The sequence below is a fragment of the Micromonospora sp. NBC_00860 genome, from assembly GCF_045207375.1.
GTDB lineage: Bacteria > Actinomycetota > Actinomycetes > Mycobacteriales > Micromonosporaceae > Micromonospora > Micromonospora vinacea.
In genome coordinates, this window is the sequence record NZ_CP108825.1 from 3,082,753 (window position 1) to 3,140,423 (window position 57,671).

Here is a 57,671-nt window from a genome sequence, read left to right on the forward strand (position 1 = left end):
CACCGGCACCTCGTGCACCGCGGCCAGCACCTCACCGTACGCGCGCCAGTGCGCGCCGGTCATCGGAGCGTCGAGCGCCCGCTGGTCGGAGACCCACGGCACCACCGAGAGGCGGCGGCCGTCATGGTCGACCGACAGCCGTCCGTCGTCGGCCCGCAGCGGCGCGACGATGCCGGGCACGCCCTGTTCGGCCAGGTACGCCGTCACCACCAGGCCGGCCGGGGTGCCGCCACCGCTCAGCTTGACCGCGTACCGAGAGCCGTCGGCGGCCTGAGCGAGCCACAGTCGGGCGTACTGGTCCGCGCCGGACGTGACAGGCTCCATCGTGGACAGCCGTAGGCCGAAGCCCGCCCGCACCTGCTCGGCCACCTGCCGCGCGACGTCCTGCACCATGCGGACACCATGCCAGCGCTCCGGCCACCGGCCCAGCGATTTTGCCGGTCGCCGGGGTGTTCTGAGACGTCCTATCCGGGTATGGCAAGCCAGTACTCGAATCACGACCGCCGAGAGGAACCGACGTGGCGACAATCCGCGCCCTCGTACTCAACTGCACCCTCAAGCCGTCGCCGACACCGTCCAGCGCCGAGCAGCTCGCCCGGGAAGTGCTCGCCGAGTTGGCCGGGCAGGGCGTGGAGGGCGAACTGGTACGTGTCGTCGATCACGACGTGCGCTTCGGGGTGTCCACGGACGAGGGCGACGGCGACGGTTGGCCGGCGATCCGCGCCAAGCTGATGGCAGCCCAGGTGCTGATCATCGCCACGCCGATCTGGCTCGGTCAGCCCTCCAGCGTCTGCAAGATGGTCCTCGAACGCCTCGACGCCGAACTCTCCGAGACCGACGCCGAGGGCCGGCTCCTCACCTACGGCAAGGTCGCCGGTGTCGCGGTGGTCGGCAACGAGGACGGCGCCCACCACACCATCGGCCAGGTGCAGCAGGCACTCAACGAGGTCGGGTTCACCATCGCCGCAGCCGCCGCGACCTACTGGGTCGGCGAGGCACTGCAGACTGTGGACTACCGCGACGCCGGCCCCAAGCCCGACACCACCGGCCGCACCACGAAGGCCCTGGCGCTCAACACCGCACACCTGGCCCGGCTCCTCGCCGACCAGCCCTACCCGCCGCCGGACGCGAAGGGGGCCGCGGTCGGCCCGAGCACTGAGTGAACCTGACCGCCAGTCGCCTCACCGTCGGGCGGCCCCACCGCTGGGGCAGCCCGGCGGCGGTCAGCGCCAGCCGTAGCCGGCGCGCAACGCCTGCCCGACCCGGTCGAACCGGGGCCGATCCAACACGGCACCCTCCCGGCGGATGCTGTCCTCGCGCATGGTGAGCACCCGGTCCAGCCGGACCCAGCTCGGCCGGTTGTCGCGGTCCCACTCACCCGGCCCGAGCGCGAACCAGTGCCGCTGCCCGTCCCGCTCGCTCTGACTGGACAACATCAACCCGAACAGGGTCCGGCTGTGCCGCCCGACGACAAGCACCGGCCGGTCCTTGCCCTGGCGGGGGTCGTCCTCGTACGGCACCCACGTCCAGACGATCTCGCCCGGGTCGGCCTGACCGTCACGCTCCGGAGCGTAGGTCAGCTCCCGACGCTGCAACGCGCTCACCTGACGGCGGCGGGCCACCTGCGCGGGCGCCGGCCCGGTACGCCGGGGCGACGGGATCACCGCACCGACCCGAGAGATACGCGCCGCGACATTCCTCAACAGACCAGCCACGGCGGGCAGCCTACCCGCCGCCGAAGTGGGCGGTACGACAGACTGGCCCGATGAACGAGCTGCCCCGCGACCTGCCGATCCTGGAGCGACGCGCGGTGCGGGTGGTGGTCACCGACGGCACCGACCGGGTGTTGCTGTTCCACACCCGCGACCCGGACCACGCCCGGCTGGGCACCTGGTGGGAGCTGCCGGGCGGTGGCATGGATCCCGGTGAGACCTATCGCGACACGGCGGTGCGGGAGCTGCGGGAGGAGACCGGCATCGTGATCACCGCCGACCAGGTGGGCGCGCCGGTGTGGCGGCGGCGGGCGAGCTTCCTGCACCGCCAGCTGCGGCACGTCCAGGATGAGGTCGTCGTCGCGGTACGACTGGCCGGCCCCGGCCCGGACGTGGACGAGACACACCGGCTCGACTACGAACTGGAGGACTATTTCAGCTTCCGCTGGTGGCCGTTGCCGGAGGTAGTGGCCAGTCGGGAGCGGTTCTACCCCGGGCAGCTCCCTCGGCTGATCACCCCCTTTCTCGCCGGCACGGAGATCGACGAGCCGTTCGAGCTGTGGTCGTGAGCCAGACCAACGGGCAGAGTGGGGGCATGACGACCGATCTGCGCGAGCCGCTGTCCGCGTACGCCGCGCGGCTGCACGCCACGGCCGGCGACCGGCACCACGTCGCCTCCCCGCTCGGTGCCTGGCTGCTGCTCGCGGTCGGTGCCACAGCGGCGACCGGGCCGGCCGCCGCCCAGGGAGCAGCCGCGGAGCTGGCCCGCGCCCTGGGCACCGACCTGCCGAGCGCGGCCGAGGTCGCCCGAACGCTGTTGGACGCGCCGCACCCGTTGGTCGGGTCCGCCACCGCGCTCTGGCACCGGTCGGGGCTGGGCGACGACGGGCCGGCGGCGTGGCGGGCCGCGCTGCCCCGCACGACCGAGGTCGGCGTGCTACCAAACCAGGCCGGGTTGGACGCCTGGGCGCGCGAGCACACCCTCGGCCTGATCGACACGTTCCCCCTGAAGGTCAGCCCGAACGTGGTCTTCGCCCTGGCCAGCGCGTTGGCCACCCGGGTGTCCTGGGCGACCCCGTTCGACGTCGCCGACGCACGCGCGCTCGGCGCTGACAGCCCGTGGGCCGGCGAGCTACGGCGGGCGCTGCGCAGTCCGAGCCACGGCCACCGGTGCGCCATCGTGTCCACCGCGAGAGCCGGTGACGTGATCGTGCACGCCGCACCGGCCCAGAAGACCGACGGCGCGGGCCTGGTGGTCCTCTCGGTGGCCGCCTCGCCGCAGGTGCCACCGGCCGAGGTGCTGGCCGTCGCGTACGACCTCAGCGCCGGCGCGGCCGACGGCGCGCAACCGGCGGGCAGCCGCTCACTGTTCGATCTGCCGCTCGGCGAGACTCCGCTGTGGACGCTCACCGAGGAGCGGGTACGCACGCGGGCTCGCGACGGCCGCGAGGAGCGGCACACCGCCGTCCTCCCCTGCTGGTCGGCCCGGAGCGACCACGACCTGACCGCCCCGGCGCTCGGCTTCCCGGCCGTGGCGGCCACACTGGCGACGGCGATGGCGTTGCCGGTGGAGCACTTCGAGGCACGGCAGACGGCGGTGGCCCGGTTCGACAGGTACGGCTTCGAGGCGGCGGCGGTGACCGGCATGTTCGGGCTGACCAGCCTGCCCCCGGAGGGTGTGGCCCGCACCGCCGAGCTGCGCTTCGGCCACCCGTACGCCGTGGTGGCGGTCGCCACCGACGCCCGGGCCGACGGCGTCACCGGCCCGTGGCACGGGTTGCCGGTCTTCTCCGCCTGGGTCGCCGAGCCCGAGGAGGTGGCCGAGGCATGAGTTACCTCGCGGAGGACCAGGCGGCCGGGGTGCTCCGGCAGTGGATCGGCACGGCCACCCCGAAGCTGCTGGGCGAGGGCATGGAGGGCGCGGTCTACGAGGTAGACGACTCTCGGGTGGCAAAGATCTGGTTCGCCGGGTCGGTCGAGTCGTCCCGCCGGGCGGCGGCGTTCTACGACGCCCTGGCCGCGAAGCCGCTGACGTTCCAGGTGCCGCGGATCACGCAGGTGGAATCGGTGGGAGGTCGAGTCGTCACCATCGAGCGGAGGCTGACCGGAACGACACTGGCCGCCGCGCTCGCCGCCGGCGCGGTGTCCCGCGAGGACGCGTACGCCATCGTCGTCGACATCGTCGCCGCGCTCGCGACCGGCGGTGGTCTCCAGGCGGCCCGGGAGATGACCGTCCTGGGCGAGGACTCCCCGCTGTTCAGCGCCGGGGAGGGCTTCGCGGTCGCCCTCGCACGCCTCGCCGAGCGCCGGGGCGCGCGTTTCCGACAGGTGCTGAGCGGAGCCGTCGTCGACTTCGAGCGGAAAGCCGCGGCGCTGTCCAGCCGCCTCGTCGAGGTCGACAGTGGCCGGCGTGCGGTACTGCACGGTGACCTGGTCCCGGGGAACATCCTGGTCGAGGCCTCGGGCCGACCCAGCGCGGTGCTGGACTGGGGCTTCCTCACCACCGAGGGTGACCCGGCGTTCGACGCGGCGGTCACCGCCGCCATCTTCGACATGTACGGGCCGGAGGCGGCGCAGGTCGAACGCGACCTCCTCGACCGGATCGAGGCGCGGTTGGGCGCTGACCGCGCGGCGCTGCTCGTCTACCGGGCCGCCTATTCGCTGATCACGGCGAACGCCTACGACCCGACGGGTCAGGACGGCCACTTCGCCTGGTGCGTGGCGGCACTCAACCGGTCCGACGTCACCGAGGCTCTGCTGGGCTGACACCCGGCCGGCCCGGGCAGGTCCTCAGGAGGATGCGCCACCCGATCCGAGGGATCCCTCGCCGCGCTGCTCGGCCTCCCGCACCACCTGGTTGGCGGTGCTCGGATCGCATCCGGTGGCGCGCAGGAGGTCGCTGGCGGCGGTGCGCAGCTGGGTCACCACCGCATCGCCGAACTCGTCCACGCCCCGCGCCCGGGCGCGTCCGGCCTGGTAGACGGCGTCTCGTACGGCCTGGTGGGTGCGCTCGGTCGGCCGCCCGGCGCGGTGCTCCCGGCGCAGCAGCTCGACCGCGTCGGCGAGCCTTCCGACGCTGACCGGCAGGTCCGCGGGGATCGGCTCGTTGTACTGCATCGCCAACGCCGACCGGCGGGCCACTCCCCGGCTGTGTTCGATGACGCGTTCCACGTGTTGGCTGGCACGCGCGAATCGCTCCACATCCTGACGGCGCAGCCATCGGGCGGGCGCGAGGCTCACCACCTCCTCGGCGCCGCTCAGCGCCTGGTGCATCCGTTCGAGGTCGGGGCCCATGGCGCGCAGCGCGTCCAACGCGCGGACCGCCCGCTGCTGATCCCCGGTGTGCAGCGCGGCGCAGACCTCCCGCAGTTGCCGGGCGAGGCACTGGTAGATCGGCGCGGCGTCCCGGTCGAGGATCCGCATCGGGTTCAACGGCACCAGCACCGCGACCACCACCAGACCCACCACGCCACCGACCATCGCCTCGACGATCCGGGGCCACTCAAGATCCTGCTGGGCGGGGCTGAGAGCGGCGAGCAGCACCGCCGTACCACCAGCCTGACCGACGGCGGCACCGCTGCGTCCGAACAGCACGAGCGTGGCGAAGATCGCGCACCCGACGACGAACCCGGTCTGCCAGAACCCGGTGCCCAGAAAGGACAGCAGGAAGTCGGTGGTGGCGATACCGAGACCGACCCCGACCAGCAGTTCGATCGTGCGATGGGCGCGTTGACCGAGCGCGGCGACGATCGTGCCCACGGCCGCCGACGGCGCGAAGATCGGCGCGGGGTTACCCAGCACGTTGTGCCCGATCGCCCAGGCCAGCGCCGCAGCGAGGCCCGCCTGCACCGAGATCACCAGTGCGACTTCCAGCTGACTGAGCCGCAGCCGCCCGGCCCGACCACCGCGACCGCGAACCCGGGCAGCGGACGCCCTGACCCGTCCCGTCACCCGCTCACGCCGTGGGCGGGTGACGTCGGGTTGGCGGCGACCAGCAGGATCCACCGAGCACTCGTACCATGCCACAACCCGACCAGTCCGGACAATCCCGACACGAGCGCCAGGGCCGGACCGAGCCGGGGCGGGCCGCGGTCAGGTCAGAATCCGCCGTCGCGCGACGAACCGTGGGAGGTCGCGACGCCGACGGCACTCACCTACCTACAGTCGGGGGCCGAGCTGAACCCGGAGCTGTGACATCTCGCCGCCTCCGTGAGAAGTTCCACTCAGCCCCCTGCCGGCACCTGCTCCTCCTCGCGCTGCGCGGCGCGGGCCGCGAGCCGGCGTTCCCGCTCCTGGGCGCCGATCAGGTCGTCGGGCAGCGAGTCCGGCACCTCCAGGTCGAAGCGGCGCAGCAGCCGGATCGAGAAGCCGCCCAGGGTGATCAGGATCAGCGCCGCACCGAGGCAGACGTACGCGAAGCCGATGCCCCGACCCTCGCCAGTTCCGATCACCGCGCCCACCGACCCGGCGAGCACCCCGTCTGGGGCGAGCATCGGCTCGAACAGGCTGGTGGCCGCCGGAGCGAGCAACGCAAAACCGATCGGCAGTGTCGACCAGGAGATGGTCTGGTTGAGGCTGAACACGCGGCCATGGAAGCGCTGCGGCACCTTGACCTGGACGATGGTGGCGTAGATGGACTGCGCGGTGGTCATCGACATGGCCAACCAGAACGCTCCGACGCCGATCATCACGACCGACGCGTCCAAGCCGACGAGGACGCAGCCGAGCGCGGTGCCGAGGTTACCGATCAGCACACCGACCATGCGCCGGTGTCGAGGGCCGCCCCACAGCGCCATGAGTACGCCACCGGCAACCGCGCCGAGCGCCTCGGCGAGGGCCACCTGGGCCACCTGCGTGGCGCTGCCGAAGGAGAGCACCAGCGGGGTGACGAGCACCAGGGCCGGGGCCAGGAAGATGTTGCCTAACGCGAAGTATCCCAGCATCAGACGGAAGCCGCGGTGTCGCCACGAGTAGCGCAGGCCGTTGGCGATGGCCACGAGCAGCCGCTCCTTGGGCCGCCAGCCGAGCAGGTCGGGAAAGCGGACCACGGCCAGGGTGACCACCGCGACCAGGTAGCTGGCCACGTCCAGCAGCAGGATGCCCTTGAGGTCGATGGCGGCGAGCAGGCCCGCGGCGAAGACCGGCATCAGCAGCAGGGCGAAGCCGTTGGAGAGTTGGGTGATGCCCATCGCGTGCCCCAGGTAGCGTTTGGGCACCAGTTGCGGCACCGCCGACTGGAACGCGATGCGCTGGAACGACGCAGCCACCTGACTCAGCGCCACCAGAAGGTAGATGTGCCAGAGCGCGAGGTTGCCGGTCCAGAGCAGCGCGGCGAGCACCAGCTGGATCGTGCCGGCGCTGCAACTGGCGATCATCATGATCTTTCGCCGGCTGACCCGGTCGGTGATCGCCCCGGCGACCGGCAGCATCAGCACCCCGCAGATCAGCGCCAGCGCCCAGAGCAGACCCAGGTTGGCTACCGAGCCGGTACGGGTGAACAGCCAGATCGGCAGGGCGAACGCGGTCAGCGCCGAGCCCGTGGTGGAGACCAACTGCCCGACGGTCACCGCCACGAACCGGGCCATGCTCGGTTGGACCGCCGGCTGCGCCGGGGTGGTGACGGAGTCGACGCCCCGGGCGTCGGCCACCACCCACGCGGCGTCCTCACCGCGGGCCTGCGTCGTCAACGCGGACACGTCACCGTCGACCAGCGCCGGATGCACCTGGGTGACGATCTCGGCCAACTCCTGCGCCCGATACTTGAGGAAGAAGTGCCCCGCTTGATCCAGCACCACCAGCCCCAGCCGGTCGCTGAGGAACTGCCACTCGGCGTAGCGCTCGGTGTGGTAGTCCGTGACCGGGTCCTCCGAGCCGACCACCGAGATGATCGGGGCGCGCAGCTTCACCGCACGCCGGTCGAGCAGGTCTGTGAAGTATTCCTCCGAGGCTCGGGAGTCGGCCCGCATGTTGCTGATGATCCGATCGGCCTGCTCCGGGTCCAACTCGTTGGTGTCGACCCCCATCGACTTGAGCCAGCTCGCGTAGTGCCGGTTGCTGCGCAACTTCTCGAGCCGGGTACGCACCGCCGCGAACAGGCCCTTCGGGCGGGCGAACGGGAACATCGCACCGATGTAGAGGGCCGTCAGTTCCCTGCCGGCAGCCTCCACCTTGCGGGCCACCTCGGCGACGATCGCACTGCCTACCCCGCAGTGCCCGTACAGGGCCAGCGGGCCCTCAACACGCGCCAGGATCTCCTCGGCGACGCGGGTGGTCAGCTCGTCGAACGGCAGCGCGGCCTCGGTGAGCCCCACATCGTGCCCGGGGATGGCCAGGGACCAGAGCGCGTGCCCGGCTGGCAGCGCGTCCGCGAGAGGCTGGTAGACGATCGCGCTGCCACCGCCATACGGCACGCAGACGTAGGTGATGACCCGCCGCGCCGCCGGGGCCGGCTTGGTCAGCTCGTAGAGCAGCCGGCGCGGCTCGTCGCCATCGTCGCCGCCGGACATGAAGGCGGCCAGATCGCGGATCGTGCGCTGCTGAAACAGGTCCATCACACCGACCGGCCGGCCGCCGTGCTCGGCCTTGCGAATCCGCGCCACCACCTGGGTCGCGAGCATCGAGTGCCCGCCCAGGTCGAAGAAGTCGTCGTCGATGCCGAGGGCGTCCACACCGAGGATGCCGGACCAGATCCCGGCGAGCATCCGCTCGGTGTCATCGCGCGGCTCGACGAGCGCCACCGACTCGGCGCGGGTGACCACCGGCGCGGGCAGCGCCCGACGGTCCAGCTTGCCGTTCGGGGTCAGCGGGAACACGTCCACGGTGACGAACGCCGCCGGCACCATGTACTCGGGCAGGGTCTCCTTCAGCGCCACCTTCAACGCGTCGTGCTCGGCCGCGCCGACCACGTACCCGGTGAGGCGCTTGTCGCCGGGGGTGTCCTCACGGACCAGCACGACGGCCTCGGTCACGCCGGGCTGGGCGCGCAACGCGCTCTCGATCTCGCCCAGCTCGATACGCAGGCCCCGCAGCTTGACCTGGTGGTCCATCCGGCCGAGGAACTCGAGCACACCGCCCGGCTGGCCGCCGGGCGCGACCCGCCAGCGGGCCAGGTCGCCGGTGCGGTACAGCCGGGCGCCCGGCTCGGCGGCGAACGGGTCCGGCACGAACCGCTCGGCGGTCAGCGCCGCTCGGCGGTGGTACCCACGGGCCAGCCCGACGCCGCCGATGTGTAGCTCACCGGCGACACCGACCGGGCAGGGGTTGCCCCAGGCGTCCAGCACGTGCAGGCGCAGGTTGCTGATCGGTGCGCCGATCGGCACGCTGGTCAGACTGGCCAGCAATGCCGGGTCGCAGGTCCACGCGCTGACGTCGATTGCCGCCTCGGTCGGCCCGTACAGGTTGTGCAGGCCGCAACCGGGCAACCGGGCGGTGAATTGCCGGGCTGCCGCGAGCGGCAACTCCTCGCCGCTACAAATCACCCGGCGCAGCGCGGTGGCCGCCTCGACGCCGTCCTCGGCGAGGAAGACCGTCAACATCGACGGTACGAAGTGGGCGGTGGTGACCCGCTCGGTGACCAGCAGGTCGCGCAGGTAGCCGGCATCCTTGTGACCGCCCGGATCGGCCAGCACCAGCCGGGCGCCCTCGCGCAGCGGCCAGAAGAATTCCCACACCGACACGTCGAAGCTGGCCGGGGTCTTCTGCAACACCGCGTCGTCGGCGCCGAGGTGATAGGTGCGCTGCATCCAGTCGAGGCGGTTGACAATGCCCCGATGGGTGTTCGGCACGCCCTTGGGCCGGCCGGTGGAGCCGGATGTGTAGATGACGTACGCCAGGTTGGCCGGGCCGCCCATCGGAGTCGGGTCATTCGCCGGCTGGTCGGCCCAGGCCGACTCGTCGTCCAGGACGAACACGCTGGCGTCGGTCGCGGGCAACGCGTCACGCAGATGCCCCTGCACCAGCACCACCGGCGCGGCGGCGTCGGTGACCATGAACGCCAGCCGGTCCGCCGGGTACTCCGGGTCGAGCGGCAGGTAGGCGCCGCCGGCCTTGAGCACTCCAAGCAGGCCCGCGACCAGCTCCGCCGAGCGTTCCGCGCAGACCCCGACCAGGGTCTCCGGGCCCACCCCGGCGGCGCGCAGCCGGTGCGCCACCCGATTCGCCGCCGTGTTCAGCTCGGCGTACGTCGTCGATCGGCCGGCGAACCGCAACGCGACCGCATCCGGTGTACGGGCGGCGCGCTCCTCGATCGGGGCGTGCAGGGTCTGCTGCCGCGGGAAGTCGCCGGCGGTGTCGTTCCACCCGGCCAGCAGCTCCCGCTCGGCCGGCGCGAGCAGATCCAGTGCGGAGACCGGCAGGTCCGGCGTGGCGACCACCGTGCGCAGCAGGGTGGTCAGCCGGTGCGCCATCCGCTCGACGGTGTCCCTGGTGAACAGATCGGTGTTGAAGACCAGCTTGCCCCAGAGGCCGTCACCAGTCTCGACTGCGTGCAGCTCGAAGTCGAAGCGGGTGGCGCGCAACTCCATCGGTTGCCACTCGAAGCCGACCCCGGCGTCGTCGGCGACCCCGGCGAACCGGCCCATCTCGTAGTTCTGCAACACGAACATCGCCTGGAAGACCGGCGAGCGGCTGACGTCGCGCGGCAGCCCCAACTCGTGCACCACCCGGGCGAAGGGCACCTCGGCGTGCTCCAGCCCGTCCAGCACCGCCCTGCGGGTCCGCTGGAGCAGCTCGATGAAGCTCGGTTCGCCGGCCAGCTCGGCGCGCAGCGGCAGCATGTTGACGAACATGCCGACCACGTTCTCCAGCTCGGGTGCCGACCGCCCGGCCACCGAAGCGCCGACCACGAAGTCGTCCTGCCCGGCGTGCCGGGCCAGGAACACCTGGTACGCGGCAAGCAGCGTCATGAACAGGGTCCCGCCGTAGGAGCGCGTCAGCGCGGCCAGCCCCTCGGTGGTGACCCGATCAACGGTGAACTCGACGAAGTCCCCCCGGTAAGTCTGGGTGGCCGGACGGGGCAGGTCCAATGGCAGTTCCAGCGGGGTGATGCCGGCGAGCCTGTCCCTCCACCAGTCCAGGTGCCGGCGGGTGCCCGGGGCGGCCAGCTCCCGCGCCTCCCAGACGGCGAAGTCGCCGTACTGCACCGGCAGGCTGGGCAGCTCCCCGTCACGGTAGCGGCTGATCAGGTCACGCAGCAGCACGTCCACCGACCAGCCGTCACCGACGATGTGGTGCTGGCCGAGCAGCAGCACGTGCTCCCTCGCCGTCAACCGGATCAGCAGGGCGCGCAGCAGTGGCCCGTTGGCCAGGTCGAACGGCTCGGCGGCGGCCCGGTCGATCAACTCCTGCGCGGCGACCTCGTCGGCGGCGTCGACCACGGTCAGCGGCACCTCGACCAGGTCGTCGAGCACCACCGTGGGCCGACCATCGGGGTCGGCCGGGAACCGCGTGCGCAGCGATTCGTGCCGGCGGGTCAGGTCGGCCAACGCGCGGCGCAGCGCCGCGACATCGAGCGGGCCGCGCACCCGCAGCGGCACTGCGATGTGGTACGCCGCCTCGCCGGGCGCGAGCTGGTCCATGAACCAGACCCGCTCCTGGGCGTACGACAGCGGCACCTCGGCGTCCGGCGGGCGGGGGGTGATCCGCGCGGTGGGCGCGCCGCCCGACCGGCGGCGCAACCGTTGGGCGATCAGCGCCTGCCGGGCGGGATCGCGGGCCGTGTCCTTCACGTCCGTCATGAGGGGGTGTCCTTCTCCGCCACGAGCAGCGCGGCGACCTCGGTTTCGGAAAGCTCGTCGAGCTCGGCGGCGATCCGCGCTTCGATCTGGGCCGCCAGGTCGGCCACCACCGGGCTGCTGAACAGCGCTCGCATCGGCAACTCCACGTCCACCTCGGCGCGGATGCGGGCCATCGCCCGCATGCCGCGTAGCGAGTTGCCGCCGAGAGCGAAGAAGTCGTCGAGGACGCCGACCTTCTCCACCTGGAGGACGTCGGCGTAGACCTCGGCGACCAGGGCCTCGGCGTCGGTACGGGGAGCGAGGAACCCGTCGGTGGTGGCGACCGCCGGTGCCGGCAGCGCGGCGGTGTCCAGCTTGCCGTTCGGCGTCAGCGGCAGCGCGTCCAGCACGACGAATGCGCTCGGCACCATGTGCGCGGGCAGCTCGAGGGCCAGGTCGGCGGCGAGCGCCGCTGTGTCGACCGGGCCGACCAGGTAGCCGACCAGCGTCGGCTCACCGCCGTCGGCGCGGACCACGACCGTTGCCGCGTCCACGTCCGGGCGGGCGCGCAGCACCGACTCGATCTCGCCCAGCTCGATCCGCATCCCCCGGACCTTGACCTGGTCGTCGCGGCGGCCCAGGTACTCCAACGTCCCGTCGGCTCGCCACCGGGCAAGGTCACCGGTGCGGTACATCCGCTCCCCCGGCGGCCCGTACGGACAGGGCAGGAACCGCTCGGCGGTGAGGGCCGGTCGGCGCAGGTAGCCCCGGGCCAGTTGCGCCCCGGCGACATACAGCTCGCCGACCACACCGGGCGGCACCGGATTCAACGCCGCGTCGAGCAGGTGGACCCGGGTGGTCCAGGTGGCCTGGCCGATCGGCACCGGCCCGGCGGGCACCAGGCGGCCGGGCGCGATCCGGGCCGCGACGCAACCGACGGTCGCCTCGGTCGGGCCGTACTCGTTGACCACCGTCACCTCCGGGTGCGCCGCCCGCCAGCCGGCCAACTGCTCGCCGGTCAGCGCCTCCCCGCCGATCACCAGGTCGGTGGTGGGCGACAGCGCGTCGTCGAGCAGCGGCAGGTGGCTGGGGGTGACCTTGAGGAACGTGGGTGGCCCGCCGGCCCGAGCGGCGGGTGTGTCGATGCCCGCCAGCCGGACCGTGCCGCCGGCGGTGAGCGGGCCGAGCAGCCCGGTGACGGTCAGGTCGAACGAGATCGGCGAGTGCAGCAGGGCGGTGCCGGCCAGGCCCGGGTAGGTGCCTCGGGCCCAGGCCAGGTAGGCGGTCACCGCGCGGTGCTCCACCAGCACGCCCTTGGGCCGGCCGGTGGAGCCGGAGGTGTAGAGGACGTACGCCGGGTGCTCCGGGCGCAGCGGCGACCGGCGGTCGTCATCGAGCAGGTCGGTGTCGTCGAGGTCGGCGGCGGTCGTGGAGTCGAGCACCAGCGCGTCGGCCCCGGCCAGCGCGGCCGTCTGCGGGGTGGCCAGCACCAGCGTCGGCTCCGCGTCGGTGAGCAGGTAGCCGATCCGGTTCGCCGGGTAGTCGGTGTCCACGGGCAGGTACGCCGCACCGGCCTTGAGCACCGCGAGGATCGCCACCAGCAGCTCCACCGATCGGGGCAGCAGCAACGCGACCCGGGTCTCCGGCCCGGCACCCCGCTCGACCAGCAACCGGGCCAAACGGTTGGCTCGGGCGGACAGCTCGGCGTAGCTCAACTCCACCCCGTCGCAGAGCAGCGCGGCCGCCGCCGGGGTGGCGGCGGCCTGCCGCTGCACCTCGGCGACCACAGTGGTCGGCACCACCTCGCCACCGGTGCCGGCCCACGTGCGCAGCAGGTCGCGTTCGGCGTCGTCGAGCAACGGCAGCGCGGACAGCCTGGTGGCCGGGTCGGCGACGACGGCGGTGAGCAGCCGCAGGTAGCGGGCGACGACCGTCTCGGCGGTGGCCCGGTCGAACAGGTCGGTGCGGTAGACCAGGCGGCTGGTGCCGCGCGTTATGTCGAAGGCCAGGTCGTCCTTGGTGGCGCCCAGCGCCACCACGTCCAGGCCGGAGTCCGGGATGAAGTTCAGCGCGGTCTGGAACACCGGTTGCACCGACGGGTCGCGGTGCGCGGCGACCGCCTCGACGATCCGCTGGAACGGCGTCTGCCCATGTTCCATCGCGTCCACCAGACCAGCCCGGACCCGGCCGACCAGCTCGGTGCCGCTCGGGTCGCCGGTCAGGTCGCAGGACACCGCGACCGGGTTGACGAACATACCGATCAACGGGGCCAGCTCGGCGGCGTCCCGGCCGGCGGTGGAGACACCGACCACCACCTGCGGGTCGCCCGAGATTCGGGACAGCAGCGCGGCGAAGGTTGCCAACAGCACCATGTACGGAGTCGCAGACGTGCCAGCGGCGAGCTGCCCGACCCGGTCCAGCAGGCCGTCGGGAAGGTCGAAGCGCACCTCGTCGCCGGCGAAGCCGAGCTGGGCGGGGCGCGGCCGGTCCAGCGGCAGGCCGGTCACCGTCGGCGCACCGGCCAGGCTGTCGCGCCAGAAGGCGAGCTGCCGGTCCAGCTCGTCGTCGGTGAGCTGGTCGCGCTGCCAGACGGCGAAGTCGGCGTACTGGATGGGCAGCTCGGGTACGTCGGCCGGGGCGCCGGTCAGCGCGGCCCGCGTGAACGCGGCCAGTTCGGCGTCGAAGAGCACCGCGGAGTGGCTGTCGAAGACCGCGTGGTGCACCACGAACTGCAACCCGAGCCGGTCGGCGGCGAAGCGGACCAGCCGGGCCCGCCACAGTGGCGGGGCGTCCAGCGGGATCGGCGTCCGCGCCAGCTCGGCCAGCGTGTCGGTGGCGCGGGCTTGCTGCTCGTCGGCGGGCAGGTCGGTCAGGTCCAGCTCCGGCAGCTCCACCGGCTCGACGGCCCGGACGACCTGCGTCAGCACCCCGTCGGCCATCCGCAGGTGGGTGCGCAGTGCCTCGTGTCGGGCGACCACCTGCGTGAGTGCCTCGGCGACCTGGGTCGCGGTGACGCCGGCCGGAAACCCGAACGGCGCGGAGATGTTGAAGACCGGCGAACCGGGGTCGAGCTGGTTGGCCGTCCACACCCGCTCCTGGGCGAAGGAGGCCGGGAAGGTCCACTCCTGGGTCATGACGCCGACTCCCGCACCGAACGGGGGCGCATGTCGATCCACACGGTGTCGATGTGCGCCAGGCACTCCTCGCGGGTGCCGGCGAACCCCACGTCGTACCAGCCCGCCGGTAGGTCCCGTCCGGCCGGCCAGATGGAGTACTGCTCCTCGTCGTTGCGCACGACCAGGAATCGGGGCTCGGCCATCACAGTGCTCCATCGGTGTCGGGGGTGTGCGGTTCGGCCATCGCGACGGCGATCTTGCGGGGGCCGGTGAACGGCTCCCGGCCGTGCGCGGCGGTCATGTTGTCGACCACCAGCACGTCGTCGCGCTGGTAGTCGAAGCGGACGCTGGCGGCCCGGTAGGCGGCGCGCAGGTGGTCCATGACATCGACGGGGATCTCGCCGCCGTCGCCGTAGTAGGTGTTCGACGGCAGCCCGTCCGCGCCGAACATGGCCAGCAGCCCCTCCTGGAGGTCCTTGGCCAGGCTGCTCACGTGGAAGAACGTGGCATGGTTGAACCAGCGGGGGATGTCCGAGCCGGGCCGCTGGTGCACGACGTCGCGGACCGCACGGGTACGCAGCCCGTCGCGGCCCACCCACTCCAGCGTGATCCGGTTCGCCGCCGCGTACGCCTCGACCTCGGCGCGGTCGTCGGTGCCGAACACGTGCTGCCAGCTCGCGCCGAAATCTCCGTGGAAGTTGCGCATCAGCATCCAGCGGCGGCGGACGAACTCCTCGCGTACCGCGGGGTCGATCTCCCGGTAGACCCGACGGATGTCGGCCAGCGGAGTGGCGCCCAGTGTCTGCGGCGCGGTGATGCAGTAGAAGAACAGCGTCAACGGCCAACGCGCCTGGTACGAGTTCTCGTTGTGCAGGAAGATCTCCTCGTCCGGCGGGTAGTCGGTCGAGGTGTACACCCGGCCCTTGATGGCGTGTCGTGGTGAGGACCGCTCGGTGTAGGTCAGCGGCTCACCGGCCAGCGCCCGGACCACCCGGTCGAAGCCGTCCACCCCGCCCACGTCGAAGCCGCGGAACAACAACCCGCCCTGCTCGGCCACGGCGGCCCGCAGCTCGGCGCGGCGCTCGATGATCAGCTCGGTCAGTGTCCGGCCGTCGGATTCGACGACCACGGGCAGCGTGGCGGTCGTGTCGCTCATTGTGCTCTCCACTCCTGGTTTCTCGTCACGCGCGGGGCAGTCGCGGAATGGCGGGGATCGGTGCCGGGGTGACCGGCTCGTCGGTGTCGGCCGCGGCGACGCGCAGTTCCTCGATCCGGGCTGCCAGACCGGCCACGGTGGGGGTCTCGAAGAGGCTGCGCATCGGCAGGCGCACCCCGGTCGCCGTGCGCATCGCTGCGATCAGCTGGACCGCGACCAGGGAGTTGCCGCCCAGGGCGAAGAAGTCGTCGTCGACGCCCACCTCGGGCACCCCGAGCCGGTCCTGCCAGACCCGGGCGATGGCCAGTTCCAACTCGGTGCCCTGCCCGGCGGTGCCGGCCGACGCCCCGGTCGCGGCCGGCCCGGTGGCCGCCTCGTCGCCGGCCAGGTTGCCGGAGGTGACCCGGCCGGCACGGTGCCGAATGTCCTCCACCGTCCGGGTGGCGATCACCACCTGGGCGCCGAGACCGGCGGTGAGGCTACGGCGGAACGCCTCCGCGCCGTCCACCGGCCGGATGTCCTCGGTGGACGGGGCCGGCACCGCCCCGACGTCGTCGCCGGCGGGCCCGCTCAGGCCACCTGTGACGGCGCCCTGGTCCACCCTGCGCAGCACGAAGTCGCTGATCTCGACCAGCTCCCGGCCGTCCGGGTCGCGCAGCGACAGGTCCGCGGCGACCACCTCGTCGGTGCCGCCGGCGCGGTGCCGCAACCGGCTGGTGAACCGGGCCGGCAGCGAACCGCGCACCACGATCCGGCCGTAGGACAGTGGCAGGTAGGTGCCACTGCCCTGGCCCCGGCCGAACGCGGTCGCCACGTCCAGCAGTGCCGGGTGCAGGCCCCAGACGGGCAGGTCGTCGGCCGCCGAGGCGGGCGCCTCGACGACCGCCAGTTCCTCGCCGTCGGCCAGGTGGTGCTCCCGCAGCGCGGCCCAGCGCGGCCCGAACGTCAGCATGCTGGTCCGGCCCCGCCCGAACGACGCGTCGTCGTCCACCCGGCGACCCACGACCGTGGCCGGTTGCGGTGCCGGTGCCGGCTCGTCGGTCCAGCCCGCGCCGCCCCGCACGTGGGTCCGCAGCCGGCCGCCTGCGAGGCTCCGCACCGCGAACTCGGTGCCGCCCTCGTCGGTGCCGGTCAGCTCCACCCGGTACTGGGCGACGGTGCCTTCGGGCACCGCGAACGGCTCGAGGAAAACCACGTCGCGCAGCTCCACCGCCGCGGCCGGACCGGGCGCGGGCAGCGCGGCGGCCACCGCGGCCCGGACCGACTCCAGGTGGGCGGTGCCCGGCACCACCGGCACACCCCCGATCCGGTGCTCGTCGAGCAGCCAGTGGGTGGCCGCGGAGACCAGCCCGTGCAGCACTGTGCCGTCTGGCCCGGTGACCTTCGTGGTGAGCACCGGGTGGTCGACCGCCGCGGTGACGGTGTCCCGGCCGGCCGCCCGGAAGCCGGCCGGCACGGCGGTCTCCACGGCCATGCCGACCTCGGCCCAGCCGCCCCAGTTCTGCGACAGCACCGGTGCCCGCCAGCCTGCGCCCGAGCGCGCGTGCGCGTCGAGGAACGCGTTCGCGGCGCAGTAGTCGACCTGTCCGAAGCCGCCGACCACGGCGGTGATCGACGAGCACAGCACCACGAAGTCCAGTGGCAGGTCACCGAAGACCTGGGCGAGGGCGAGCGTGCCGGCGAGCTTCGGGGCGAGCACCCGCTCGGCCTCGGCCCGCTCCTTCACCTCGGCCATTCCCCCGCCGGGCAGGCCGGCCGCGTGCACGATGCCGTCGATGCCGCCGTACGCGGCCTGCGCGGCGTCGCGGACCCGGCGCAGGTCGGCCGGGTCGGTGACGTCGGCGGCGAGCACCAGCACCTCGGCGCCCGCGACCTCCATCCGACGGATCGCCGCGATGGCCCGGCCGGCCCGGTCGTCGCCGTACACCGCGAGGTGGTCGTCCCACCGCTCACGCTCCGGCAGCCCGGAGCGGGCCAGCAGCACCAGCCTGGCCCGGGCCCGGGTGGCGAAGTCCTCGGCCAGGGTGATGCCGATGCCGCCGAGGCCACCGGTGATCACGTACCGGCCACCGTCACGCAGGGCTCCCGCCTCCGCCTCGGAGTCCACCGTCACCTGCTCGAAGCCGGGCAGCCAGCGACGCCGCCCCCGCAGCGCCACCTCGGCCCGCTCCGGGTCCCGGAGGCGGCGCAGCTCGGCGACCACGGCGGCGACGTCGTCCTCGGCCGGGTCCCCGTCGACCAGCCGCACGGCCAGCCCGGGCAGCTCGGCCGGCAGCACCCGGACCAGCCCGGCCAGGGTGGCGTGCTCCGGGTGACGCAGGTCGTCGCCGCGGACGTCGCCGACCCCGGCGGTCACCAGGTCCAGGGCGAGGCCGTCGTTCTCGGTGGTCAGGCCGGCGCCAGCGAGTGCCTGCACCAGGTGCAGGGCGCTGAAGAAGCCCCGCTCCTGCGCGGCCCAGACCGCCGCGATGTCGGTGCCGGCCGGCGGGCCGTCCAGCGTGAACGCGTGCACGAACCGGGCCGGCACCGCGTCGGCGGTGAGCGCCGCGACCAGGTCGTCGTAGTCGGCGCGCACACCGGGGCGCAGGTGGTAGCCGTTGTCGGTCCCGGCGAAGGAGCCGCCGGGGCGTACCACGATCGGGTCGGCGCCGGCGGCCCGCAGGCCGGCGACCAGCGCGTCACCGCGCGGGCCGGCGGTCAGCACCAGGCAGCGGCCCAGCGGCTCGGCCGCCGGCAGCGGCGCGGCCTGCTGCCAGACCGGCACCGCGAACCACTGCGGCAGCGGTCGCGGACCCACCTCGACCGGGGCGGTCACGACCGGCTGCTCCGGATCCGGGTCGATCCAGAAGCGGCGGCGCTCGAAGGGGTACGTGGGCAGCGGCACCCGCCGGGCCGCCGGGTCGTCGTCGAAGCGCACGGGCACGGCGGCGGACCAGAGCGCGCCAGCGGCGCCGAGCAGGGTGGCCAGGTCGCCGGTGCCGTCGCCCGGCCCGGGCAGGCTGCTCAGCGGGGCGAGCGGGCGCTGCTCCGGTGCGGCCCTGGCCACCTGCATCCGGGCCAGGCTGGCCAACTGCCGGCCGGGGCCGCACTCGAGCAGCTGCCAGGTGCCCGCCGCGAGCAGGGTGGCGACGCAGTCGCCGAACCGGACCGGCTGCCGCAGGTGCGCCGCCCAGTACGCCGGGTCGGTGGCCTGCTCGGCGGTGATCCAGGTGCCGGTGACGTTGGACAGGAACGGCAGCGTCGGCGGGCGCAGCGTGACCGTGCCCATCAGCGCCGTGAACTCGGCCAGGATCGGGTCCATCATCGGCGAGTGGAAGGCGTGCGAGGTGCGCAGCATCTTGCTCTTGCCGTCCAGCGTGGCGGCGAACGCCTCGACCGCCGCGGTCGGGCCGGCCACCACGCAGGTGCCCGGGCCGTTGACGGTGGCGACCGCCAGCTCCGCGGGCAGTTGCGCGGCGACCACCGACTCGTCCAGCGCCACCGCCAGCATCGACCCGGTCGGCACCGACTGCATGAGCCGGCCCCGGCCGGCGACCACCCGCAGCGCGTCGGGCAGGCTCAGCACGCCGGCGATGGTGGCGGCGACGTACTCGCCGATGGAGTGGCCGATCATCGCGGCCGGCCGCGCCCCGGCGGCCTGCCAGAGGACGGCCAGGGCGTACTCGACGGTGAACAGGGCCGGCTGGGTGTAGCGGGTCTCGACGAGGCGCTCCCCCGCCGCCGGGTCGCGGCCGAGGATCAGGTCACGCAGGTCCAGGCCGAGTTCGGGGCGGAGCAGCTCGGCGCACTCGTCAACGGCGGCCGCGAAGCTGGGCTGCTCGGCGTAGAGCTGCGCGCCCATGCCGGCGTACTGGGCTCCCTGACCGCTGAACAGGAAAGCTACCTGTGCCCGGGCTGGACTGTCGGTCAATGGTTGCGGTGCGCGGGGGCCGCGCTTGGGAGAGCGCAGGGCAGCGACCGCGGCGGGCAGGTCGGTGGCGACCACGGCGCGGCGGTGCGCGTACTGCCGGCGGCCGACGCGCAGGGTGTGCGCGATGTCGGCGAGGTATTCCGGCCCGGCGTCGGCCGCGCCGTCCAGGTGATCGGCGAGGCGCCGCACCGCCGCGTCCAGGGCGGTGGGGGTGGCCGCGGAGACCTGGAGCAGGTGCGCCGGGCGCACCCGCCGGTCGCCCCGGTACGCCGCCGGCGCCTCCTCCAGCACCACGTGCGCGTTGGTGCCGCCGATGCCGAACGAGCTGACCCCCGCCCGACGCGGCCCGCCGTCGGCGTCCCACTTGGTCAGCGTGTTCGTCACGAAGAACGGGGTGTCGGCGAACTCGACCGCCGGGTTCGGCGTCTCGAAGTTGATCGTCGGTGGAATCAGACCGTGCTCCATGGCCAGCACCGTCTTGATCACGCTGACGATGCCCGACGGCTGGCTGAGGTGCCCGATGTTCGACTTCACCGAGCCGATGCCGCACCAGCCCCGCTCGTCGGTGTCCTTCGTGTAGACAGCGGAGAGCGCGGCCACCTCGATCGGGTCGCCCATCGCCGTGCCGGTGCCGTGTGCCTCGACGTAGGTGATGGTGCGCGGGTCGACGTCGGCCATCGCCACGGCCTGGGCGACCACCGCCATCTGCCCGTCGACGCTCGGCGCGGTGAAGCCGACCTTGCCGGCGCCATCGTTGTTGATCGCGTTGCCGAGCACCACGGCGCGTACGGTGTCGCCGTCGGCGATGGCGTCGGAGAGCCGCTTGAGCAGGGTCACCCCGACTCCGCTGCCCCACACCGTGCCGTTCGCGTCGGCGTCGAACGGGCGGCACCGGCCGTCAGGCGAGGTGAAGCCCTCCATCCCCAGGTAGCCGACATGCGGCAGCTCGATGTTCGCCGCGCCGGCCAGGGCCATGTCGCACTCGCCGTTGCGCAGCGCCTCGCAGGCCAGGTGGAAGGCGACCAACGAGGTCGAGCAGGCGGTGTGCACGGTCATGCTGGGCCCACGCAGGTCCAGCCGGTACGACACGTTGGTGGCCACGTAGTTCGGCGAGTTGCCGGTGGCGATGGACACCACGGTGTGCGGGTTGCCGCCGGCCCGCTGGTTACGCAGCACGTTGCGCTGCAGGTACGTGTTGCCGCCGGTGCCCGCGTACACGCCGACCGCGCCGTCGTAGCGCGACGGGTCGTATCCGGCGTCCTCCAGCGCGGTGTGGCAGGTCTCCAGGAACAGCCGGTGCTGTGGGTCGGTCAGCTCGGCCTCCCGGCGGGTCATCCCGAACAGCCCGGCGTCGAACTCGTCGTACCCGTCGACCAGCGGGACGCGATTGACCCAGCCCGGATCGTCGACCTCGTTGACCGTCGCGCCCCGGGCCAACTGCTCCTCGCGGGTGAGCTCGGTGACCGACTCGACCCCGTCGACCAGGTTGCGCCAGAACTCGTGCACGTCGGCGGCGCCGGGTAGGCGCGCGGCGAGGCCGACGATCGCGATCGGTTCGATGCCCTCGGCCGCCAGGTCGGTGGCGTCGTTGGGCCGTGTGGTCGGGTTGCTCATCAGGCTGTCCTTCGTCACGCGGTGCCGCCAGGGCGGCGGGGAGGGATACGGCGGGTACGGCCACGGCGGGCGGCGGCCCGCATCGCGGCCCGGGCCAGCTCCGGCCGGTCGGCGGCGCCGTCCAGGCTGGCGGCGAGGGCCCGGACGGTGGGGTGGCGGAACAGGTCGAGCATCCGGATCGAGCGGCCGGTGGCGGCGATCAGCCGGGCGTGCACGGCGGCGAGCGCCAGCGAGTGGCCGCCGATGTCGAAGAAGTTGTCGGTGACGCCGACCCGGTCCCGCTCGAGGACCTCCTGCCAGATTCCGGCGATCAGCTCCTCGGTCTCGGTGAGCCCGTCCGGTCCGGCGGGCAGCAGACCGGGCGGCGGGCCGGCGGCCTCCGCACCGGCGACCGTCATGGCGCCGAGCTGCGGCACCCGCACGGTGGGCCGGGGCAGGTCCCCGGCCACCGCACGGGCCGGCGCGTGCGGCGTGGCAGCCAGCGCGTCCACCAGGTCCGCCAGGTCGGCGAGCAGGTCCTCGATCCGGGTGGCGTCGAACAGGTCGGGGTTGTAGACCACCTCGACCCCGGCCCGGCCGTCGCGCTCCACCACGTAGACGGTGATGTCGAACGGCGAGCCGGGCTTGGGCACGGCCACCGGCTCGGCGCTCAGCCCGCTCAGGTCCAGTCGGGGCGGGGCGAAGTTGAGCACGTTGAACAGCACCTGCACCAGCGGCGCCCGGGCGGTGTCCCGGCCGACGCCCAGTGCCTCGACGATGCGTTCCAGTGGCGCGCCGGGGTGCGCCGTGGCCTCGTGCAGCTCGCCGGCGCACCGGTCGACCAGCTCGGCGAAGCTCGCGCCGGCGGTCCGTACCCGGACCGGCACGGTGTCGATGAAGAAGCCGACCACGTCGTCGAAGGCGGCCAGCCGCCGGTCGGCGACGATCGCCCCGAGCACGTGGTCGTCGCCGCCGGTGAGCCGGGCGATCAGCTCACCGAAGGCGGCGAGCAGCACCGCGGCGACCGTCGTGCCGCGCCGCTCGGCCAGCTCCCGCACGGCGTGGTCGGCCGGCGCCGACAACCGGACGGACGCCTCCGCGCCCGCGTAGGTCTGCACTGCCGGCCGGGGCCGGTCGCGGGGCAACTCCAGGACGGTCGGCGCGCCACTCAGGTGCCCGGCCCACCAGGCCAGATCGGCCTCGCCCCGACGCCGGTCCCGCGCGTCCCGCCACACCGCGTAGTCGGCGTAGCGGGCGCACAGCTCCGGCAGCGCGGGCGGCTGGCCGGCCACCGCCCGGCCGTACCCGGTGGCCAAGTCGTCGTAGCAGACCCGCTCGGACCAGCCGTCGAAGACCGCGTGGTGCCAGGTGACCGCCAGCACGTGCTGGTCCGGCCCGAGCCGGTAGACGGTCACCTGCCAGGGCGGCCCGGTGGCCAGGTCGAACGGGTGCGCGGCGCCGGCGGCGAGCATCCGGGCCAGCTCCGCCTCCCGGTCGATGCTGTCGGTCAGGTCGACCACCGGCACCGCCACGTCGGTGGGCTCCGCGCAGACCGCGTACGGCACGCCGCCGGTCTGCGGGATGCGCCACCGCAGCACGTCGTGCCGGACGGCCACGGCCCGCAGCGCGGCGCCGAGCGCGGCCGTGTCCAGCGGCCCGCGCAACCGGTGCGCCACCGCGATGTTGTACGGCGCGCTGGACGGCGCGAGCTGGTCGACGAACCAGAGCCGGCGCTGCGGCGGGGAGAGCGTCGGCGGGTTGCCGGTGCTCAACTCGTCGCCGGCGCTCGGCGCGACGGCGACCTGCTCGACCAACCGGCCGAAGCCGCGCAGCGCGAACACCTCCCGGGTGTCCACCTGCCGGCCCAGCTCGTCGCGCAGGGCGGCCACCAGCCGCATCGCCGCGATGGAGTTACCACCGGCGGCGAGGAAGTCGGTGTCCGGACCCGGCGGCGTGCCCAGCAGCCGGGTCCAGATCCCGGCCACCGCCGCCGCGACCGGGTCGTCGGTCAGGTCGGAGGGCACCGCCGCGTCGACGGGCGTGCCGCCCGGCTCGGCCGGTGGGGTGGTGAGGGCGGTGACGGCCAGCGCCCGCAACGCCGGCCGGTCCAGCTTGCCGCTGGTCGGGCTCACCGGCAGCGCGGCGCGGCGCAGCACCCGGGCCGGCAGCATCGCGGCGGTCAGCCGACTGCCGGCGTACGCGCGCAGCCGCGCGTCGTCGGGCGCGTCCGTCGGGGTGAGGAACGCGACCAGCTCGGTGCCGGCCGGCCCGGCCACCGCCTCAACGGCCACCGAGGCGACGCCGGGCAGGTCGGCCAGCACCGCCTCGACCTCACCCAGCTCGATCCGCTGCCCCCGGATCTTGACCTGCCGGTCGGCCCGGCCGAGGTAGACGATCCGCCCGTCCGGGTCGTGGCGGACCAGGTCACCGGTGCGGTACAGGCGCTCACCGGGCAGGCCGGAGAACGCGTCCGGGACGAAACGCTCGGCGGTCAGCGCGGGCTGGCCCAGGTATCCGTCGGCCAGCCCGGGCCCGCCGATCAGCAGCTCACCGGTCTCCCCCACCGGCATCGGGTCCAGCGCGGCGTCCACCACGTACGCGCGATGGTTGGGCAGCGGCCGGCCGATCGGCACCGGGTCGGTCTCGGTGGCGCTCAACGGGCCGCTGACCGCCAGCACCGTGGTCTCCGTCGGCCCGTACCCGTTGAGGAAGCGCCGGCCGGGCGCCCAGCGCGCGGCCAACGCGGCCGGGACGGCCTCGCCACCGCACAGCACCGTGCGCCAGTCGGGCACCTCCTCCGGGTCGAGCATGGCCAGCACGGTGGGCGTGATGAAGCCCCAGTTCACCTCGTGCGCGACGATGAACCGGGCCAGGCGCACCGGGTCGGCGCGGTCCTCGGCGCCGAGCAGCTGCACCGTGCCACCGAGCAGCAGCGGGACGAACAGGTCCATGGTCGCCGCGTCGAAGCCCAGTGAGGCGATGCCCAGGCTGCGCACGCCGGCGTCCGCGCCGCTGAGCGCGACCACGCCGCTGACGAACTCGACCACGTTGCGGTGGGTGGTGAGCACACCCTTGGGTCGGCCGGTAGAGCCGGAGGTGAACAGCACGTACGCCGGATCGCCGGGGCGGGCCGGGCACGGCGCGAGGGAAGCCGGACCGGGCAGGCCGATCGCCTCGACACCGGGCGCGGCGCCGAACTCGGCCTCCGCGGCGTCGCCCACCACCAGGGACAGGCCCGCGTCGGCGGCGATCGCATGCAACCGCCGACGCGGGCCGCCCGGCTCCAGCGGCACGTAACAACCGCCAGCCAGCAGCACACCGAGCACGGTGGCCACCAAGTCGGGTCGACGGGTGCCGCACACACCCACCCGGGTCTGCCGACCGACCCCCCGGGCACGCAGCGTGGCGGCCACCCCGGCGGCCCGGGACAGCAGCTCGGCATAGCTGAGCCGCGTGTCCCACTGGCGCACGGCCACCGCGTCCGGGGTGCGGGCGGCCTGCGCCACGACCAGCTCGGCGAGCGTCGCGTCCGGCCAGGGCAGCGACTCGCCCCGCACGGCGCTGACGGACAGGATGTCGGTCACCCGTTCCCCCCGGGGTAGCTGCTCGGATCGGTGACCTGCAGGCGGAGCTCGTTGACGTACCCGCGGCCCTCCGCGTCGGTCACCCAGCTGTCGTCGGGCGTCGGCAGCAACTCGGTGACCACGATCGCGACGTCCGGCCCGGTACGGGCGGCGGCGTCGACCATCGCGCACAGCGACTGGGCGTAGAGCGGGCCGGTCAGGTCTACATAGCAGGGCTTGACCTCGGTGCCGAGCTTCACGAACACCCGCTCCGGCAGGCCGAGCCGGGCCCGCCACCGGCGCACCGCGAGGAACCGGCCGGCCTCCCCCTTCACCCCGGCCAGACCGCTGTCCCCCACCGTGGTCCGCCACGTCCGCCGGGCAACCACCAGGCGGTCGATGGTGATCCGGGGCGTGTGCGGCGCCGGGTCGAGCAACTTGAAGCTGTCCAACAGCAACGACCCGAGCAGGTTGGCGAAGACCTCCACCAGCGGCCAGCGGCTGCCGTCGGGCAGCACCGCCTCCAGCCGGTCACCCGCCGGCACCACCCGCACCTCGGTGGCGGGGACCAACCGGTCGATCTCACCGCCGCGGGCGGTGTCGATGCCGAGCTGCCGGTCGGCCGCGCTGTTCAGCCCGTACGTGGTGCGGGTGGTCACCCTCGGGAAGCCCTCGGGGTAGAGCACCCGGACCCGGGCCGGGCCGAGGTCGGCGTCCAGCCCGGCGCGCAGCGCCACCGGGTCCGGGTGGAACGGCACGAAGACCGCGCTGTCGAAGGGCACGTGAGCCGGGTGCAGCTCGCCCAGCACCAGCAGGAACTCACCCCGGTTCAACGCGTCCAGGTCGACGGCGCTGATCTGCACGTCCGGGCTGTGGATCCGGCCGGACGGCCAACCCGGCGCGGTCGCCGGGAACACCCGGTGGGCCCGCTCGGTCAGCTCCGCGGCGCTGAGCCGCAGCTCCGACTGCCCCGGCGGCAGCGCGGCCAGGTCGAACAACTCCGCCCAGCGGGCGGTGAAGCCGGCTCCGGCGGCAGCCAGTGGCCCCTCCGGGGCGAGCAGCAGCCCCTGGGCCAGGGACCAGACGTCGGCCAGCCGCACCGGGCCGTCGGCGCGCAACTCCTCGTACAGCTCGCCGAGGAGCCGTTCGCAGGCGGCGCCGATCTCCGCGGTCAGCCACCGCGCGGCCTGGAGCAGCACGGCCAGCGGCGCGGCGAGGGCATCGAGCACCCCCGCACCGACGGTCACGCTGAGATCCCGGGCGGTCTCCTCGTACACCACCGTCCGGCCGACGTACATCTGACCGGCCTGCCGGGTGGCGGGCCGACCGGTGACCTCGGTGAACTCCGCGTTCAGCGCCTCCAGCGCGGCGCCCAACCGGTCCGGGTCGCCAGCCGCCGCGGCGACGTCGTCGCGGCGCGCACAGAGCCGGTCGAAGCCGTCGATCACCTCGGCGCGCAGGTCGGCCGCGCCGATCGCGTCCAGCCGCTCCCGCAGCACCTGCTCGGCCCGGGGGCTGATCGGCAGACCGGCGTCCCAGGTCAGCAGGCCACGCTCGACCAGTCGGTCGAGCAGCAGGTACGCGTCGGCGGCGGAGCGCATGCCGGCGTCGCCGTCGGCAAGGATCCCCTCGACCAGCCGCAGGGCCGGCGTACGCCCGTCGCACCCGGCCAGCAGCCGGGCCTCCAGCGTGGACACCTCCACCGGGGGGTGCAGCGGCCGGTGCAGCCGCCGGCCCTCCACCGTCAGGTGCGGCGCCAGCGCTGGCGCCCACCAGCGACGCACGTCCAGGTCGTCGGCGAGCCGATCGGCGTACGCGATCAACGCCCACGCCTCGAAGCGCACCAGCCGGCCCGACAGCAGCCCCGGCCCCGGGCGCAGCCGGGTCGACTCCTCAGCGGGGTCGAGGACGCCCCAGCAGACCGGGCCGAAGAAGCCGATCGTCTCGGCCTTCCCGCAGTAGCGCTGCCAGTAGCGCAGCAGGCTCAGTTCGCGCCGGCGCCGCCAGTGGTTGCGCACCGACGGGTCGGTACGCAGCAACCCGTCCAGGGCGGTCAACATGGCCGGGTTCTGCCAGGTGACCGCCTCGCGCAGCAGCGGATCGGCGGCGATCTCGCCGGCGGTCACCGAGGCCCCGGCCAGGGCCTCGGCGAACGCCTTGTCGAACAGGTCGGCGCTGTCATCGCAGGCCAGCAGCGCGTCCGCGGCGGCGGCGGCCTCCGGGGCGGCGAAAGCGGCCAGGCCGTCGGCCGGGAAGCCGGCGGTACGCAGCACCACGTCGCGCCAGACCGACCAGCCCGTCGTGCCGAGGGGCAACAAGTGCTTCATCGAATCAGCTCCGGCTTGTCGGTGTCCACGATGTGCAGTCGTAGTTCGCTGAAGTAGCGCCGGCCCGCCGCGTCGGGCACCCAGGCGTCCTGCGGGGTGGGCAGCATCTCGCTGACCACCAGCGTCGTGGCGTCGCCGCCGTCCCGGCCGGCCGCCCGCACCATTGCGCAGAACATCGTGGCGAAGGCGGGACTGCTCAGATCGACGAAGCAGGGCTTGGTCTCGGTGCCGAGCTTGACGTACACCTGCTCCGGCAGGCCCAACCGGCGCCGCCAGTCCCGCACGGCCAGGAAGCGGGCCCGCTCCGCGGTCACCGCGCCCAGGCCGCACGCGCCGACCGTGGTCCGCCAGGTCTGCCGGGCCACCACCAGCCGGTCGAGGGTGATCCGCGGGGTGTACGGCGCGGCGGCGACCAGTTTGAAGCCGTCGACCGCGTGTGTGCTGAGCAGCCCGGCGCAGACCTCGGTCAGCGACCAACGCTGTCCGTCGGCGGCGGCGACCACCAGCCGACCCGCCTCGTCGTGCACGGTCAGCGCCACGGTGGGCAGCACCCGGTCCGGGTCGGCGTTGGGCGCCGGCGCGAAGGCCAACTGCCGGTCGGTCGGGCCGATCAGCGCCTCCGCGACCCGGCTCGTGCGCCGCGGCCAGTCGGTGGGGAAGAGCAGCCGGATCCGGTGCGGACCGAGGTCGGCGGCCAGCGCGTCGCGCAGCCGCTCCACGTCCGGGTGCGACGGGGTGAACACCTGACAGTCGAACGACGGCCAGGCGGCGTGCAGCTCGCCGAGCACCACTGTGTAGTCGCCCCGGGCCAGCGCGGCCGCGTCGGCCGCGCAGATCTGCAGGTCCGGGCTGTGCAGCCGGGCGTTGGACCAGTCCGTCCGCACGGCCGGGAAGGCCTCGTCGACCCGGGCGGCCAGGTTCGCCACGTCGAGACGCACCTCGGTGGTGCCGGGAGGCTGCTGATCCAGCTCGAACAGCTCCGCCCAGCGGGCGGCGAACTGAGCGGCGACCGCGTCCACCGGGCGCTCCCCGGTGCCCCAGAACAGCCCCTGGACCAGGAACCACAGGTCGGACAGGGCGACCGGGGCGTCGCCGGCCTCGGCGCGCAGCTCCTCGTACAGCTCCCGGAACACCGCCCCGTACGCGTCCTCGAGCGCGACGGCCAGCCAGCGGGCGGCCCTCAGCAGCATGGCCAGCGGCGCGGCGACGGAGTCCAGCAGCGGCGCTCCGAAGACCACGTCCAGGTCCCGGCTGGTGTCCTCGTAACAGAGGGTCCGGCCGGCGTACATCTGTCCGGCCCGGCGTTGTGCGGCCTGCCCGGTCAGGTCCGTGAACGTCGCGTCGAGCGCGTCGAGCGCCACCCGCAGTCGGTCCGGGTCTCCGGCCACCGCGACGACCGCGTCCCGGGCGGCGCAGAGCCGGTCGAAGCCGGCCTGGGCGGCGGCCCGGGCCGGGGCGTCGCCGACGGCGGCGATCCGCTGCCGCAGCACCTCCTCGGCGGCCGGACTGACCGGCAGTTCGGCGTCCCAGGTGACCAGCTCGCGCTGCACCAGCCGGTCCAGCAGCGCGTACCCGTCCTCCGGTCGGCGCAGCCCGATGCTCGGGTCGGTCACCACGTCGCGCGCGGTGCGGTGGCCGTCGGCGGCGGTGAGCAGGGCCGCCTCCACCGGGGACAGCGGGACGGGGGGCCGGCCCGGCCGACGCACCTCCCGGCCGACGAGGCACAGGTGCGGGGCGAGCCGGGGCGCCCACCAACGGCGCACCGCCGGGTCCTGACCGATCCGCTCGGCGTACGCGGCCAGCGCCCAGGACTCGAACCACACCCAACGGCTGCGGGTCAGCGCGGCGCCGGGGCGCACCCGCGCCGCCACCGGCAGCTCGGGGTCGATGGTGACCCAGCAGCTCGGCCCGAAGAAGCCGACCGTCTCGTTCTTGCCGCAGTACCGCTGCCAGTACTTGAGCAGGGTGCGTTCCCGTTCCCGGCGTCGCACGTTGCGGGCGGCATCGGGGCCGCCCCGGGCCAGGCCGTCGAGGGCGACCAGCGCACTCCGATTCTGCCAGGTGACCGCCTCGCGCAGCAGCGGGTCGGCGGCCAGCTCGCTCAGCCCTCGGCCGGCGGCGGTGATCGCCGCGGCGAACTCCTTGTCGAACAGGTCGGCACCGGTGCCGCTGGCGAGCAGCTCGTCGGCCGCGGCGGCGGCCTGCGGGGCGGCGAGCATGGTCAAGCCCTCGGCGGGGAAGCCAGTGCTGCGCAGGATGGCGTCGCGCCACACCGACCAGCCGGTGTCGCCCAGCGGCACCCGGTGCCCGTCCGCCGCGGCGCGCGCCGGCCCGCCCGGCGTCGGGGAGCGAGCGGTCTCCCGTTCGAGCGCGGCGCGCAGGTCGGCGCGGATCGCCGCGGCCAGCCCGGGCAGCGCGTCGTGCAGGAAGAAGTGCCCGCCGTCCAGCTCGTGCAGGGTGAAGCCGGCGCAGGTGTGCTCCCGCCAGGCGTCGCTCTGCTCCCGGCTGACCGCCCCGTCGTGACGCCCGCTGAACACCACGATCGGCACCGGCAGCGGCTCCTCGGGTCCGTACCGGTAGCCGTCCACCCGCTCGAAGTCGGCGCGCAGCAGCGGCAGCAGCAGCTCGACCAGCTCGGGGTGCCCCAGCACCTCGCCGGGCAACCCGCCGCCGACCCGCAGCCGGCGCAGCAGCTCCTCATCGTCCACCTGCGACAGCCCGTCGAAGACGCTGGGCGCGTTGATGTGTGGGGCGCGGGCGCCACCCACGTAGAGCCGCAGCGGCAGCGGACACCCGCGTCGGCGCAGCTCGCGGATCACCTCGAAGCCGAGCCGGCCGCCCATCGAGTGGCCGTAGATCGCGTACGGACCGTCGGCCCGCTCGGCGATGGCGGTGGCCACGTCGGCCACCCGGAAGCGGGGGGCCTCACTGATCCGGTTCTCCCGGCCGGGTAGCTGCACGGGCAGCACCTCGACGTCCGGCGCGAAACGGCCCGGGAAGTGGCGGAACGCGCTGGCGCCGGCGCCGGCGTAGGGCAGGCAGAACAGTTGCACCGGCGCCGGATCGCGGCTGCCAGCGGAGAGGAACCAGGTCACCGCTCGCCTTTCTGAGGGGGGTCGATCCAGTACCGCCGCCGCTGGAAGGGGTAGGTGGGCAGCGAGGTGCGTCGGATGGCGTCGGCCGGGTGCAGGGCCGTCCAGTCCAGGTGTTGGCCGGCCACCCAACTGGCGGCCAGCTCGCGGAGCGCGCCGGCCGGGCCGGCGACCCGAGCGTCGGTGCTCAGCAGCTCGTCCAGCGCGGTGACCGCGCCGGCCGCGTCGGTGGCGACCACGGCGGCCCGGCAGCCGAACTCGCGCCGGCCCAGCGCCAGCGTCGCGGCGACCTCGGCGAGGGCAGGCGCGGAGCCGGCCAGGTGCCGCCGCAGCCGGGTCAACGCCGCCCGAAGAGCCACCGGGGTACGCGCCGAGACCGGCAGCACCTGCACCCCGGTCGGCCCCGCGTCGGGCGGTTCCGCCGGGGGCGGCTGTTCCACCACGACGTGTGCGTTGGTGCCGCCCAGCCCGAACGAGCTGACCCCGGCGACCCGACGCGGCGCGTTCGGCCACTCCCGTACCTTCGTCGGCACGTAGAACGGGCCGTTGGCCAGGTCGATCTCCGGGTGCGGCCGGGTGAAGTGCAGGTTCGGCGGGATGACGCCGTGCTGCACGGCGAGCACCGCCTTGATCAGACCGGCGATGCCGGCCGCGGCGTCGAGGTGGCCGATGTTGGTCTTCACCGAGCCGAGCGCGCAGGTCTCGGCGGGCGCGGTGCCCTCGTACACCTCGTGCAGCGCGGCCACCTCGATCGCGTCGCCGAGCGGGGTGCCGCTGCCGTGCGCCTCGATGAAGCGGACCTCGCCCGGGGTGACCTCGGCGGCGGCGAGCGCGCCGGCCACCGCGGCGGCCTGCCCGGCCGGGCCGGGGACGGCGAAGCCGGCCCGGTCGGCGCCGTCGTTGGTGACCGCCCAGCCGGGCAGGATCGCGAGGACCCGGTCACCGTCGGCCTGCGCGTCGGCGAGGCGGCGCAGCGCCACCACTCCGGCTCCGGAGCCGAAGCCCGCGCCCTGGGCGGCCTCGTCGAAGGCCCGGCAGCGGCCGTCCGGTGAGGCCAGACCACCCGGGATGTGCCGGTGTCGGGGCCACATCACGCTCACTCCGCCGGCCAGGGCAATGTCGCACTGGTAGTCGGCGAGGCTCTGCGCGGCGAGACATACGGCGACCAGCGAGCTGGAGCAGGCGCTCTGCACCGCCACCGCCGGCCCGGTCAGCCCCAGCCGGTAAGCGACCTGCCCGGGAAGGTGGTCGGCGAGCTGCCGACCGACCAGCCGGGCCTCCCAGTCGTCCGGGTCGACGTCGCCGACCACGGCCGGGTTGTCCATGAGGTGGAACAGGAAGTAGCGGTTGACGGAGGTGGCGGCGTACACGCCGACCGGGCCGGGGAACCGGGCCGGGTCGTGACCGGCATCTTCCAGCGCCTCCCACGCGGTCTCCAGGAACAGTCGGTGCTGAGGGTCGGTGCGGGCGGCTTCCTGGTCGCCGAAGGCGAAGAACTCGGCGTCGAAGTCGGCGACCCCGTCGAGCCGGCCGGTGGCCTTGACGTGCCGGGGGTCGGCGCGAAGTCCGGGGCCGACCCCCAGCGCCGCCAACTCCTCGTCACTGTGGTCGTGGATGGCGTCCACGCCGGCGCACAGGTTCCACCAGAACGTGGCCGCGTCCGCCGCGCCGGGGAATCGGCCGGCCAGACCGATCACGGCGATCTCGTCGCCGGTGTACTCGCGTACGCCGACGGTTGCGGCGGACGGGCCAGCGGGCATGGGTGGCACGGCGGCCAAGGCCACGACGGCCGGTACGGGTCCGACGGCCGGTGCCGGCGCGACGGCCGGTGCCGGCGCGACGGCCGGTGCCGGTGGGTCGACCAGCCGAGCCTGGGCGGCGACCGTCGGATGCTCGAAGAGCCGGAGCAGCGGCGGCCGGACGCCGAACCGTTCGGCCAGCCGCTGCTGCACCTGACCGAGCAGCAGGGACTGCCCGCCGATGTCGAAGAAGCTGTCGGAGCGGCCGACGGCCTCCCGTCCGAGCACGGCGCACCAGATGTCGTGCACGATCCGCTCGGTCGGGGTAGCCGGCTGGTCCCCCACCGACCCGGCTCGGGCAGGGTCGGGAAGGGCCCGCTCGTCGACCTTCCCGCTGACGGTCAGCGGGAACTCGGCGACCGGCACGACGGCGCGGGGCAACGCGTACTCGGGCAGGTGCCGGGCCAGGGTGGCCCGGAGCGCGGCCGGGTCCACCGGCGGCCCGGCCGACCGGACGTAGGCCAGCACGTCACCGTCGCGGGCGATGGCGCGCACCTCCGCGACGCCCGGCGCGGCGGCGAGCACCGCCTCGATCTCGGTCAGCTCGACCCGGAACCCCCGCAGCTTGACCTGCCGGTCGAGCCGGCCGAGGCAGCGCAGATCGCCGGTGGGCAGCAGCTCACCCAGGTCACCGGTGCGGTAGGTCCGCACGCCGTCGGGGTCGCGGCCGAAGGTGTCGCTGGCCTGACCGAGGTAGCCCGGCGCGAGGTGTTGGCTGCGGACCACGATCTCGCCGTCCGGTGCCAGTCGCAGCGCGTACCCGGGTAGAGCCGTCCCGATCGGCAGCGGGCCCGTGGCTGCCGGTTCGACGTCGGCAAGCGGCAGCGCGTATCGGGCCGCGAAGGTCATCTCGGTGGCCCCGTAGCCGTTGACCAGGACGCAGCCCGGGGCGAAGCGACCTCGGGACCGGGCGGCGTCAGCGTAGGTGGCCTGCTCGCCGCCGAGCAGCACCACCCGGACCCGGTCGAGCCGTTCGACGCCCGGGGTGTCCAGCAGGTACCGGTAGACGGTAGGGGTGGAGTGGTAGACGGTGACACCGTGGCGGGCCAGGTGCTCGACGGCGTACGCCAGGCCGTGCCGTCGCAGGTCGACCGGGACGACGGCGGCGCCGGTGAGCAGCGCCGGGTACAGGTCGGGGATGGACGCGTCGAAGCTGAACGAGGCGAGCAGGCTGAGCCGGTCGCCCGGCCGCAGGTCGAGGGTGGCGATCTGGTTGTTCACCACGTGCGCGAGGTTGCGGTGGCTCTGCCCGACGGCCTTGGGGCGCCCGGTGGACCCGGAGGTGAACAGCACGTACGCGAGCGCGTCCGGGTCCACCCGCACCGGTCGCAGCGGCGCGGGTCGCACGTCGATGGCCGGGACGATCCGCAGGCTCGGCCGGTCGGCGGCGAGCCGTCGGGCCAACTCGGTGTGCTCGCCCCCGCAGAGCAGGGCGGTGGCGTCTGCGCCGTCGAGCAGTTGGCGCAGCCGCTGCTCGGGCAAGCCGGGGTCGAGCGGCACGTAGGTGGCGCCGGTGGCGAGCGTGCCGAGGATGGCGGCGATGGTGGCGGCCCCGTGTGCGGTCAGCAGGCCTATCCGGTCGCCGGGCTGGACGCCCGCTGCGGTCAGCAGGTCGACGTGCCCACCGGCCAGGCCGGCGAGGGTGGCGTAGTCGAGCGGGCCGGTGTCGCCGAGCACGGCAGGCTGATCGGAACGGGTGGCGGCGACGTCGACGAAGTGGTGGACCAGTGTCGAGGTCTTCATCTCAGAACGCGCGCGGGCATCCACAACGGACAGACACACGGCGATAGATGACAGTGATCATGATCCCCCCCAGGACTTCACAATGGAAGGAGCATAGAGTTCGATGGCCGTTGAGAAAGATCATCGATGAGAGTCGGACCAAAGGGTCGACTCGGGGCTCGGACGACGGACGTCGAACTTCATCCGATCATCCCTCTGGCGCGGCAGCGGATTTTCACCTAACACGACTTCATCCGGCTGATTTTTCGGCGTGACAATCCTTGCGCGGTGGATTTTCGCGATAGCCACAATGCGGTCGAGTAATCGACAGCCCGCCGGTCTACGGCCGGATCAGTGCCCGTACGAATGGTGAGCGCCAGGGAGCAGCCGTGGCCGGAGGGTCGAGCGGGCGACGCGAGCGGACGGCGCGGGGCCGGATACTCCGTTGAGCGTGATGTCTGTGAGTCATCTTGATGACTCACAGACATCACGCCGATCCCGGCAAGGCACGGCGGGCCGCCGAACACGCCTGCTCCGCCGCGTTCAGCTCAGCGACGCCAGAGCCGGCGCGGCACGAATCCCTCGCGGCGACGGAGCACGGGCCGGCTCAGGGCAGGTACGGGTCGGGCGAAATGGGAGGAGCGGACGCGGCACCGTCGCCTCCGCCGTCGCGCGGCAGTCGCGCCACCATGTCGCGGAACTCCCGTACGGTCATCGCCTCCCGCAACGTGGCGAAGACGGCGCCGGTTCCGACCCGGGCGGTGGCCGCATCCACCCCGGCGCGCTGTCCCACCCGGCGGAGGAACTCCGCCGGGCCGGCGTCCGACGGCGGTGCAACCGCGCCACCCACCTCCAGGCCCACGCCGGTGTCCAGCCCGCCCACGCCAGGCTCCGGTCCACCGCTCAGAAGCGGATCCACGCCGAGATCCGAACCACCGGCCCCGCCCGGATCCGGGGGTGAGCCCCCGGCCAGATCCGGACCAACGGCCCCGGCCGGATCCGGGGCCGGGCCGGTGAGGTAGCCCCCGACCGAGTTCGGAAGGTGCCCGGCGAGGTCGTCGGGCGGGCCACCGGTCACCCGCTCGGCCATCGTCTGGAGCACGGCGCGGGCGAGGGCGGCGGCCTGCTCGGTCGGCAGGCCGGACCGCCGGGACACCGCGTCGATGAAGTGCGGAAACCCGTCGCCGTCCGTCACGCCCCGGCGGTTACCCCCGGCCGACGCCGCCAAACCGCGCCGCCAACCCGGGCCGGCAACCTGGGCCGTCAGCGCAGCAGATCCTCCGCCAGCAGGTAGTCGAAGATGATCTGGTCGACCGGCGACGTGCGGTGCCGGTCGGCGTACCCGAGCCAGGCCATCTCGGCGATCTCGCTGGCCGGCCGCAGCTGCCCGTGATAGCCGGCCCGGTAGCAGGTCATCCGCACCGTGGTGCCGGCAGCGTGGCCGTGTGCCTCGGCGGTGAAGGTGCCCAGGTGTACGGCGCCGGGCACGTCGACCTCGACGCTCAACTCCTCGTCGATCTCCCGGCGCAGGGTCTCCAGGTCGGTCTCGCCCGGCTCGCGCTTTCCACCCGGCAGGTACCAGACGTCCTTGCCCACCGACCGGGTGCTCAGCACCCGACCGTCCTGCAACAGGATCCAGGCCACCTTGTCAATCTCGCGCACGTTGCTCCTCACGGCCGCCGGGATCGGGGACGCTACCACCGGCACCGCGCTCAGTCGGCCAGCAGGTCGAGCAACAGCGCGGCCGTCCAGCCGAACGACGGCGAGCCCAGCCCGGCGCCGGTGTCCGGGTGGAAGTACTCGTGGCAGCCGGCACCGGCGACCAGACCGATCATCGAGCGGCGCAGCCCGGCGGCCAGCTCCGGGTGCCCGTGCGTGAGCAGCCCACGCCGGACCAGCCAGCCGATGTTGAGCCAGCTCGGCCCGCGCCAGTAGCGCAACGGCTCGAAGTCCGGTGCGGTGCGGTCGTAGGTGGGTAGCGGCCGGTCCATCCGACGGGCCACCCCGAAGCGCGCCGACCGGGCTTCGACGACCAACGCGTCGGCGTGCCGCGCCGGCAGGTCGGGCAGGATCAGGGGGGTCAGGCCAAGCACGGTACGGGCGCTCACCAGGCGGTCGGTGCGCAGGTCACGGGGTTGGAACGTGCCGGTGTCCGGGTCGTGGAGCCGGCGGAGGAGAGCCTCGGTGATCCGGGTCGCGCGGGCCCGGTGTGGCCCCGGGTCGTCGCCGATGAGCGTGGCGATCTCAGCGAGGGCGTGTTCGGCGGCCCCGAACGCCGCGTTGAACAACGGGCACTCCACCAGGAACGGGTGACCGGCGGCCAGGTCGCGGTCGGCGTAGCCGTGCTCGCGGTAGGCGGCGACGATCGCCAGGTAGCGCGCGTAGTCCAGGTCCGTGGGGCGGTGTGCGGCGTCGGCGTGTGTGGTGTCGTGCCGACGGTACGCGCGCATGACCGCCGCCTCGGCCGGCACCGCGGCCATCGGCTCGTCCCACGCCGGGCTGTTGTCCAACCCGGACTCCCACGGGTGCACGATGCAGACCAGCCCGTCACCTGCCACGTCCCGCCGGTCGGCCAGGTAGCGCTGTTGGGCGACCAGCGCGGGATAGAGCCGGCGCAGCGCGGCCAGCCCCGTGGGGTCGGGCGCCCGCCGGTACGCCAGCAACGCGGCGAGCGCGTGCACCGGCGGCTGGACCAGGCCGGAGGTGGCCATCGCCGGTGCTCCCGGCACGTCGGCCGAGCGCCACATCTCCGGCCCCGGGAAGTACGCGCCGACCCGCAACGCCGGGTTGAACACGATGTGCGGCACCCGCCCGTCGGCCCACTGCGCCCGAAAGAGGCTGGTCAGCTCCCGCCAGGCTCGGTCGGGGCGGACCTGGGCCAGCCCGATCGCGATGAACGCGGAGTCCCAGCTCCACTGGTGCGGGTAGAGCGTGCGCGAGGGCACCGTGTGGTCGTGCTCCCAGTTGGCGTCGAGCGTGTCGACAGCGAGTCGACGCAGCCCGTTCGCGTCGGCCGGGCCACCCGTGCCGGCGGCCTCGGCGCGCGCCGCCCCGGCGTCAGCGATCCCGTCGACACCGGCTGTCGCGTCGACGCTGGTCGGCCCGGCGTCGGCGGTCACGCGGCGGCCCGCCGGGGCAGCGCGTGTCGCAGCACCGTGGCCGCCTGTTGCAGTGCCCGGACCGGGTCGCCGCGCAGCCGGCACTCCAGGGCCAGCCAACCCCGGTAGTCCAGCTCCAGCAGGGTGCGCACCAGTGCCGGCCAGTCCAGGTGCCCGGCGCCGGGCTGGTACCGGTTGGAGTCGCTGACCTGCACGTGCCCGAGGTACGGGGCGGCGGCGCGCAGGGCGCGGTGCACGTCGTCCTCCTCGATGTTCATGTGGAAGGTGTCGGCGACGACCCGGACCGACGGCAGCCCGAGCGCGGCGCAGAGCGCCACCGCCTCGTCGAGACGGTTGACCATGTGGTCCTCGTACCGGTTGAGGGGTTCCAGGAAGAGGGTGACCCCCTCGGCCCGGGCGTGCTCGCCCAGCTCGCCGAGGGCGTCGAGGAGCACCTGCCGGTCGCCGTCGGGCGAGCGGGGCGGCTCGAACGGCGGCAGTCGCCGGGAGAACATCCCCCAGGCGGCCGGGGTCATCACCCCGACGCCGCCCAGCTCGGCGATCACCGTGAGCTGGGAGCGCAGGTTGCGGACGGCGTCGGCGGAGCGGGCGGGGTCGAAGTCGCCGATGAAGTGGTCCATCTCGACGCAGACGGTGGGCATCACCACCCCGGCGGCGCGGGCCCGGCGCAGCTCGGGCAGCCGGCGGGCGAACGCGAGGTCGCCGCGGCCGCGCAGCTCGATGCCCTGGTAGCCGAGGGCGGCCGCGAGGGCGTACTTCTGGATCAGGTTGGTGCCCGGCAGGAGTTGTTCCTGACAGGCCAGCGCGATGGTGGTCATGAGAACCTCAGCACGACTTGGAGGACGTCACCGGCGCCGCGGTCGAGCAGCGCGAGGGCGTCGGCGACCGCGCTGGCGTCGACGATGTGGCTGACCAGCGGCAGCGGGTCGACGCTGCGGTCGGCCACCAGGTCCATGAAGGTCTGGGCGACCCGGTCTCCGGTCCACCGGCCCGCCATGCTCGGTGCGGGGGTGGGCCCGGAGACCTGGGCGGCCACCAACTGGATGCGGTTGTGGTGGAACTCCTCGCCGAGGCCGAGCGCGTCGGCCTGGCCCTGGTAGAAGCCGGCGGCCACGACCCGGCCGGCGTGGGTGGTGGAGCGGATCGCCTCGTGCAGCGCCGGGTACGCGCCGGACAACTCCAGGCAGACGTCGGCGCCCCGACCGTCGGTGGCCTGGCGCAGCACGGCGGCGGCGGACGTGACGGTGGCGTCCACTGTGAACGTCGCACCGTACCGGGCGGCGTGCTCCAGCCGGTCGGGTACCGGGTCGACGGCCACCACCCGGGCCCCGGAGAGCACGGCGAGCCGGGTGGCGAGCAGCCCGATGACGCCCTGCCCGAAGACGCCGACCCAGTCGCCGAGGTGCAGGTCACCGGCGAGCACGGCGGTCAGCGCGATGGCGCCGGGGCGGGCGAAGACCGCGGCGAGCGGATCCAGGCCCGCGGGGAGCGCGCGGACCGCGTCGGCGGCGAGCACGGCCTCGGCCCGGTGCCCCCAGATGCCCCAGACGAGCTGCCCCGGATGCCGGTCGGTGACGTCCGGCGCGACCTCGACGACCTCGCCGACCTCTTCGTAACCGAAGCCGATCAACGGATAGGGCACCGGGGTCTGTCGGGGGACGAACATTCGGGCGGCGTCGTCCCAGTCCTTGCTGAGCCGGGGATTGCTGCCCCGGTAGAGGGTCAGCTCGGTGCCGGCGGAGATGCCCGAGTAGCAGGTGCGGACTCGGACCTGGCCGGGGCCGAGCGGATCCGGCGGGCAGGGCTCGAGGCTGATGCGTCGAGGCCCGGCGAGAGAGACCACCCAGTTGCCCATGTGTCACATCCCGGTAGCACTGGGCTCCAGGATAGACACAAAATCGCACTATGTCTTGTTATTGATCAATCGAAGGTGTTGAATCCGGCATGTACCCTTCGAGAGGAGTGCCACCGATGTCAGCACCTCCGAGGCGGATACTCGCCACCACCCTGATCATGACACTGGCCACGTCCACCCTGCTGGCCTGCGGGGACGACCAGTCAGACAGCAACAGCAAAAAGATCACCGTTTGGAGCCTGGAGGACGTCGCCGACCGGGTCACCGCCACCAAGGCGATCATCGCCGACTTCACCGCCAAGACCGGGATCCAGGTCGATCTCGTGACCGTCAACGAGGACCAGTTCCCCTCCCTGATCGCCGCCAACGCCGCCGCCGGCGACCTGCCCGACGTGGTGGGGTCGGTCTCCCTCGCCGGCATCCGCACGCTCGCCGGCAACGAACTGCTGCACGCCTCGGCGAACGCGGAGGTCGTCGACAAGCTGGGCAAGCAGACGTTCTCCCCCCGGGCGCTGGAGCTCACCGCCGACGACGGCAAACAGCTCTCCGTACCCAGCGACGGGTGGGGGCAACTGCTCGTCTACCGCAAGGACCTGTTCGCCGCGGCCGGCCTGCCCGCCCCCGACACGTACGAGCGGATCACCACCGCCGCGGCCCGGCTGAACACCGGCGGCGTCGCCGGAATCACCGCGGCGACCGCCCCCAGCGACGTGTTCACCCAGCAGACCTTCGAACACCTGGCCCTGGCCAACGGCTGCCAGCTCACCGACGACTCGGGGAACGTCACACTGGATTCGCCCCAGTGCGTCGAGGCGTTCCGCTTCTACGGTGACCTGATCCGCACCAGCTCCGTGAAAGGCGCACAGGACGTGGACACCACCCGGGCCACCTACTTCGCCGGCAAGGCGGCGATGGTGATCTGGTCGCCGTTCATCCTCGACGAGCTGGCCGGGCTTCGAAACGACGCCAAGCCGACCTGCCCGCAGTGCCAGGCGGACCCGGCGTTCCTCGCGAAGAACAGCGGGTTCGTCACAGCGATCAAGGGCCCGAACGGCACCGAGCCGGCCCAGTACGGCGAGATCAGCTCCTGGGCCGTGCTGGACGGCGCGGCGGCCGACCCGGCGAAGTCCTTCGTGGAGTACATGCTCAGCGACGGCTACCCGCGCTGGTTCGGCATGTCCCCGGAGGGCCGCTTCCCGGTCCGCAAGGGGACCCCCGCCGAGCCGGAGGCGTACCTGACCGCCTGGAACACCAGCCAGGCGGGCGTGGACGCGAAGAAGCCCCTCACCGACGTGTACGGCGACGAGGTGCTGGCCACGCTGCGCCGCAGCCCGGACACCTTCGGGCGGTGGGGCCTCAGCCAGGGCCAGGGCAAGCTGGTCGGCGCCATGCTGGGCGAGTTGCCGGTGCCCAAGGTGCTGGGCGACCTCGTCTCCGGCAAGTCCGACCCGGCGGCCACCGCCAACCGCGCCAAGAAGGACGTCGACGCCATCAAGGCGGGCGTCAATTGACCACCACCGCGCCCGGCCCCGGCCGCTCCCCCACCCGGGAGCGGTCGGCGCCACCCCGACGCCGACCGTTGACCCTGCGCCGCCGCGAATCCCGGGCCGGGCTCGCGCTGGTCGCACCGACCCTGCTCGTCACCATCGCGGTCATCGGCATCCCGATCGTGTGGACAGTGGTGCTCGCCTTCCAGCGGGTCCGGCTCGCCACGCTGCGCAAGACCGGCCTGTTCGGCGAGTTCACCATGGACAACATCGACCGGGTGCTGCACACCCCCGGCTTCGCCGAGACGCTGTGGGTCACGCTCATCTACAGCATCGGCGGCACCGTCGGGTCGATCCTGCTCGGTCTGGTGGCAGCCCTGGTCGTCCGCCGGCCGTTCCGGGGCCGCACCCTGGTCCGAGCATCCATGCTGCTGCCGTACGTGGCGCCGGTGGTCGCTGTGACGTTCGTCTGGCAGGTGATGCTCGACCCGCAGCTCGGCATCGTCAACGCGTGGGGTCAACGCCTGCTCGGCTGGGACGCCCCGGTGCCGTTCCTCACCCAGGAGTCGACAGCGCTGGCCACGGTGATCGTCTTCGAGGCGTGGCGGTACTTCCCGTTCGCGTTCCTGTTCCTGCTGGCCCGGCTCCAGGCGGTGCCCGGCGAGTTGGAGGAGGCCGCCCGCGTCGACGGCGCCACCCCCACCCAGCGGTTCCGGCACATCCTGCTGCCGCAACTGCTGCCGGTGATCGCCCTGCTGGGCGTGCTGCGCTTCATCATGACGTTCAACAAGTTCGACGACGTCTACCTGCTCACCGGCGGTGCGGCCGGCACCGAGGTGGTCAGCGTGCGGGTGTACGAGTTCCTCACCGCCCGTACCGACATCGGTGCCGCTGCCGCGCAGGCGGTCGTGCTGGCCGTGGTGCTCATCGTGTTCGTGCTGATCTATCTGCGCTTCTTCGGACGGAGGGTGGGCTGATGGACCGGGACGTGGTCGAGACGGTGAGCCTGCGTTGGCTGCGCCGCCTGGTGATCGCCGTGTTCCTCGTGATCACGGTCTTCCCCTTCTACTACATGCTGGTGCTCTCGGTGCGCCCCATCGAGCGGCTGCTGCTCGACCCCGGCGCGCTGGTGGTCGGCTTCGGTGAGCTGACAGTGGCCACGTACGCCGAGGTGCTCAAGGCCACCGACGACGGCGGCCAGGGTTTCCTCACCTTCATCCGCAACAGCGGGTTGGTCGCCGTCGCGGCGACAGTGCTCACCCTCCTGGTCGCGATCCCCGGCGCGTACGCGGTGGCCCGGCTGCGGTTCTTCGGCCGGCGGCAGGTGGACTTCCTGTTCCTGGCGGTCTACCTGTTCCCGTCGATCGTCATCGCGATCCCACTGTTCGTGGTCTTCACCCGGGCCGGCCTGCGCGGCTCGCTCTTCGGTCTGGTGCTGGTCTACATCTCGCAGACGTTGCCCGTGTCGGTCTACATGCTGAAGAACTACTTCGAGACCATCCCGGTCAGCCTGGAGGAGTCCGCCGCCATCGACGGCGCCGGTCGGCTCGGCATCATCCGGCGGGTCAGCCTGCCCCTGGCGATGCCGTCGATCATGGCGGTCGCGCTCTACGACTTCATGATCGCCTGGAACGAGTTCCTCTTCGCCCTGCTGTTCCTGGTCGACAAACCCAACCGGTGGACGGTGTCGCTCGGGTTGTCCCTCCTCGCCGACGGGGTGGAGGTGCCCAAAACGGTGCTGATGGCAGGGTCGGTCGTGCTCACCCTGCCCATCGTGATTCTTTTCTTCGCCAGCGAGCGGCTGCTCACCGAGGGGCTGACCAGCGGCGCGGAGAAAGGCTGAGCCGGCCGGTGTCACAGTCCGGAAACGCCGGGCTGTGATGTCCCCCACGATCCCCTTCATGTCCGTACCATCGGCACGTTCTTATCCGGCACAGCTAAGGGAGTCGGCGCATGAGTCAGGCAGGGCGGCGTCAGCCGACCGAGACGGCGGGCGAGGACTACACCGACCGGCTACAGCGCCTCGGTGGTGCCCGTTGGAAGCGGATGCTCGACGTGCAGGCGCCGTACCGGTGGAATCTGCGCCGCCTCAATCTGGGCACCACCCTCGACGTCGGTTCCGGCCTGGGTCGTAACCTCGCCAACCTGGACGGCAACGGCGTCGGCGTCGACCACAACCCGACCTCGGTGGCGCACTCGCGGGCCGCCGGGTTCGAGGCGTACCAGGTGGACGAGTTCAAGGAGAGCCCGCACGCCCGGCCGGGGGCGTTCGACTCGCTGCTCGCCGCGCACCTGCTGGAGCACCTGCCGGCCGAGGAGGCGCTGGAGGTCATCTCGTCGTACCTGCCGTACGTGCGCTCGGGCGGGCAGGCCGTGTTCATCACCCCGCAGGAACGCGGGTACGCCAGCGACGCCTCACACGTCCGGTTCGTCGGCTTCGCCGAGGCGGCGCAGGCCTGTAGGGATTTGGGCCTGACCGTCACCCGGCAGTATTCGTTCCCGTTCGCCCGGCCGCTCGGGCGGGTGTTCACCTACAACGAGTTCGTGACGGTGGCCCGGCTGCCCTGATCCCGGCTGTCCCCGGGTCGACCGCCGGGCCGCCACCGGCCCGGTTACGGTGGCCACATGGCCAACCCGACCCGCTGGGCGACCGACACCGGTCCCGAGCACTCACAGTGGTACATCGACCGGTTCCGCAAGCTCGTGGCCGAGGGTGCGGACCTGGCCGGTGAGGCCCGACTGGTGGACGCCCTCGTCGCGCCCGGCTCCCGGATCCTCGACGCCGGTAGCGGCACCGGCCGCGTCGGTGCCGCTCTGGCCGAGCGGGGGCACACGGTCGTCGGGGTGGACGCCGACCCCGCGCTCGTGGACGCCGCCCGCGCCGACTATCCCGGCCCGACGTGGCTGGTCGCCGACCTCGCCGAGCTGGACCTACCGGCGCTGGGTGAGGCGGAGCCGTTCGACGCGGCGGTACTGGCCGGCAACGTGCTTGCCTTCGTCGCCGTCGGCACCGAACCGGAGGTGCTGCGCCGTGTGGCCGCGCACCTGCGACCCGATGGCGTGCTGACGGTGGGCTTCGGCACCGAGCGTGGCTACCCGCTGACCGCGTTCGACGCCGACGCGGTGGCCGCCGGGCTTCGTGTGGAGCAGCGCTTCGCCACCTGGGACCTGCGCCCGTGGCGTGACGATGCCCCGTTCGCGGTCAGCGTTCTGCGCCGACCGGCCGAGTGACGCAGGCGGGGCCGCGTCGACCTCAGTCGGGGGCGGCGACAGCACGGGCGGCGGCCGGGTCGAGAGTGGCACCGGCGGGCACCAGGCTGACCAGCCCGGCCGGCAGCCGCACCGGCCGCACGTCGCGGTAGCCGAGCATCGGGAGCACCTCCCGGTCGGCCAGCACGTACCGTCGGCCCAGGTCGGTGACGACGGAGACCGCGCCGCCGGTCGCCCCGGGCGCCGCGGCGGCCTCGACCACCGCGCCGCGGCCCGGCTCCACCACCACGTGGTCGGCCAGCACCGCGCCGCCGGTCGGCGCGGTGCGGGGCACGGCCGTCAGGTCCCGCAGGGGTACGCCCCAGCGCACCTCACCAACCCCGCCGTCGTCGCCGATGCGGGTGCAGAGCGCCCCGCCGTCGCCGGCCGCGAGCCGGGGCGGGGTCGGCGGCGGGGCGTTCGGGCCGGTCGGGGCGAGGTCGGGCACCGTGGGCAACGCGGCGAACCGGCCCAACGTCATCGGCACCGGCTCGACCTGCCCGGTGCGGGCCAGCAACAGCCCCGCCTGCAACTCGGTGATGCCGGCCAGGCCGGCGTCGAGCGCCACCGCGTACTGCCTGCCGCCACCGGAGTTGCTCACCAGGTAGACCGCGCCGATCGTGGCACCCGGCACGCGGGTGGCGGGCCGGCCCAGCGCAGGCAGGTCGAGCGGAGCGAGGTCGGCGCCGGCGGGCAACGAGTTGAGGAGCGCCGGCGCCACCGGAACCGCCTGGGCCCGGGTGGTGGCGAGTGCCGCCAGCACCCGACTGGGATCACGGACCAGGTAACGCCGCTGGTGCCAGACCAGGTGCAGCCCGCCGTCGGGGTGGCGCAGCAGCAGCGCGTCGTCGCCCAACGGCCGGCCACCGTCGGGCTCCGTGCCGATCAGCAACGCGGAGCGGGGCGCCTCGACGCGCGCGCCGGCCGGGATCGTCGAGCAGACCGTCCACGCCGTGGCGGCCAGCCGGCCCGGGGCGGGCAGCGAGTCGGGTGCGTCGGCGATGCCCAACGGCAGCCCGCGCGGCACCCCGTCGATGGTGCGTCGGGACACCAGCACCGTCTTCGACCGGTCCGCGCCGACGATGAGCAGCGCCGAGGCGTAGTTGAGCACCGGGTGCAGCTTCTGCTCGCGATACACGAACCGGGCGCCGGACTCCTTCTCCACGATCACCGCGCCCGGGTCACGCCACCCCTTGCCGCCGCCGGCGAACAGCCCGTAGAGGGCGAAACCTCCGAGCCCGATCACCGCGACCAGGACGCTGGCCAGACCGGCGCCGGCCAGCCGCCGAAACGGCGACTGCGCGGGGTCGGTCTCCCTCATGACCAGGGCGGCGACCGCTCGCTGGACGCTGAACTGGTAGGAGTGCAGCTGGTCCTGCCGCGACGGCATGAGTCCCCTCCGGTGGATCGGCCGGGCACAGGATATGCGCTGCGTCGATCTCCCGCGGACCCTGCGTGGCCGCCCGTCGCGGGGCAACCGCTACCATCCGTGGACGAATCCGGCGGCGAGAGGGCACCCGTGGGCGCGCGTTTCGAAGAGCTGGCCTGGCGGGAGACCCCGATCGGCGCGATCAGCCTGCGCCGACGCCGGGACCCGGCACTCCAGGTCGAGGTGTACGAGGTCAAGCTCGACGACGAGTACCTGATGTCCAGCCTCTTCCCTGTCGCGGAGATCGAGTTGGCCCGGCTCGGCCTCGCCGAGGTGGCCGGTGACTCCCTCGACGTGGTGGTGGGCGGTCTCGGGCTGGGCTACACCGCCTGCGCGGCGCTGGGCGACCCCCGGGTGCGCTCACTGCTCGTGGTGGAGGCGATCGAGGACGTGATCGACTGGCACCGGCGGGGGTTGCTGCCGTTCGCGGCGGGGCTCGCCGAGGACCCCCGGACCCGCTTCGTGCAGGCCGACTTCTTCGCGGCGGTCGCCGGTGACACCGGCTTCGACGCCGAGGTGCCCGGTCGGCGGTTCGATGCCGTGCTGCTCGACGTCGACCACTCCCCGCGCAACGTCCTGCACCCGAGCCACGCGGCGTTCTACCCGCCGGCCGGTCTGCGCCGGCTGGCCGCGCTGCTGCGCCCCGGGGGAGTCTTCGCGCTCTGGTCGGACGACCCGCCGGACGCCGAGTTCACCGCGGCGCTCACCGAGGTGTTCGGGGACGTGCGGGCGCACGTCGTGCCGTTCGCCAACCCGCTGACCGGTGGGGAGTCGGCCAACACCGTCTACGTGGCGCGTACCGGCCCCTGATCGACTCCGGTATGCCGCTCGCGCATGGTGTCGGCCGGACGGGGAAGGAGAAGCCGGGCCGGCCGCACCAGGCGCGGCCGGTTACGGGAGGTCGACATGCGTGCACTGCTCTGGGTTGTCGGCGTGGTCGCCGGTGTGCTGATCCTGCTCGGGTTGCTCCTCGAGGCGGTCCGCTGGCTGATCATCATCGGTGTGATCGCGCTGGTGATCGTGATCGTCTGGGGCGTCGTCAAGGGGCGCCAGGCCATGAGCCACCAGTCCCGCGGACGGCGATGACGCCGGGTTCGGTCAGAACCAGTCCGGGCGCATGTCGAGGGTGGTCCGATCCCGGCTGTCCAGCAGGTCGAACTGCGGGCCGGTCCGGGGCAACTCGACATTGAAGAAGTAGCGGGCGGCCTGCCGCTTGCCGGCGTGGAACCCGTCGTCGGCCCCCTCCGGCGGCAGCGCCAGCACCTGCTCCAACCACATCCACGCGATCACCACGTGCCCGACGGCCTCCAGGTAGGCGCTGGCGTTGGCCAGCGCGAGCACCGGGTCACCGTCGGCCCACAGTCGACGGGTGACAGCGGTGACCCGGTCCACCGCGGCGGCCAGCCGGTCCGCCAACTCGGCCGCCTCTCCCCCGGCCTTGCGGGCCCGCTCGACAGTGTCACCGATCGTCGTGGTCAGCAGAGCGAGACCAGCGCCGCCCTGCATGGTCATCTTGCGCCCCAGCAGGTCCAGTGCCTGAATGCCGTGGGTGCCCTCGTGGATCGGGTTGAGCCGGTTGTCGCGGTAGTGCTGCTCCACGTCGTGGTCGCGGGTGTAGCCGGCCCCTCCGAGCACCTGGATCGCCAGATCGTTGGCGGTGAGGCACCACTGCGACGGCCAGCTCTTGGTGATCGGGGTGAGCACGTCCAGCAGCAGGTGCGCGCGCTCGCGGTCGGCCTCGGCCGGGGCGGTCTTCTGCTCGTCGAGCAGCCGCGCGCAGTAGAGCACCAGCGCCAGCGCCCCCTCCACGTAGCTCTTCTGCGCCAGCAGCATCCGTCGTACGTCGGGGTGGTCGATGATCGGCACCTGCGCGGTGGCCGGGCCCTTAGCGCCGACCGGCCGGCCCTGCGGCCGTTCCTTCGCGTACGCCAGGCTCTTGAGATAGCCGGTGTAACCCAGCGCGGTGGCGCCGGCCCCGACCCCGATCCGGGCCTCGTTCATCATGTGGAACATCTGCGCCAGACCCTGATGCGGCGCGCCGACCAGGTGACCGACGGCCCCGGCGCGGCCGGCCGGGGTGTGCGCGCCGTCGCCGAAGCTGAGCAGGGTGTTGGTGGTGCCCCGGAACCCCATCTTGTGGTTGAGCCCGGCCAACACCACGTCGTTGCGCTCACCGAGCGACCCGTCCGGGCCGACCAGCACCTTGGGCACGATGAACAGCGAGATGCCCTTGACCCCGGGCGGCGCGCCGGGGATGCGGGCCAGCACCAGGTGGACGATGTTCTCGGACAACTCGTGGTCGCCGCCGGAGATCCACATCTTGGTGCCGAAGAGCCGGTACGAGCCGTCCGCCTGCGGCTCGGCGCGGGTGGTGATGTCGGCCAGTGAGCTGCCGGCGTGCGGTTCGGACAGACACATGGTGCCGAAGAACCGGCCGTCCAGCATCGGCCGGACGTAGGTGTCCACCTGCTCGGGGCTGCCGTGCGCCAACAGCAGGTTGGCGTTGCCCAGGGTGAGGAACGGGTACGCCGAGGTGGCCACGTTGGCGGCCTGGAACCAGGTGAAGCAGGCCGCGGCGACCGCGTGCGGCAGTTGCAGGCCACCGACCGAGGCGTCCAGGCCGGCGGTGAGCAGGCCCGTCTCGGCGAAGCTGTCCAACGCCGTACGGACCTGCGGGATCAGCCGCACCCGCTGCCCGTCGAAGGTGGGCTCGGCCAGGTCGGCGGCGCGGTTGTGCGGGGCGAACTGCTCGGTGGCCACCCGCTCGGCGAGATCCAGGGCGTCGTCGAAGGTCTCCCGGGAGTGCTCGGCGTAGCGGGGACGCTCGACGAGTTCGGACACCCGCAGCCACTCGTGCAGCAGGAAGTCGAGGTCACGGCGGGAGAGCAGGGTGGACGGCACGGCACTCCTCAGCGGGCACGGGGGCGGGTCGAGCCGGGGCGACGGCCCACTGCCGCCCCGGCCCATCCTGGCCGATCGTCAGGGCGCACACCACCGGGCCGGGTGGGGTTCGGCGAGCGGAACTTGTCACACCGACCGGTTAGCGTCGTTGCCCGTGACCGCACCCGGAGACGTCCCGCCCGAGGTCCTCGACCGGCTCCGGCCGATCTGTCTCGGGTTGCCGGAGACCTATGAGGAGCCCGCCTGGGTGGGGACCCGCTGGCGGATCCGCAAGCGGACCTTCGCCCACGTGCTCACCGTCGACCCCGATCGCCAGCCGGTCCACGCGCGGGCCGCCGCACTCGACCAGCCCGCCTGCCTGCTGACCTTCCGGTCGCCACTCGACGAGATCGCCGGGCTCCTCGCGACGGGGCACCCCTTCTACAAACCGGACTGGAGTCCGAACGTGATGGGCATGGTCCTGGACGAGAACACCGACTGGGAGGAGGTGGGTGAGTTGCTCACCGAGAGCTACTGCGTCATGGCCCCGAAGCGGCTCGCCGCCCAGATCGGTCCCCCGGCACCGCCGCCCGGCTGAGCGCCGGCCCGGGTCGCGTACCTCAGTGCCGGCTCAGGTAGCGTCGAAACGCGGGCAGCCGTCGAGCGGCACCCCCGGATCCTCGATACCCTGGCCGGCATGCACCGAAGCCGCGTGTACGCGCTGCTGATCGACGCTCCTGAGGCGGAGGCCGCCCGGGCGGCCGAGTTCTGGTCGGCGGCGCTCGGCGTCAGCACCCGGTCCCATCCTGCCGAGCCGCAGTTCATCGGTCTGCACGAGGCGCTGCCAGGGCTGGTCGCCGCGGTCCAGGCGGTCGACGACGTGCCGCGCTTCCACCTCGACATCGAAACCGACGACGTGCCGGCCGAGACCGCGCGGTTGATCGGTCTGGGCGCCACCGAGGTGTCGCAGTGGCTCGAGTGTCGGGTCCTGCGGGCGCCCGGTGGTCACCTGCTCTGCGTGTTGCCGGTGGCGAGCCCGCCGGAACTCTTCGCCGCCGAGGCCCGCACCTGGTCCTGACGCGTCGGGGCTGTCGGAGGGTGCCGCTAGGGTCCCGCCCATGGCTGAATTCGTACTGGTGGCGGGGGCGTGGCTGGGATCGTCGGCATGGGACGAGGTGGTGGCACCACTGCGGGCGGCCGGCCACGGCGCCCACGCGTTGACCCTCTCCGGTCTCGCCGAGAAGCGGGGCGTGCCCGCCGGGCAGCAGACCCACGTGCAGGACATCGTCGACGAGGTCGAGCGCCACGACCTGCGTGGTGTGGTGCTGGTCGGGCACAGCTACGCGGGCATTCCGGTGGGCCAGGCCGCCGAGCGGATCGGCGACCGGTTGAGCCGGGTGGTCTTCGTGGATTCCGAGGTGCCGGTCGACGGTGGGTCGTTCGCCTCCGGCTGGTGGCAGGGCCAGGCGGCCTTCGAGGCGCAACTCGCCGACAACGGCGGCGATTGGGCTCCGGCCAGCGTGGCCGACGTCGACGGTCAGGGTCTCACTGACGAGCAGATCGCCCGCCTGCTCGGAGGCGCCACTCCGCACCCGGGCGCCACGCTGACCGAGCCGGCCGTGCTGAGCCGACCGCTGGGTGAGCTGCCGGCGACTTACATCAAATGCCTGCTCGACGGGCCTGAGCCCAACGACACGGTGGCCAGCCTGCTGACCAGCGACCACTGGCGACTGGTCACCATGGACACCGGCCACTGGCCGATGTTCTCCCAGCCCGCCGAGCTGGCCCGGATTCTGTTGACGGAGGCGGCCTGACCTGGGGTGGCACGATGAAGAGCCGCCAGAGCCCTCAGGCCGCCGGTTCGTCGAGGGTTCTGATGTGGCGCACCGGCGACGCGACCAGCCAGAGCACGGCGAGCACGCCACCCAGGCCGGCGATGGCCAGGGTGGGGCGCAGCCCGATGGTGGTGCCCAACGCGCCACCGACCAGCGCGCCGAGCGGTCGGATGCCGTAGTTGACGGCACTGTAGGCACCGGCCCGGCGTCCTCGCGCGTCGTCGGGTGTCACGGCGGTGAGCAGGGCGTTGAGGTTCACGTCCATCAGCATCACCCCGACGCTGGAGACCAGCTCGATGGCCGCCAGCATGGCCACCTTCGTCCAGGTGGGGCCGGTCACCAGCGCGGTCAGCGCCAGCGGCGCGGGGAAGAGCACCGCGCCGATCATGGCGGTGCGGCCCAATCCGATGGCGCGGGAGATCCGTGGGGCGAGCGCCGCGCCCGCGAGCCCGCCGAGTGCCCCGAACCCGAGGGCGACGCCGATCGCGCCGGCGGACAGGTCGAGGTCCCGGCTGGCGTAGAGCACCAGCAGCGCGCCGGTGATGAAGGTGAAGAAGTTGACAGTGCTGGTGCAGCCGAGGGCGGCCCGCAGCACGGGGTGGCGCAGCACCAGCACGAGCCCTTCGCGGACCAGGCCGAGAGTGGACGTCTGACGCGGCGGCGGAGGCGTCTCGGTCACCGGGATGCGGCGGAGCAGCAGCGCGGAGCCGAGGAACGACACCGCGTCGACGAGGATCGCGACCGGCGCGCTGAGCGCCTGGACCAGCCCACCGCCGACGGCGGGGCCGGCGATGAAGGACAGCGATCGGCTCATGCTCAGTTTGCTGGTCGCGTCCACGTACGCCGATCGGGGCACCAGGGCGACGAAGAAGGCCTGACGCGCCATGGCGAACAGCACCGCTCCCAGGCCGGTGAGCAGTGCCACCAGGTAGAGCTGGGTGAGGGTGATCGCGTCGAACAGGTAGGCCACCGGCAGGCTGAGCAGCACCGCGGCGCGGACCAGGTCCGCGATTATCAGGAGTCGCCGCTTGTGGGTGCGTTGGTCCACCCACGCACCGAGGAACAGGCCCAGCAGGTTGGGCAGCCAGATCAGCGCGGTGAGGACACTGACCTGCACGGGTGTCGCGGCGAGCAGGGTGACGGCGATCAGCGGCAGAGCCAGTTCGCTGACCCGGTCGCCGAACTGGGAGATCGTCTCGCCGGCCCAGAAGGTGCGGAACCGCCGGTCGCGGTGCAGGGCCGGCGGAGGCACGGCGCCGGTGGCGCTCGCAGTGCCGGTGGCGGTCACGACGTGGCCGCGTCGTCGTCGCCGGGCTCGGTCGAGGCTTCGTCCCCCGGCTCGGGCAGGAGGTAGCGCAGCATCCGGACGATCCGCGCGCCGTCCGGGGCCGACGCCTCCTTGCGCCGCACGTATGGAGCGATCAGCTCTTCGATCGACTCCTCCAGTTGCCGCAACTCGTCGGCGGTGGCCACGAACCGGGTGTCGGCCATGCCGGCCAGCGCGCGCCACTCCGGGTCCAGTCGGGGTTCCTCGTGCAGCAGCCACTGCTGGGGTGCGTCGGCGTTGCGGGCGAACATCTCCGCGCGCAGCTGTTGGCTCGCGGACTGTCCCTCGACACTGTCGGACGCGGTGAAGCGGAAGCCCCGGGCGACGGCCTGCCACCAGCGTTCCCGCTTGCTGGTGGCGCCATCCCAGTCATGGACCAGGCCGAACGTCGCGAGGTGCCGCAGGTGCCAGCTGACCACCGACGGTGTGGCGCCGACGTGCGGTGAGAGTCCGGTCGCCGTGGCCGGGCCGTGCCGTTGCAGGTGTTCGAGGATCGCCAGGCGCACCGGGTGGGCCAGCGCCCGCAGCGCCTGCGGCTCGGTAATCTCGAAATCCCCGTACGGATTCTTGAGAGACATGTTTCGAGAGTAGTCTCTCAGATTAGATCGGGGCAACCCCGAGCCGGCGGTGCCGCGTTGATCAGGCGATGCCCAGCCGTGCCAGCGGCTCGACCAGTTCCCGCTCCTCGTAGCTGAGGTGCGACAGCAGGGCGTCGGTCAGCAGGTCCACCGCGGCGCGCAGCTCGGCGATGCCGTCCGGAGACCCGACGTACGCGACCAGGGCCCTGTCGACACCCTCCAGCACGTCGTGGATGGCGTGGTGCTCCTGCTCCAGCCGGTCGACCACCGGGCCGAGTCGGGGGTCGCGCGCCCGCAACCGGGGGAAGAGCGACTGGTCCTCGATCGTGTGGTGGGTGGTGACGATGCGGCAGTACGACTCGCAGTAGACGCCCAGCGTCCAGCGGTTCTGCCGCATGGTCATCGTGTTGATGTGGGACCGGGCCGCGCCGGCGTCGATCTCGCCGGCCGCCACCTGCTCGATCAGGTCGTGGATCTGGGCCAGCTCGGCGCGCAGGCCGTCGTGGATCTGCACGAGGTGCGCGCCGGTGGCCTGCTCCTGGGGGGTGTAGGTGCGCTCCGGGTCGGGCGCGGGCCCGGTCGGCCGGGTCGACTCGTCCCACACCTGCTGCTCGCTTCGCCGTACGCCGTCGTCCGGGGTCGGCACCACGGCGAAGGTACCGCCGCTCGCGGTGGCGTGGCTCGACCGGGCCGGCGACGCGACGACCCGCTCCGGCTCTGGAGTCGCAGCCGGAGCTGCACCCCGGTCACGTTCGGCGGCGACCAGCTCGCGGACGGCGGGGGCCACCTCGCCGGCGAAGCGGCGCAGGTCGTCGGGGTCGTCGCTGCCGAGGATGAAGGTTCCGACGCCGTCTACCAGTGCCAGCTCGGCCAACTCCTCGGCCCACTGCTCGGCGGGCCCGTTCAGCGGGCCGCGCCCGACGGCGGAGAACTCTCCGGCGATGTTGAGCAGCCGACGCACGTCCTGTGGGGATCGGCCGGCCTGCTGCGCGGCGTCGTCGATGATCTCGTTGCCCTTGCTCAGGTCACCGGGCTGAAGGTAGCCCAGCGTGGGCAGCCAGCCGTCGGCCCGACGCCCGGTGAGCTGGAGCATCCGGGGCTTGTACGCGCCCAGCCAGATCGGCACCGGGTGGGCCGGAGCGGGTCCACGCTTGGCGCCGACGACCCGGTAGAACTCGCCGTCGACCCGCACTCCGCCACGCGTCTCGGCGTCCCAGAGCTGACGGACGACCTCGATGGCCTCCTCCAGTGCTCGCACACCCTGGCCGGGGGTCAGCCGCCGGCCGCCCATCGCCTCGATGGCATCCCAGAACGCCCCCGCTCCGAGGCCGAGGCTGATCCGGCCACCGCTGAGCAGATCCAGGCTGGCCACGCTGCGGGCGAGCACCGCCGGCGGGCGCAGTGGCAGGTTCGTCACGTTCGCCGCCAGGTGCACCCGGCTGGTGCGGGCCGCCACGAAGCTCAGCAGCGTCCAGGTGTCGAGGAACGCCGGCTGGTACGGATGATCCTGGAAGGTGACCAGGTCCAGCCCGACCTGCTCAGCCAGGACGGCGACGCCGACAGTGCGGCCCGGATTGCCAGCGCTGGGCGTGACGAAGGATCCGAAGACCAGGTCGTGGCCGTAGTCGCTCATCTGCGAGCCTCCCGATTCACCCGACGCCTCGGGTGATGCGTCGTGGCCTTAACCTTATGCCACACAGAACATCTTGTGCCAACAAGGTCTGCTTCACTGCGGTATTGTCGGGGGATGACGGGTGCCACTCGCCGGCCGGACCGGCCCGATCCGCTCGACGACGACCTGGGCTGGATGCTCGGGATCGTCTTCCGCGGCTACATCCGGGCGGCCGAGCACGCGCTCACCGACTTTCCCGGTGGCCCGCGCGGCTACCAACTGCTCACCGCGGCCAGCAACGGGCCGGCCCGAAACCAGGGCGCGATCGCCGAGGAGATCGGCATCGACCGCACCGTCCTCACGTACCTGATCGACGACCTGGAGCGGCCCGGGTTCGTCGTCCGGCGCGCGGATCCGGCCGACCGGCGCAACCGGCTGATCGAGGTCACCGACGCCGGTCGTGCCGCCTGGGACCAGCGGCGGTTGGCACTGCGGCAGGTCGAGTCGCACCTGCTGGGGGCGCTCACGCCGACCGAGTCGGCGACGCTGCGGTCACTGCTGCAGAAGGTCGCCTGCTCGGCCCAGGCGATGGACCCACTGCGCGACCTCTGCGAGGTGGTGACACAGGTGCAGGCCGACCCCACGCCCGCGGCCCGCCGGACCGGAGCCGCGGCGGTGCGCAGCGGGCGAACCACCACCCCCCGGGCCCGCCGCCGCAGCCCCGAGTGACCGGATACGACCGGGCGGGCCCGCCCCGCTGCGCCCGACGTCGTCCGTCGAGCGGTGCCGGACAGGCCCGCGATGTCGCTGTCGCGCTCGGTCAGCGCACGTGCACGAAGACCGGGTTCGAGTAGAACCACAGGTCGTCCCACGGGCTCTCCAGCCCGTCGGCGAGCGGCTCGGCCTCGTCGGTGCTGGTGCCGCGCACCCGCGCGTAGGTGTCCGCCTCGACATTGCGCAGGGTGTGCCGGATGACGTAGCTGTCGCCGTGCCGACGCCAGTCCCGCGGGCCGAACCGGGCCGCCACCTTGGTGGTGGGGTTGGTGTCGGCGTCCAGGCTGGCGCTCGGGCCGGTGATCTGGCCGACGATCAGGTCGACCCGGCGGACCTCGGGCCGGTCGCCGTTCGCGTTCACCCCGCCGAGCGGGCGGAACGTGATCTCGATCTCGACATCGGTACGGCTACGACGGCTCACCGTGATCGTCTCGCCCACCTCGGCGGTCCTGCCCTGAGATGTGGCGGTGACGTCGAGGCTGCGGATCAGGTCGCCGGTGGTGACCCAGATCCGGCCGTTGCGCAGGCCGTCCATGATGTCGCCGTAGTCCTGGCGGGCGTGCACGTACGTCTTGCTGTACTCGCCCGGCCAGAAGTCCGAGCCGCCGCGGGTCCAGTGCACGTGCGAGTCCGAGGTCGCGGTGATCCACCAGCGCCGGCCCTCGCCGAGCAGTGAGTCCCACAGGCCGCCGACCCGAGCGGTCATCTGGTCGAAGCCACCGTAGGTGGGGTGGTTGCCGTACCCGCCCCGCTTGCCGCCGTTGAGCGGGCCGGCCTGGTGGCCGGGCGCTCCCTCGAAGCCGATGTAGACGTCCGGCGCGGCGTTGTTGCCGTTGCGGAACTCGCGCGGGGTGTCCTGACCGTAGACGCCGAGACCGGGCGCCGAACGCGACGCGTGGTGGGCGATCACCAGCGGCTTGTGCGGCATGCCCCGGGCGACCTTGAGGAACTCCACCATCTTGGCCTCGGTGTCGCGGGCCGGGTCGGTGGGGAATGCGTCGTACTTGGCGAACCGGCTCTCCAGCTCGAAGAGCTGCTTCGCCTCGTCGTCGTGGCGCGGGATCATCAGCGTGTGGTGGTCCAGCGAGGGCGCGTCGAACTCCATGCCCCAGAACTGGAGCACCTCGGGGACCAGCTTGCGGGAGCGCAGCAGGTCGGGGTACGCCTGCTCGATGTTCACCTTCGAGTGGGTCGGTCCACCGTGGTCGGTGCACATCGCCCAGGTCAGACCGAAGTTCTTCGCCATGATGGCGTTGGTGACGATCGGGTAGACCGCGTCCGCGCCCTTGTGGAAGACGATCGGGGACTTCGTGGTGTCGAACTCGCCGCTGTACTCGGAGTGGATGTGGTGGTCGCCCGCGCGCCACGTCCGGTTCCTGGAGTTACCCCGGTCGGTCTTGTCGTCGTCACCCGGCCGGCGGTCCTCGTCGGCCCACGCCGCACCGGCGCCGACCAGTGGGCTGGCGGCGGCCAGCGTCGCGCCGACGCCCGCGTACTTGACCAGCTTGCGCCGGGACAGCTGCGCGTGCTCGGTCTCTTCGGGATGCTTGTCTCTCACGTGAGAGCCTTTCCTCGATCAAGCGAATGCTCTTTCGATCAAGGAGCCTCGGAGAGGCCGGTGAACACCGGCCGTACGCAACGGGTGCGCACGATGAACACCCTGCCCCGACCTGCGCGCAGCGCCGGACGGGGCAGCAGCGGGTGACTCAGCGACCGCGCGGAGTGTCCAGTCGGGACCGGCCTCGGGCAGGGCCGGGTCAGGGCACCTGCCGGGGGTCACGGGCCGTGCGGGCCGCCGACGGGTCGGCCGGCGCGGTGACCACCGACGGTGCGACATCGACGGCGGGCAGCCCCACGCGGCCGGCGGCCGGAAGGATCAGCTCACTGCGGCCGAGATCGACCCGCACTGTGGCGTCCCGGTCGTTCGTCTCGGTGAACTCCGGGTCGCTCTGGCCAAGGACCAGGCCGAGTACGTGCCCGGTGGGCAGCACCGCGTCGTATGCGTTCAGCGGCACGGTCACCGTGTACCACCGGTCCGGGAGCAGCGGGCTGCTGAACCGCAGCGAGCGGTGATGGGCGGCGTCGAGCCACCCCCGGGTCAACACGGCGTGGTCGGTGACCGCGGTGATCTCCTCGGTGTCCCGGTAGCAGGCGTCGTCGGCCGCCGTGGAGGCTCCCCAGCAGGACTCGGTCGTCAGCGTCCGGACGCCCTCCGAGTTGTCATAGCTGATCCGCTCGGCGGTGCCGTAGTCGACCAGCCGGGCGGTCAGCTCGGTGGTCGGCCGATCCACCCGGACCCGCAGCCGCACCGAGGGGCTGCCGGAGATCCGCAGCGGGGCGGTGAGGGCGCCGGAGAGGAAGACCAGCCGGCCGGCGGTCGCGGTGCCGGGCTCGGCGACCAGCTCGGCCTCGGTCAGTGACTCGTCGAGGTAGGCCCGCTCCTGACCCGGCCGCGCGCCGCGCCCGCCGAGGGTGCCGGTCACGCCGTCACCGGCACCGAGCGGAACGCGGACGTCCCGGGCGCCGGGGGCAGGCCAGTCCCGTTGCGTCGTCCACGTGCCCGGCGCGGTCTCCCGGTCGACCCGGGGCTCGCCCATCACCCCGTTGCGCAGCCCCTGCAACCAGTAGTCGAACCAGCGGTGCAGGGCGGCCACCCACTCGGCCCGCCGCACGTCGAAAGGGTCCTCGTGGCCGGCCTGGTAGAGCCACAGCTTGCGGGGCACACCCCGGTCGGCCAACTCCTGCCACCAGCGGGCGAACTGGTTGGTCGTGACGTTCAGGTCGTTGACGCCGTGCGCCACGAACACGCTGGCCCGGACCCGGTCGGCCGACGGCCGGTAGTCGCGCTGCGCCCAGAACCGGTTGTAGTCGCCGGTCTCGTCGGAGCTGTCGGCGCGCAGCCGCGCCAGCACGCCCGCGCAGGCGTCGTCGGTGCGGCCGTTGACGTACGAGTGCAGGAAGCCGGGGTAGTCGGCGGCCCGCAGGTTCCCCTGGTAGCGCATGTAGTCGTACCAGCTGGAGATGGCCGAGATCGGCACGATGGTCGCCAGCCCGGGCACGCCGGTCGCGGCGACCCCGTTGGCGACCGAACCGTCCCACGACTTGCCGATCATGCCGACCTGGCCGGTGCTCCAAGCCGCGTCCACCGGTCGGCCGTCGGCGGTGAATGCGCGGGCCCGCCCGTTGAGCCAGTCGACGACGGCCTTGGCGCTGCCCACCTCGGCCGGGCCGCCGACGTCCTCGCAGCCGGTGGAGCGGGCGGTGCCGGCGAGGTCCACGGCGGCGAACGCGTACCCGCGCGGGACGAAGTAGTTGTCGTAGAAGAGCGGGGCCTTGGCGATCACGCCGGCCGCGTCGTACGTCTTCAGCTCGCCCTCGTTGCCCCGACCGCAGCAGAGGTAGTAGGGCGAGGCGTCCATGATGACCGGTACGCGGACCCCGGCGGTTGCGGCCTCCCGGGGCCGGACGAGGTCCACCGCCACCCGGTCGCGCACCCCGTCTCCGTCGGTGTCGGCGCGGGTCTCCACCCAGACGCTCTCCCGGATCGCGTCGGCGTAGGAGTAGGCGGGGACCGTCTTGTCGCCCACGACGTGCGCGGGCGGTGGCCGGTGCCCCGCCGCCGGTTGCGCCGCGATCGGGGAGGCGACCACCGGCGCTGCGGGCAGTGCCGCGACCAGCAGACCGACCAGGACGCTGGCGACCCGAGCGCGGGTACCGGCGATCGACGGAGCAGACGTCATCGGTGTCCTCCCGGGGCACGACACGTGGTTCATATTCCATCGCATCGATGGGCCTGCTGCCTAGTGCCGTACCGATCCGGGTT

Annotated in this window: 39 protein-coding genes (1 of these 39 running past the window's edge); 15 read left to right on the forward strand and 24 right to left on the reverse strand. The window is 73.1% G+C overall.

Annotation, left to right across the window (positions count from 1 at the left end):
- Nucleotides 1–393, reverse strand: partial view of a phosphotransferase enzyme family protein gene (locus OH804_RS14310; RefSeq protein WP_406065659.1) — the start only. 666 nt of this gene lie to the left of the window's left edge; only the first 393 of its 1,059 coding nucleotides appear in the window; its start codon is at nt 391–393; its stop codon lies beyond the left edge, outside the window.
- Between the two features lie 125 nt (nt 394–518).
- Here OH804_RS14310 and OH804_RS14315 point away from each other — a divergent pair, with 125 nt between their 5' ends.
- Nucleotides 519–1,163, forward strand: coding sequence for a flavodoxin family protein (locus OH804_RS14315; protein WP_406065661.1), 645 nt, complete (start codon nt 519–521; stop codon nt 1,161–1,163).
- Nucleotides 1,164–1,223: 60 nt separating this feature from the next.
- Here the strand turns inward: OH804_RS14315 and OH804_RS14320 are convergent, their stop codons facing one another.
- Nucleotides 1,224–1,715 carry a type II toxin-antitoxin system PemK/MazF family toxin gene (locus OH804_RS14320; RefSeq protein WP_030336385.1) on the reverse strand — a complete coding sequence of 164 codons (492 nt, stop codon included), beginning with the start codon at nt 1,713–1,715 and terminating at the stop codon, nt 1,224–1,226.
- A 50-nt stretch (nt 1,716–1,765) separates the two neighbouring features.
- On the opposite strand from OH804_RS14320, the gene OH804_RS14325 reads away from it, so the two are divergent.
- The 3 genes from OH804_RS14325 to OH804_RS14335 are packed head-to-tail and all read left to right on the forward strand — an operon-like array spanning nt 1,766 to nt 4,478.
- A complete protein-coding gene (locus OH804_RS14325) occupies nt 1,766–2,281 on the forward strand; it encodes an NUDIX hydrolase (protein WP_406065663.1) in 516 nt (171 codons plus the stop codon).
- Nucleotides 2,282–2,307: 26 nt separating this feature from the next.
- Nucleotides 2,308–3,543: a hypothetical protein gene (locus OH804_RS14330; protein WP_406065665.1), complete on the forward strand. Its 1,236-nt coding sequence runs from the start codon at nt 2,308–2,310 to the stop codon at nt 3,541–3,543.
- The gene (locus OH804_RS14335; protein ID WP_406065667.1) at nt 3,540–4,478 is read left to right on the forward strand and encodes a phosphotransferase family protein; all 939 of its coding nucleotides are present in this window, start codon (nt 3,540–3,542) and stop codon (nt 4,476–4,478) included. The genes OH804_RS14330 and OH804_RS14335 overlap by 4 nt, the downstream gene beginning before the upstream one ends.
- Nucleotides 4,479–4,502: 24 nt before the next feature.
- Here the strand turns inward: OH804_RS14335 and OH804_RS14340 are convergent, their stop codons facing one another.
- From OH804_RS14340 to OH804_RS14410, 15 genes are all read right to left on the reverse strand, one after another.
- On the reverse strand, nt 4,503–5,717 hold the full coding sequence (locus OH804_RS14340) for an FUSC family protein (protein ID WP_406065669.1): 1,215 nt from the start codon (nt 5,715–5,717) through the stop codon (nt 4,503–4,505).
- Between the two features lie 218 nt (nt 5,718–5,935).
- The gene (locus OH804_RS14345) at nt 5,936–11,446 is read right to left on the reverse strand and encodes an amino acid adenylation domain-containing protein (RefSeq protein ID WP_406065671.1); all 5,511 of its coding nucleotides are present in this window, start codon (nt 11,444–11,446) and stop codon (nt 5,936–5,938) included.
- Nucleotides 11,443–14,559 (reverse strand): non-ribosomal peptide synthetase, encoded by a 3,117-nt coding sequence (locus OH804_RS14350; protein WP_406065673.1) that lies wholly within the window; start codon nt 14,557–14,559, stop codon nt 11,443–11,445. The genes OH804_RS14345 and OH804_RS14350 overlap by 4 nt, the downstream gene beginning before the upstream one ends.
- Complete coding sequence (locus tag OH804_RS14355; RefSeq protein ID WP_196922636.1) at nt 14,556–14,744, reverse strand: MbtH family protein; 189 nt, start codon at nt 14,742–14,744, stop codon at nt 14,556–14,558. The genes OH804_RS14350 and OH804_RS14355 overlap by 4 nt, the downstream gene beginning before the upstream one ends.
- Nucleotides 14,744–15,697 (reverse strand): TauD/TfdA family dioxygenase, encoded by a 954-nt coding sequence (locus OH804_RS14360; RefSeq protein ID WP_406065677.1) that lies wholly within the window; start codon nt 15,695–15,697, stop codon nt 14,744–14,746. The genes OH804_RS14355 and OH804_RS14360 overlap by 1 nt, the downstream gene beginning before the upstream one ends.
- Before the next feature lie 25 nt (nt 15,698–15,722).
- On the reverse strand, nt 15,723–21,221 hold the full coding sequence (locus tag OH804_RS14365) for an SDR family NAD(P)-dependent oxidoreductase (protein WP_406065679.1): 5,499 nt from the start codon (nt 21,219–21,221) through the stop codon (nt 15,723–15,725).
- 14 nt (nt 21,222–21,235) lie between these two features.
- Nucleotides 21,236–24,784: an amino acid adenylation domain-containing protein gene (locus OH804_RS14370; protein ID WP_406065681.1), complete on the reverse strand. Its 3,549-nt coding sequence runs from the start codon at nt 24,782–24,784 to the stop codon at nt 21,236–21,238.
- Nucleotides 24,781–27,090, reverse strand: coding sequence for a lantibiotic dehydratase (locus tag OH804_RS14375; RefSeq protein ID WP_406065683.1), 2,310 nt, complete (start codon nt 27,088–27,090; stop codon nt 24,781–24,783). The genes OH804_RS14370 and OH804_RS14375 overlap by 4 nt, the downstream gene beginning before the upstream one ends.
- On the reverse strand, nt 27,087–30,185 hold the full coding sequence (locus OH804_RS14380; RefSeq protein ID WP_406065686.1) for a thioesterase domain-containing protein: 3,099 nt from the start codon (nt 30,183–30,185) through the stop codon (nt 27,087–27,089). The genes OH804_RS14375 and OH804_RS14380 overlap by 4 nt, the downstream gene beginning before the upstream one ends.
- Nucleotides 30,182–33,724 (reverse strand): beta-ketoacyl synthase N-terminal-like domain-containing protein, encoded by a 3,543-nt coding sequence (locus OH804_RS14385; RefSeq protein ID WP_406065688.1) that lies wholly within the window; start codon nt 33,722–33,724, stop codon nt 30,182–30,184. The genes OH804_RS14380 and OH804_RS14385 overlap by 4 nt, the downstream gene beginning before the upstream one ends.
- A gap of 586 nt (nt 33,725–34,310) precedes the next feature.
- The gene (locus OH804_RS14390) at nt 34,311–34,898 is read right to left on the reverse strand and encodes a DUF2267 domain-containing protein (RefSeq protein WP_406065690.1); all 588 of its coding nucleotides are present in this window, start codon (nt 34,896–34,898) and stop codon (nt 34,311–34,313) included.
- A 68-nt stretch (nt 34,899–34,966) separates the two neighbouring features.
- The gene (locus tag OH804_RS14395) at nt 34,967–35,365 is read right to left on the reverse strand and encodes an NUDIX domain-containing protein (protein WP_406065692.1); all 399 of its coding nucleotides are present in this window, start codon (nt 35,363–35,365) and stop codon (nt 34,967–34,969) included.
- A 50-nt stretch (nt 35,366–35,415) separates the two neighbouring features.
- Nucleotides 35,416–36,768, reverse strand: a complete 1,353-nt coding sequence (locus OH804_RS14400; protein WP_406066538.1) for an MGH1-like glycoside hydrolase domain-containing protein — start codon at nt 36,766–36,768, stop codon at nt 35,416–35,418.
- Nucleotides 36,769–36,818: 50 nt separating this feature from the next.
- Nucleotides 36,819–37,640 carry a sugar phosphate isomerase/epimerase family protein gene (locus OH804_RS14405; protein WP_406065693.1) on the reverse strand — a complete coding sequence of 274 codons (822 nt, stop codon included), beginning with the start codon at nt 37,638–37,640 and terminating at the stop codon, nt 36,819–36,821.
- Complete coding sequence (locus OH804_RS14410; RefSeq protein ID WP_406065695.1) at nt 37,637–38,677, reverse strand: zinc-binding alcohol dehydrogenase; 1,041 nt, start codon at nt 38,675–38,677, stop codon at nt 37,637–37,639. Before OH804_RS14410 ends, OH804_RS14405 begins: the two co-directional genes overlap by 4 nt.
- Before the next feature lie 116 nt (nt 38,678–38,793).
- Here OH804_RS14410 and OH804_RS14415 point away from each other — a divergent pair, with 116 nt between their 5' ends.
- From OH804_RS14415 to OH804_RS14435, 5 genes are all read left to right on the forward strand, one after another.
- The gene (locus OH804_RS14415) at nt 38,794–40,188 is read left to right on the forward strand and encodes an ABC transporter substrate-binding protein (protein ID WP_196922627.1); all 1,395 of its coding nucleotides are present in this window, start codon (nt 38,794–38,796) and stop codon (nt 40,186–40,188) included.
- Entirely contained in the window at nt 40,185–41,141 is a 957-nt protein-coding gene (locus OH804_RS14420; RefSeq protein WP_210785044.1) for a carbohydrate ABC transporter permease, read from the forward strand. Before OH804_RS14415 ends, OH804_RS14420 begins: the two co-directional genes overlap by 4 nt.
- Complete coding sequence (locus tag OH804_RS14425) at nt 41,141–42,007, forward strand: carbohydrate ABC transporter permease (protein ID WP_091406739.1); 867 nt, start codon at nt 41,141–41,143, stop codon at nt 42,005–42,007. The genes OH804_RS14420 and OH804_RS14425 overlap by 1 nt, the downstream gene beginning before the upstream one ends.
- A 110-nt stretch (nt 42,008–42,117) precedes the next feature.
- A complete protein-coding gene (locus tag OH804_RS14430; protein ID WP_196922625.1) occupies nt 42,118–42,732 on the forward strand; it encodes a methyltransferase domain-containing protein in 615 nt (204 codons plus the stop codon).
- A 57-nt stretch (nt 42,733–42,789) separates the two neighbouring features.
- Nucleotides 42,790–43,395, forward strand: a complete 606-nt coding sequence (locus OH804_RS14435; RefSeq protein WP_196922624.1) for a bifunctional 2-polyprenyl-6-hydroxyphenol methylase/3-demethylubiquinol 3-O-methyltransferase UbiG — start codon at nt 42,790–42,792, stop codon at nt 43,393–43,395.
- A 22-nt stretch (nt 43,396–43,417) separates the two neighbouring features.
- On the opposite strand, the gene eccB is transcribed toward OH804_RS14435, so the two are convergent.
- Entirely contained in the window at nt 43,418–44,803 is a 1,386-nt protein-coding gene (gene eccB, locus OH804_RS14440) for a type VII secretion protein EccB (protein WP_406065699.1), read from the reverse strand.
- Between the two features lie 129 nt (nt 44,804–44,932).
- Between eccB and OH804_RS14445 the strand changes: the two genes are divergently transcribed.
- Both OH804_RS14445 and OH804_RS14450 read left to right on the forward strand, forming a co-directional pair.
- A complete protein-coding gene (locus OH804_RS14445; protein WP_196922622.1) occupies nt 44,933–45,652 on the forward strand; it encodes a spermidine synthase in 720 nt (239 codons plus the stop codon).
- 96 nt (nt 45,653–45,748) lie between these two features.
- Nucleotides 45,749–45,928 (forward strand): hypothetical protein, encoded by a 180-nt coding sequence (locus OH804_RS14450; protein ID WP_196922621.1) that lies wholly within the window; start codon nt 45,749–45,751, stop codon nt 45,926–45,928.
- 12 nt (nt 45,929–45,940) lie between these two features.
- On the opposite strand, the gene OH804_RS14455 is transcribed toward OH804_RS14450, so the two are convergent.
- On the reverse strand, nt 45,941–47,743 hold the full coding sequence (locus OH804_RS14455; protein ID WP_406065702.1) for an acyl-CoA dehydrogenase: 1,803 nt from the start codon (nt 47,741–47,743) through the stop codon (nt 45,941–45,943).
- A gap of 154 nt (nt 47,744–47,897) precedes the next feature.
- On the opposite strand from OH804_RS14455, the gene OH804_RS14460 reads away from it, so the two are divergent.
- The 3 genes from OH804_RS14460 to OH804_RS14470 all read left to right on the forward strand — a co-directional run bounded on the left by OH804_RS14460 (nt 47,898) and on the right by OH804_RS14470 (nt 49,536).
- Nucleotides 47,898–48,320 carry an MmcQ/YjbR family DNA-binding protein gene (locus OH804_RS14460; RefSeq protein WP_406065704.1) on the forward strand — a complete coding sequence of 141 codons (423 nt, stop codon included), beginning with the start codon at nt 47,898–47,900 and terminating at the stop codon, nt 48,318–48,320.
- Nucleotides 48,321–48,419: 99 nt separating this feature from the next.
- Nucleotides 48,420–48,800 carry a VOC family protein gene (locus OH804_RS14465; RefSeq protein ID WP_406065706.1) on the forward strand — a complete coding sequence of 127 codons (381 nt, stop codon included), beginning with the start codon at nt 48,420–48,422 and terminating at the stop codon, nt 48,798–48,800.
- Nucleotides 48,801–48,840: 40 nt separating this feature from the next.
- The gene (locus OH804_RS14470) at nt 48,841–49,536 is read left to right on the forward strand and encodes an alpha/beta fold hydrolase (protein WP_406065708.1); all 696 of its coding nucleotides are present in this window, start codon (nt 48,841–48,843) and stop codon (nt 49,534–49,536) included.
- Between the two features lie 34 nt (nt 49,537–49,570).
- Here the strand turns inward: OH804_RS14470 and OH804_RS14475 are convergent, their stop codons facing one another.
- The 3 genes from OH804_RS14475 to OH804_RS14485 all read right to left on the reverse strand — a co-directional run bounded on the left by OH804_RS14475 (nt 49,571) and on the right by OH804_RS14485 (nt 53,095).
- Nucleotides 49,571–50,845, reverse strand: coding sequence for an MFS transporter (locus tag OH804_RS14475; RefSeq protein WP_406065710.1), 1,275 nt, complete (start codon nt 50,843–50,845; stop codon nt 49,571–49,573).
- Nucleotides 50,842–51,462: an ArsR/SmtB family transcription factor gene (locus OH804_RS14480; RefSeq protein ID WP_406065712.1), complete on the reverse strand. Its 621-nt coding sequence runs from the start codon at nt 51,460–51,462 to the stop codon at nt 50,842–50,844. The genes OH804_RS14475 and OH804_RS14480 overlap by 4 nt, the downstream gene beginning before the upstream one ends.
- 61 nt (nt 51,463–51,523) lie before the next feature.
- Nucleotides 51,524–53,095, reverse strand: coding sequence for an LLM class flavin-dependent oxidoreductase (locus tag OH804_RS14485; protein WP_406065714.1), 1,572 nt, complete (start codon nt 53,093–53,095; stop codon nt 51,524–51,526).
- 114 nt (nt 53,096–53,209) lie between these two features.
- On the opposite strand from OH804_RS14485, the gene OH804_RS14490 reads away from it, so the two are divergent.
- Nucleotides 53,210–53,803 (forward strand): MarR family winged helix-turn-helix transcriptional regulator, encoded by a 594-nt coding sequence (locus OH804_RS14490; RefSeq protein WP_196922614.1) that lies wholly within the window; start codon nt 53,210–53,212, stop codon nt 53,801–53,803.
- 91 nt (nt 53,804–53,894) lie between these two features.
- Here OH804_RS14490 and OH804_RS14495 read toward each other — a convergent pair whose 3' ends face one another.
- A complete protein-coding gene (locus OH804_RS14495; RefSeq protein WP_196922613.1) occupies nt 53,895–55,406 on the reverse strand; it encodes a phosphoesterase in 1,512 nt (503 codons plus the stop codon).
- Nucleotides 55,407–55,605: 199 nt separating this feature from the next.
- Nucleotides 55,606–57,588 (reverse strand): Xaa-Pro dipeptidyl-peptidase, encoded by a 1,983-nt coding sequence (locus OH804_RS14500; protein WP_406065717.1) that lies wholly within the window; start codon nt 57,586–57,588, stop codon nt 55,606–55,608.
- Nucleotides 57,589–57,671: the final 83 nt, after the last annotated feature.

What these genes read in the sequence shown, in the direction of transcription:
- OH804_RS14365 (WP_406065679.1), bottom strand. Translation starts at nt 21,221, where the DNA reads ATGAGCAACCCGACCACACGGCCCAACGACGCCACCGACCTGGCGGCC.
- OH804_RS14500 (WP_406065717.1), bottom strand. Translation starts at nt 57,588, where the DNA reads ATGACGTCTGCTCCGTCGATCGCCGGTACCCGCGCTCGGGTCGCCAGC.
- OH804_RS14405 (WP_406065693.1), bottom strand. Translation starts at nt 37,640, where the DNA reads ATGACCACCATCGCGCTGGCCTGTCAGGAACAACTCCTGCCGGGCACC.
- OH804_RS14350 (WP_406065673.1), bottom strand. Translation starts at nt 14,559, where the DNA reads ATGACCCAGGAGTGGACCTTCCCGGCCTCCTTCGCCCAGGAGCGGGTG.
- eccB (WP_406065699.1), bottom strand. Translation starts at nt 44,803, where the DNA reads ATGCCGTCGCGGCAGGACCAGCTGCACTCCTACCAGTTCAGCGTCCAG.
- OH804_RS14415 (WP_196922627.1), top strand. Translation starts at nt 38,794, where the DNA reads ATGTCAGCACCTCCGAGGCGGATACTCGCCACCACCCTGATCATGACA.
- OH804_RS14480 (WP_406065712.1), bottom strand. Translation starts at nt 51,462, where the DNA reads ATGTCTCTCAAGAATCCGTACGGGGATTTCGAGATTACCGAGCCGCAG.
- OH804_RS14330 (WP_406065665.1), top strand. Translation starts at nt 2,308, where the DNA reads ATGACGACCGATCTGCGCGAGCCGCTGTCCGCGTACGCCGCGCGGCTG.
- OH804_RS14425 (WP_091406739.1), top strand. Translation starts at nt 41,141, where the DNA reads ATGGACCGGGACGTGGTCGAGACGGTGAGCCTGCGTTGGCTGCGCCGC.
- OH804_RS14325 (WP_406065663.1), top strand. Translation starts at nt 1,766, where the DNA reads ATGAACGAGCTGCCCCGCGACCTGCCGATCCTGGAGCGACGCGCGGTG.
- OH804_RS14385 (WP_406065688.1), bottom strand. Translation starts at nt 33,724, where the DNA reads ATGAAGACCTCGACACTGGTCCACCACTTCGTCGACGTCGCCGCCACC.
- OH804_RS14345 (WP_406065671.1), bottom strand. Translation starts at nt 11,446, where the DNA reads ATGACGGACGTGAAGGACACGGCCCGCGATCCCGCCCGGCAGGCGCTG.
- OH804_RS14450 (WP_196922621.1), top strand. Translation starts at nt 45,749, where the DNA reads ATGCGTGCACTGCTCTGGGTTGTCGGCGTGGTCGCCGGTGTGCTGATC.
- OH804_RS14465 (WP_406065706.1), top strand. Translation starts at nt 48,420, where the DNA reads ATGCACCGAAGCCGCGTGTACGCGCTGCTGATCGACGCTCCTGAGGCG.
- OH804_RS14435 (WP_196922624.1), top strand. Translation starts at nt 42,790, where the DNA reads ATGGCCAACCCGACCCGCTGGGCGACCGACACCGGTCCCGAGCACTCA.
- OH804_RS14490 (WP_196922614.1), top strand. Translation starts at nt 53,210, where the DNA reads ATGACGGGTGCCACTCGCCGGCCGGACCGGCCCGATCCGCTCGACGAC.
- OH804_RS14430 (WP_196922625.1), top strand. Translation starts at nt 42,118, where the DNA reads ATGAGTCAGGCAGGGCGGCGTCAGCCGACCGAGACGGCGGGCGAGGAC.
- OH804_RS14375 (WP_406065683.1), bottom strand. Translation starts at nt 27,090, where the DNA reads ATGAAGCACTTGTTGCCCCTCGGCACGACGGGCTGGTCGGTCTGGCGC.
- OH804_RS14410 (WP_406065695.1), bottom strand. Translation starts at nt 38,677, where the DNA reads ATGGGCAACTGGGTGGTCTCTCTCGCCGGGCCTCGACGCATCAGCCTC.
- OH804_RS14360 (WP_406065677.1), bottom strand. Translation starts at nt 15,697, where the DNA reads ATGAGCGACACGACCGCCACGCTGCCCGTGGTCGTCGAATCCGACGGC.
- OH804_RS14485 (WP_406065714.1), bottom strand. Translation starts at nt 53,095, where the DNA reads ATGAGCGACTACGGCCACGACCTGGTCTTCGGATCCTTCGTCACGCCC.
- OH804_RS14355 (WP_196922636.1), bottom strand. Translation starts at nt 14,744, where the DNA reads ATGGCCGAGCCCCGATTCCTGGTCGTGCGCAACGACGAGGAGCAGTAC.
- OH804_RS14335 (WP_406065667.1), top strand. Translation starts at nt 3,540, where the DNA reads ATGAGTTACCTCGCGGAGGACCAGGCGGCCGGGGTGCTCCGGCAGTGG.
- OH804_RS14470 (WP_406065708.1), top strand. Translation starts at nt 48,841, where the DNA reads ATGGCTGAATTCGTACTGGTGGCGGGGGCGTGGCTGGGATCGTCGGCA.